Here is a 57,671-nt window from a genome sequence, read left to right as displayed (position 1 = left end):
GGCGCAAGCGATCAAGCCCCATTGGCGGAGCATCGCGCAGGCTCGCCGCCGACTCGGCCAACGCCTGCCACTGGGCCAGTTCACGCCACTGCGCCAGCCCTTCGCGCACCGCCAGCGACAGCACCAGCATTGCGATCAGCGCCCATGCAAAGGGCATGCGGTAGTGCTGCAACAGCTCACGATTCATCACACCGCTCCCAGATCGAAGACCACGCGCCACTGCGCCGCCTGCCCAGCATTGCTCACCTCGACTTGGGCACCAGCCTGATTGGCCATGTCCTGCCAGGCAGGTGCAGTGCCCTCGCCGTCCAAGTGCACATGCCAACGCTGCCCATCGAAGCGCACCGCTTGCAAACGCCAACCAGGGTGCTGCTCCAGCCACGCCTGCAATTGCCCTTGCAGCCCATCGAGCTTGCGCAGGCGCAACTGCCGTTCATTCGCAGCGTCTCGCAAGCGTTTGAGCGCCACGCTCGCCTGACGCAACGAGGCCTGCTCGCCCGTTACTGCCAGTACCTGCTGGCGATAGAGCTGGGCCTGGCGCCATTGCTGGCTCAGCCACAAGCCCGCCCAGGCCGTAGCCAGAATCAGGCAAGCCGCCACCAAGCGCAGCTGCCCGCGCGGCAGGCTCAAGCGCGCACGGACGCGGCGCTGTTCGACCAGGCTGGGCAGGCTGTCCAGCGCTACCAATTGCGCCGGCCAACGCCCCTCGATGCAATCGATTCGCAGCGTTGCCCAGGGCACCGCCGGGGGATCGCCGAGCCCCCGCGGCCACGACAGCCAATGCTCGCGACCATCACTGGCAACACCTTTGTATAAATCCTCATGCTCATGCGGCCATCTCCAGCCAGCCCCGGGGGCCGAGGCCGGTAACAGCTGCAGTTGTGCCCAGCAGCGTTCAATCGAAAGCCCCCAGTCGGCGCACTGTTTGCGCCAGCCATCGAGCTGCGCACGCTCCACCAGCGCCAGGCGCAACTGTCCAGGCAGGCGTTCGATACAGGCAAACAGCAGCTGATCGCTGGCTTGCAGCAGCCGGTCTTCCAGCAGCAACGGCCACTCGTCACGCTTGAGCCCCGGGGGGGCTGGCAGTTGGAAATGGCTGCACAGCTGGCCAGGAATGATCAGCGCCACCCGTGCATCGAGATCATTGGGCGGCTCGCCCTGCCCTTCTCGGCTCGGCACGCCGCGCTCAACCAATAGCCAGTCCCACGGCTGCGCGGCAGCACCCGGTCGCAGCAACAGCCACGCCCGGCGAGGGCCACGGCGACGCCACTTAAGTTTCATCCGGCCTCCGTTCATGACAGCCCATGTGGCAATGCAAAGGTGCAGACATAAGGTGCTCCATCACGCTGCAATTGCACGCGCACGCCACGACCGGGGTGCGCGGGTTGATCCGAGGGCCAGGCCAGCCAGCGGCCACCCTGGTGGTAAAGCACCTGCCATGCGCTGACCCGCTCCAACCGCTCGCGGACCACCCAGTGCGGCTCACCTGCGGCGTACAGGTCCGCCGAGGTTTCCAGCAGCAGGCGCTGCTCACGTGGATCAAAGCGCAGGCGCTGGCGTTGCAGGCGCGAGCCGCCCTCGGCTTGCGGCCAGGCCGCGACAGCCACCCACAGCAGCTGGTTGTTCTGCGCCTGCCAGTCGAGCCAGCGCGTGGCCAACGGCAAGCGCTGCTCGTAGACCCGGCGCAGCACCGGGCTATCGAAACGCCGCTCCAGGGCCAGGCAGAACTCCAGCACACCGGCATTGGCGGCGGGTGACGCGAGCCGCTCGCGCACCTTCAGCCAGCCGTTGACCAAGGCCGCAAGCATGATGCCGAGCACTGCGGTCAAGGCCAGCGCAACCATCAGTTCGATCAAGGTCAGGCCTGCTTGCTGACGCTTCATGGGCGCTCCAGAAATACGCTGTACTGGCCTAGCGGCAGGCGCTGATCGCGGTCGGCGAACAGCTGCAGATCACCTCGGCGCAGGTCGCGCACGCCGGTCCTGCGCAATTGCAGTTGCCAATGGCAGGCTTGGCCGCCTTGATTCAGCACACCGCTGTTGTGGTTGGCGGCTGGCCAATACTGCTCGACGGCAAAGCGTGCTTGCAGCTCGCGGGCACAGAGCAGGCCCAGCCGGTGCTGTTGGACGCTGTCCTGTACCGCCAGCCGTTGGCGCAAAACCTGGCTGGCGATCACCGCCAGCACGGCGGCGATCGCCAGGGCCACAGTCACTTCCAACAAGGTAAAGCCACGCTGGCCACGTTTCATGGCGACGAAGCCGTGCGCAGTTGTCCGGCGCGATCCCACTGCCAGCGCTGGCTGCCCTGCGGCCACTGCCACAGCACGGCACCAGGGCGTGCCCAGCCCTCGGGGGTGAAGATCAACTGCGGCGTGCGACTGGCTGGCCAATCGGGGCGCAGGCCCTTGGGCCAGTCGCCCAGGCGCGCTGGCTCCAGCACCCAGCCCTCCTTCTCGCGCCGAACCAACTCCGGGCGCTGGCCATTCCAGCGCAGCCCACGCAGTTGCCCGGCATGCCGAGCCAGCGCGCCCTGCTCGCGAACGTGCCCGGCCAGTCGATCCAGGGCCTGCTCGACGCTGCTGTTGCCACTGTCGAGCCAGGCCACACTCAGGCCCGTCATCAAGCCAGCGATGGCCAGCACCACCAACAGCTCGATCAGGCTGAAGCCACGCTGGCCGCTCACCCTTCACAGCTCCCAGTTGCCCAGGTCGGCATCGAGCTCTTCGCCACCCGGCACGCCGTCGGCGCCCAGCGAGTAGACATCGACCCGACCATGTTCACCGGGCATGCGGTACTGGTATGGCGTACCCCACGGGTCCTCTGGCAGACGGCGAATGTAGCCATCGCTGCGCCAGGCACGCGGCAGCGGCTCCTGGGTAGGTTTGTTCACCAGTGCGGCCAGGCCTTGCTCGCTGCTGGGAAAACGCAGGTTGTCCAGCCGATACATATCCAGCGCCTGCTCCAGGGTGGCAAGGTCGGCCAAGACCTTCTGGCGCATGGCCTTGTCCTGGTTGCCCAGCACACTGGGCGCGACCACGGCGATCAGCAGGCCGATGATGAAGATCACCACCATGATTTCCATCAGGGTGAAGCCCCGCTGGCGGGTACGTCGATGTCGCATGTTGGTGCTCCTTGTCATAGTTGCAGGCCTTGGTTCAGTTGCATGATCGGCAGCAGCACGGCCAGGACGATGAACAGCACCACGGCGCCCATCACCAGGATCATCAGCGGCTCGAACAGCGCCATGGCGGTGTCCACCTGGCGGGCGAAACCGCGCTCCTGGTCATCGGCCACCCGTTCGAGCATGTCAGCCAACGTGCCGCTGGCCTCGCCACTGCCGACCATGTTCACCAGCAGCGGTGGAAATTGTTGGCTGGCATCCAGCGCCCGGTGCAGGCTGGTGCCGCCCTGGACTTGCTGGCGCACCTGCTCCATAGCCAGGCGAATGCGTCGGTTACCGACGGTTTCGGTGGCCACCTGCAACGCTTCGAGCAGGGCCACGCCACTGCTGCAGAGGATCGCCAGGCTGCGCGCCAGGCGGGCGCTTTCCAGCACCTGCAACAGCCCGCCAACACGCGGCAGGCGCAGCAGTAGCTCGTCGCGGCGCAGGCACCAGTGCGGTTTGCGCAGCAACCAGCTGCCGAGCAGTGCCAGCAAGAGTGCTGCGCACAACAGCCACGGCCCGGCACTGACCAGGCCCTGGCTGATGCCAATCAATACTGAAGTGACCCAGGGCAAGCTCTGCCCGGAATGGGCGAACTGCTCAGTGAGCTTGGGCACCACGAAGGTCATCAGGCCGACCACCACCGCCAGCGACACGCCCATCAACACGCTGGGGTAGATCAAGGCGGTGCGTGCCTTGTGTTGCTGGCGCTGCACTTGCTCAAGATGATCGGCCAGGCGCGTCAGCACCTGGGCCAAACGCCCCGAGCGCTCGCCCGCTTCGACCAACGCGCAATACAGGCCGGTGAATGGCGCGCCTTGCCGGGCGAGGCTGCGCGCCAGGCCCAAGCCCTCGGCCAGCGCGCCGCGTACCGACACCAACACGGCCTGCAGGGCGGGTTGGCGCAGCTGCCGCTCAAGGGTGGCTAGAGCATCGACCAGGGCAATACCGGCGCCGGTGAGGGTCGCCAATTGGCGAGTCAATTCGCACAACTGCGCGCGATTTAATCGCTGGCGACGCGGTTGCGCCGCGGCGCTGCCCTGGCGCTTGAGCTGCCGGGCGAACAGCCCCTGCTCACGCAACAACTGCCGCGCATGACGCTCGCTGTCGGCCTGCAGCGTAGCGCTGTGGCTTTTGCCGGCCAGATCGACTGCCTGATAGCGATAGGTCGGCATAGGCTAGCCCTGTACCACACGCAGCACTTCGGCAAGGCTGGTCTGGCCTTGGCGCAGGCAATCGCTGGCCATGCTCACCAGGCTTTGGCGGCGCTCGGCAAGATAGCCCTGCATGGCCAGTTCGCTGGCGCCGTCATAGAGCAGCGCGACCAGGCCTGGGTCCAGTGCGATGAATTCATACAGGCCCAATCGCCCGTTGTAGCCACTGCCTTGGCAGTCGTCGCAGCCGACCGCATGAAACGTGCCGCCCAGCGATCCCAACTCTGGCCATAGCTTGCGTTCAGCCGCCTGCAACGGCTGCTCTACAGCACAATGACACAGCCGCCGCACCAGGCGCTGGGCCAGCACGCCGCGCAGGCACGAGGCGATCAAGAACGGCTCGATGCCCATGTCACGCAAGCGCGTCACCGCGCCCACAGCGCTGTTGGTGTGCAGGGTCGACAGCACCAGGTGCCCGGTGAGGCTGGCCTGCACGGCGATCTGCGCGGTTTCCTGATCGCGGATCTCGCCGAGCATGATCACGTCCGGGTCCTGGCGCAGAATCGCCCGTAGCCCGCTGGCGAAGGTCAGGCCGGCACGGGGGTTGATTGCGGTCTGGCCAATGCCGGCGATGGCGTACTCCACCGGGTCTTCAACGGTGAGGATATTGCGGCTGCCATCGTTGAGGCTGTTGAGGCTGGCGTAGAGCGTGGTGGTCTTGCCCGAACCGGTGGGACCAGTGCTCAGGACAATACCGTTGGGCCTGGCCAGGCAGCTGCGCAAACCCTCCAGCACAGAGTCAGGCATGCCTAGGTTATCCAGCGCCAAGAGGCTGGCCTGCTTGTCCAGCACCCGCATCACCACCCGTTCGCCATGGATCCCGGGCAAGGTCGACACCCGCACATCCACTTCCCGGCCGGCGGCGCGCAAGGTGATTCGGCCATCCTGCGGCTGACGCTTCTCGGCGATGTCCAGGCGCGCCATGACCTTGATCCGCGACACCAGCATCGCCGACAGCGCCCGCGGTGGGCGCAGCACTTCGCGCAGGTGACCATCGACACGCAGGCGCACCACCAGGCTCTGCTCGAAGGTCTCGATATGAATGTCGGAAGCGCGCAGGCGCAGGGCCTGGCCGAACAGGCCGTTGATCAGGCGAATCACGGGCGCTTCGTCGTCGCTTTCGAGCAAGTCCTCGATACGTGGCATTTCGCTCATCAGGCTGTCCAGGTCGACCTGCTCGCCGATGCCTTCGATCAGCGCCGCGGTGCTGGCACTACCCGCTTCGTAAAGTTGGCCCAGCCGGGCATCGAAGGCTGCTGTATCCAGGTACTCAAGGCTCGCTGGCTGACCATGGACGCGCAGCAGTTCCTGCAACTGATCGCTGTCGGCGTCTGGCCGCAGCCACAGCTGCCAGCCCTCGGCAAGCGGCGCCATCGCCAGGCCAGTCTGGCGCGCCAGACGATAAGGCAGCATCACCAATCGCCCCCTTCCAGGCGCGCCCGGCTGGCTGGGAACACCTTGAGCAGCGGCGTGCCCTCGGCCAGCTCCGGCAATTGCAACGACGTGGTCTGTTGCAGGGTGCGGTATTTGTCCTGGCTCAGCCCGGCCAGGCTCGGCCCATCACGCAGGATGCGCGGGCGAATGAACACCATCAGGTTCTGCTTGGTGTTCTTGCTCGCGTCGGAACGGAACAACCGACCCAGCCCTGGGATGTCGCCCAAAAACGGCACGCGCTGGTTGCTGGTGCTGAGTTCGTCGCTGATCAAGCCGCCGAGGATCACCAGGCCGTTATCCTCGACCATGACCTTGGTCTTGATCTCGCGTTTGTTGGTGATGACATCGCTGGCGCTGGTGGTGTCGGCAATCGACGAGACTTCCTGGACGATATCCAGGCGCACGCTGTTGTCGATGTTCACCTGCGGCTTGATGCGCAGCTTGACCCCGACCTCCTTGCGCTCGATGGTCTGGTAGGGGTTGGCGTTGTTCTGGGTGACCGAGCCTGTGACGAAGGGTACTTCCTGGCCAACCAGGATCGACGCCTCGGCGTTGTCCAGGGTCAGCAGGGTCGGCGTCGACAGCAGGTTGAAGCCGCTCTTGCCCTTGAGCGCATTGATCAGCATGGCGAAGTTGAAGCCACCCCCGAAGTGGCCGATGCCTGCGGTGACACCGGTGGTGGTCGACAGCAAATCGCCCAAGGCTTCGTTGTCGCCGCTGGCGGCAGCCCCAGCGATGCTGGCGATGTTCACGCCATTGCTGCCGAAGTTGACGATACCGGCACCGAACTTCTCGTCGGCGAACAACCATTGCACGCCCAGCTCCTGGGCCTGGCTGTCGGAGACCTCGGCGATGATCGCCTCGACCACCACTTGCGCGCGACGGATGTCGAGCTGCTCGACGATGCTGCGATAGGCCGCCAGTTCGCTGTCCGGGCCAACCATGACCACGGCATTGGTGCCTTCTTCGTACTCCAGGCGAATGCCAGAATCGCTGGCCATCGCCACCGGGCGGTCCTTGCCCTCGGCGTCGCCTTCGGCCGGCACGCTGCCTTCCTGGCTGAGGCCGCGCAGCACCTTGACCACTTCGCTGGCGTTGGCGTGACGTAGGTAGATCACTTGGGTGTTGCTGTTGTGCTGAGTGTCGCTGGGGCGGTCGAGCTGGGCCAGCAAGGCCCTTACCCGCTCGCGGCTGTCGGCGCTGCCACGCACCAGCAACGCATTACTGCGCGGATCAGCCACCACCTGGGCAGTGTCGCCGGCCTGCTGGTTGGCCAGCAAGCGGGTGACCAGCTGGGCGGTGTCGGCGGCGCTGGCATGCTGCAGCTTCATCACCTGCAGCGGCTCGTCACTGACCTGATCGAGCTGGCGCAACAGGCTGTCTATGCGCTCAAGGTTGCTGCGCCAGTCGGTAACCACCAACAGGTTGGCTGCCGGATAGGGAGTGATCACGCCCACACGCGGGTCGATCAGCGGCTTGAGGATACCCAGCATTTGTTCGCTGGCGGCATTGCGTACGTTGAACACGCGGGTGGCAACCCCGTCGCTGCCCTCGGCTTTCTTGCCACCGCCCTCGACCGGCACCGGTTCCAGGCGTGCAGCCTGGTCGGGGACGATCTTCACGCTGCCATTGGGCAAGTCGACCGCGGCGTAGCCCTGGGCGCGCAGCTGGGCGAGGAAGATGTCGTAGATGGCCTCGGCGTCATGCCGATCGACCGTACGCACCGTGACCTTGCCCTTGACCCGTGGATCGACGATGAAGGTGGTGCCGGTGATGCGCGAGACGCTGTCGATGAACTCGCCCAAGTCGGTGTCGACGAAGTTCACCTCATAGATCGGCGCGCCGCTGTCGTCGAATGTTTCCGGCTCTTCGGCCCAGGCCAATGACAGGCTCAGGCTGAGCACTCCGGCCACGCAGTATCTTGCAAACATCGCTCATCCTTGCCGCTTGAAGCCGGTCACGGCAGGCCGTGGCGGCCAGGGCAGGCGCTCGCGCCGCCCCTGGTTGTTGAAAATCAGGCCATCGGCGTCGATGTCCTGCAGGACGATGCCGGGTGCCAGGCGTTGGCCACGCACCAGGCTGCGGGTCTGCTGGCCATAGCGCAGCACCACCACGGTCGCCGAAAGCGGCTTGGCCTTGAGCCCGCCGAGGTACTGCAGCGGCAGGCGAGTCAGCGGAATCAGGCCGTCGTCGGCAGGCGCCTGCCAATGGCCGACCAGCAAGCCGGGCAAGGGCAGCTCAGCGAGCGCAGGCGCGCGGGCAGGCTGCGGCGAGCGGCTGAGCTGCAGCACGCATTGGCCAGCCAGCCAACCGACCAGGGTCAGCAGCGCTACGCCGAGTAACCGACTGGGTGTGCTCAAGAGAGCAACTGCCGAGGATGCCAACCCGGATGGCCCTGCACGTAGCGCACCTGCGGCAGTTGCAGCGCTGCCAGTTGCCAATTGCCCGACTGGCGCGCCAGCCAGGCTTCAACGCGCTGCCACAGTGGCTCACCGGCCTGCGGGTCGAATTGAAAACCAAAGGTGCGGCACAGCCCCTGCACCGGTTCGAGGCCGGCGATGCGTTTGCCTTGCGGGCTATAACTGACCTGCCAGGCCTGGCTTTGCCAGCGCGGTAAGTCCTGGCTGTTGTCCAGCAGCAGCGGATCGCCGAACAGCTGCTCGGCGGCGTTCTCCAGTACTTGCTCGACCTGTCGGGCAGGCGCCTCGACCACTGGCGCGGGGTAGCCGCCCGTTAGGCTGATCAGGTGTTCGCGAGTGATCGAATCACCCGCGGCCAAAGGGTAGTCGTAACGCAGTCCCGGCAGCAGCACTGGCATGTTGCTGTCGTCAGCCAGGGCCTGGTGCAGCAAACGGTCCCAGCTACCGCCACGGGTATCGCGCCGCCATAGTGCTTGCGGAGCGCGGGCCAAAGGTTGGTCGAGCCAGGCAGCGTGGCCAGCACGTTGTTGGCGCAGCACACTGCGCAGTTGGCTGGCGCGGGCCTGAGCGGCCGGCGTCAGGTGATGTTCGAAGGCGGCAAAGTAGCGCGCCTGGAAATGCCACTGGCCGGCCACTTGCTGACAGCGCAGGCGGAACGCGCCGCTGCCACGGCAGCCGGCGAACAGCACTGGAACCCGACGACCGCTCGCTTGGCTCACCTCGACCGGCGCTGGCCACAAGTCCTGGCCGCGCGCGCACAGCAGCACGTCGACTTCATTGAGGCGTTCGGCCAACCACAGCCCTGGCCCGGTGCCGACATCGGCCAGCGCCACCACCAGGTCAGCTTCGCGGCGCGCCTGCTGGAAGATTGGCTGCAGCGATTGGTACCACTGTTTGAGCGAAGCTTTCTGATCCTGGGCGTAGGGGTCGGTGACACCCACCACGGCAATTCGCGCACCGCCCCGTTCGAAAATCCGCAGGGGCTCGATGCCAAGCGACGTGGCCTGATCGCTGGCCAGTCCAGCCCCCAGGGTAATAGAGGAAGACTGGCGATAAAGTCCGGCGCAGCGTTGCGGCCAGAGCACTCGTTCATCGCTGCTGACGCGCACTTCACTGGCGAGCAGTTGGCTGCCTTGCACGCCGCTCTCGCCTTGAGTCAGGTAGGCCAAGCCGCTGCCATTCCAGCCCTGACCATTTTCCAAGGTCAGGCAATTACTGGCTCCAGCTTCGCTGCGCAATTGCTCAAGCAACGCGGCCAACACCGCATAGCCACCCAATTGCGCACTGCCTGCCTGACTGGCATCGAGCAAGGGCGCAAGCTCGGGGTAGGCGGCGGTGGCGCTGCTGCCAGTCATCCACGGCGCCCGCCCCAGATGGCTCACCGGCCCAAGTCGAGTAGCGGGCACCACGGGCATACCAGGCTGGCGGGCATCGAGGGTGTCGGCGACATAGAGTAGATCGACCGCCGCACTGCCACCACGCTGGCCGGGGAGCGCAGAGCAGGCGCCGAGCAGCGGCGCCAGTGCACCGACACCCATCCAGCTGAGTACTTCGCGTCTGCCCACACTACTAGCCATCAGGCCCGCATCCTTTCCGAGTTCACTTTGGGACCCGGATATTGCGGCGCTCACATGACAGTTTAATGGCAGATATCCGACAGCAATCGCGGATTGTTCTTTCAAGACGTGCTGCTAAGAACTGCTAGTTTTAAGCGGACCTTAATATTTCTGCCAAGGAATCATCACACTTGCGCACTAAAGTCGCGGTTTCTTTCAACTCAGCCACTATAAGGACACCCTGATGAGTCGAGACACCGGCGACAACCTAGACCGCAACCTAAGCGGCAACCTGCCAATGGCCAGCGTCATGGACGCCTACCTGAGCCGTCGTACCGTGATGCGCGGCAGCCTTGGCGCCGCGATCGCGATGATCGCCGGGACCGGCCTGACCGGCTGCTTCGACGGCGGTGGCGGTTCGGATGACGACGATTCGGCTCCAACCAATCCAGAAACGCCGAAACTCAAGCTGGGCTTCAACTCCATCGCAGGCTCGCGGACCGACGCCTGCGTGGTCGCCGCCGGCTACAGCGCCTACGTCCTGGCGCCGTGGGGCACGCCGCTGAACAGCAATGGCAACCCGTGGAAATCCGACGGCAGCAACAGCTCGACCGACCAGGCCAACGCCATGGGCATGCACCACGACGGCATGCACTTCTTCCCTATCAACGGCAGCTCCGATGACGGCTTGCTGGCGATCAACTTCGAGTACATCGACGCCCAAGCCTTGCATCCGGCAGGGCCGACCACCGATGGCAGCGGCAAGCGCCCGGTCGAAGAAGTGCGCAAGGAAATCAACGCCCACGGCGCCGGCGTGGTTCGCCTGAGCAAGGTCAACGGCCGCTGGCAGGTGGTCGACAACGACCCGCTCAATCGCCGCTTCACCACCGTTTCGCTGATGGACATCGCCGGCCCCCTGCGCGGCACCGACCACGTCAAGACCAAGTTCTCCCCGGCCGGCACCCAGTGCCGCGGCACCAACAACAACTGCGGCAATGGCTACACGCCGTGGGGCACCTACCTGACCTGCGAGGAAAACTGGCCGGGCATCTTCGTCAATAAAGGCACCCGTCCAGCCGACCAGTCGCGTATCGGCGTGGGCACTTCCAGCGGCCAGTACAAGTGGGAAACCTGCGCAGGTGACCCAAGCGAGGTGGACGACGAGTTCGCCCGCTTCGACGTTACCCCGACCGGCGCCAGCGCCACCGACGACTTCCGTAACGAAGCCAGCACCTACGGCTACATCGTCGAGATCGATCCGTACAACGCCAGCACCCTGGCGGTCAAACGCACCGCCCTGGGTCGCTTCCGCCACGAGGGCTGCTGCCCGGGCCTGCCGGTGGCGGGCAAGCCGCTGGTCTGGTACACCGGTGACGACTCCAACAACGAGTACCTGTACAAGTTCGTCTCCGATGCCGTGTGGGACCCAGCAGACGCCACTCCAGCCGACCGCCTGGCCACCGGCGCCAAGTACATGGACCAAGGCAAGCTGTATGTCGCCCGCTTCAATGCCGACGGCAGCGGTAACTGGCTGCTGCTCGACGTCGCCACCGCTACCACCGCGGGCAGCACCCTCGGTGCGTTGTACGGCGACCTGCCGGGGATCATCTTGCACACCCGTGGCGCCGCCGATGCCGTCGGTGCCACGCCGATGGACCGCCCCGAGTGGACTGCCGTCAACCCACTCAACGGCGACGTCTACCTGACCCTGACCAACAACAGCTCGCGTACCCCGGAAAAAGTCGATGCGGCCAACCCACGTGGGCCGAACCGCCATGGCCACATCATTCGCTGGCACGACAGCGATGATCACACCAGCTTCAACTGGGACATCTTCGTATTCGGCGCCAACGCCGCCGGCACTGCCGACATCAACCGCTCAGGCCTGACCGAACTGAACCAGTTCGCCAGCCCCGACGGCATGAGCTTCGATAGCCGTGGGGTGTTGTGGTTCGAGACCGACAACGGTGAGTCGACCTTGACCAGCTACACCAACGACCAACTGCTGGCGGTGATTCCGACGGATCTGGTGGATGCTGCCGGCAAGCAGATTCCGGTCAACGCGCAGAACCAGGTGGACCTGCGGCGCTTCTTCGTCGGCCCCAATGGCTGCGAGGTCACCGGGATAGCCTTTGCCCCGGACAACAAGTCGATGTTCGTCAACATCCAGCACCCGGAAAACTGGCCGTTCAACGATGTGGCGACCGACGCAGCGCCGGCCGGAACTACCGTGCGACCACGGGCTTCGACGGTGGTGATTCAGCGTAATGATGGCGGCGAGATCGGCACCGCCTGATGGATTTTCGGGGGCCGCTCTGCGGCCCTCGAATACTTGCTATCACCATGGCAAAGGCTCACGGCTGCGCACTCGCACCTGCTGCGCCGGTACCCGTGCGTGCCACTGCACCACCCCCAACGCCTCCACCTGAAACTGACTGCGCAACTTCAGCCCCTCCTCCTCGAACGACAGCTGCAACAGGTAATGCCCACTGTTGAGCAGCAACCCCTCGCTCAAGCGCTCGAACGTTTCGTCATCCACTGCCCCCAACGCCTGGCGCAACGCCGCCGCATCCACATACCCCGCCGCTGGACGCCCCGTGACGATGCGGCTCAGCAACGAGCGCGAATAACGCCCCTCATACAACGCCTCCAGCAGGGGCAGGTGTTCCAGGCCAAGTGCGTTGGCATTGAGCCGCCAGCCACTGGTCTGCGCCAGTGCACAGAGCATCGGGTAACGGCCTTGGCGCTGCGCGTCGGGGGCCAGCAATAGATTCAGCTCGCTGCTGTCGACCATCGGCTGGTTAGCCGCCAGGCGCGCGGGTTGCTGACGTAGATACTGGGCACTCTCCGCACCTTGCAGGCGTGCGTCACTGTCAGCATCGATCCAGTCAGCCAGCGCGTGCACCAGGCGCTCGGCGGCCATGTCATCGCCCAGCAGCAGACGCAACTGACGCTCAGCCCGCTCGCCGTCCTCGCCCAACAGCGCATTGACGTTGAAGCAGGTGTGCTGATCACGCACGCGCAGCTGCGCCTTGCCTGCGCCAAAATCATAGTCCAGCGGCTGACCGCGCAAGGCTTGCCAGAACAACGGGCTGGCCCGCCAGGCAGGATCGCGCAGCGCCTGTTCGGCATAGGCCAGCCCGGCCTGCTCCATGGCCCGCGCTTGCACCCGCTGCTGTAACAGGCGCACTTCATCCACCTGCCGACGCCCGCCCTCCACCAGCCAGGTCAGGCCCGCAGCGATCATCGCCAGCGCAACCATCACCATCAACAACGCAGCACCTTGCTGGTGTTTGCCACCCATCCTCGCCCTCCTTTTTCCAACCGGCAAAGAGGCCAGTCAACACCGCGCTTGTTTCAGGCAGATGGCAATACCTGACAGTAATCATCGCGTCATCTAGGCAAGGCAGGATTGCTGCTCTTTTGATGACCTTACAGGAGTGGTCTGACATGGGTGGTATCGGAATCTGGCAATTGGTGATCGTGCTGTTGATTGTCTTCCTGCTGTTTGGCACCAAGCGTCTGAAAGGCCTGGGCAGCGATGTTGGCGAGGCGATCCAGGGTTTTCGCAAGTCCATGGGCGGTGACAGTGAAGCCAGCCCAAGCAACCCGCAGGTGCCACAACAAGCACCGCTGAACGGCCAGAGCGTGCAGCAAACGCCAGCGGATCGTCAGGCCTGATGTTCGAGATCGGCTTTACCGAAATGATTCTGGTCGGGGTCGTCGCCCTGCTGGTGCTCGGCCCCGAGCGCCTGCCGGTGGCGGCGCGCGCCGTTGGCCGTGGGTTAGGCCAAGCACGGCGGGCGATGCATGCGCTGCGCACCCAGGTGGAGCGGGAAATCGACCTGCCGGCGTTGGACGCCGCACCGCTGCAGCGGCTGGAACAGGAGATTCGCCAGGGCATCCGCCTGGAGGGAGAACCGGCCAATGACGCCGCGGCACCAGTGCCTGCCAAGGAGCACGTCTCATGAGCATTGCCATGCAACAGCAAGGGCGCATGCCCTTGACTGAACACCTGAGGGATCTGCGCAAGCGACTGATGCGCTCGTTGTTAGTGATCGCGCTGCTGTTCGGCGCGTTGTTCCCGTTCGCCCAAACCCTCTACACGCTGATCTCCGAACCGTTGCGCCGTTATCTGCCGGAAGGCACCAGCATGATCGCCACCAGCGTCACCTCGCCGTTCTTGACCCCGTTCAAGTTGACCGCGATGTGCGCGCTGTTCCTGGCTATGCCGCTGTTGTTGCACCAGGCCTGGGGTTTCATTGCCCCGGGGCTGTACCGCCGCGAACGGCGCATTGCACTGCCGCTGCTGGTATCGAGCATCGTGCTGTTCTATGGCGGGATGGCCTTTGCGTTCTTCCTGGTGTTTCCGATGATGTTCGGCTTCTTCGCCAGCGTTACCCCCGATGGGGTGGCGATGATGACCGATATCGGCCTGTACCTGGACTTCATCATGGCGCTGTTCCTGGCCTTCGGCCTGGCGTTCGAGATACCGGTGGCGACGTTCATCGTGGTCTGGGCGGGGCTGACCGATGTAGCCACGCTGCGGCGTAGTCGGCCCTACGTGATCGTCGGTTGCTTTGTGGTGGGGATGATTTTGACACCGCCTGATGTGTTTTCTCAGACGATGCTGGCAGTGCCGATGTGGGTGTTGTTCGAGCTGGGGCTTGTGGCGTGCGCACTGGTGCATAGGCCTCGCAGTGATGGTTGAAAGCACTGGGCAAGCCGGTAATCCCGGACAGGATGGGGCTTACCGGCTAGCACTAACGTGCTTCAAATGCTCCACATAATGATGAAATTATGCCGACACTGTAAGCAGAATCTGACTTCGTTGCAGGGTCGCTATTTCCATATTTATCTACCGCACCTGAGCAACCAATCTGAGCGTCCCAAACATCGGTTGAGGACGTCTTGTGAAAAAGCATACTGATAATGCCCCCCAGCAACTAAGACCAATGCCTCGGTTTGGAGCAGGCCTTGGCGATTCTGCGGAGAGTCATGGCCACGAGTCCATCGCTCAGGTACTGAACCTTTCGGGTTTCAATGCCGTTGAAGTCAAACAAATCTATTTCGGCAACTGGCTGCGCGACCATTCACAGTTGATAGATCCCAAAATTGTTCGCCCGCAAGACGCTCGCAGAAACTTCCCAACGAAAATCTCCAGAGAGGTGCTTACTGAGTTTGTCGACCTGCTGGCACTGATAGAATTCAACCGCCTGCAAATGACCGACGAGGAGCGCGCAGCCTATACCGTTACGCCAGAGATGCTTGGCGTCTATCGCCCCTCAGAACACATCGACAACCCCACCAACCTCGACGAAAACGCAATTGATCCGCAGACGATCGATGAGGACTTCGAACCCTTGGTACGGCCCGGTGACAGGCTGACCACCGTCCATTACGCACGCTCCATGACGTTGCATATAGAGGAAGCCGAACGCTACATGCGCAGAAAGCTGCGCGCGGCTATGCGAGCAGGCAAGACCCCCACAGGCATGCGGTACTTTGGTGAAGCCTTGCATGTGCTTGAAGATTTCTTTGCTCACTCCAACTTCGTAGAGCTTAGCCTGCGCAAGGTCGGCTACACCGATGTATTGGCCTGGACGACCGAGAAACCATGCAGACATCGCTGGCCGGTCGTGACCGGTCTGTTCAGCGGTTCGGACATCCTCGCCAGCGTCGCCGAGCCCTTGGCCAAAATGCTGTTTCCAGTTCCGGGGTATGTGTTCAAACCCACTGTTGCGGGAGAGCGAAGTGACGGCGAGCGAGCGCTGCTGATATTGCTCAAAGAAGATCCTGAGTGGAGAGCAAGACTTGTAAAGGCACTCGAAGTGCGGGATGAGCTAGCCAAAAGTTCGACGTTCCAGACAGTTGAGTATCTGGACTGGTTAGCCAGCGCTCCACTTCGATCTCTGCGAAATTTCACCAATAGCCTCATGCAAACGGTGGTGGAGTGGGCAGGTGATCAAATCGACGACCTGCAAACGTACCTGGGCGAAGACCCCAATACTCATGCACACGTAAGTGCTACCCACTCACAGCTGGCTAAAGATCACGACACCCACCCCTTCCATGTGATAGCACAATTGCTGGCTCGGCATGCCGTCTTTGAGGTGGGTAAGTCGATGCACAAATACTGGGAGGGGGACGGTGAGCAAGACCCCGTCGAAGTGGCGAGCAGCTATCTACGGCATCCGAATGATCTCAACTGGCAGGATCCAATCGTGGAACGCTGGGCCAATAGAAACCCGGACAAAATTGAGGAAGGAACCGAACTCAGTCGTCATATCAAGCGCTATGAGGAATACCGAGCAGCCGCTCGGAAACGCTTGGAGGAACTGGAGATACGCGAACCTCTGGACCTGATCGGCGCGGGAGAAAATCTGAGCGGCTCGGGCTTTGGCTTATGACCGCTTTGAAGTGAGCAATCAGTGACGCAATAGGTGGGCGCTCGCTCACAATTGCATCACTGAGTTGATCAGTACCTCTGTCAGATATCCACCAGACGCCAGACTTCATAGGCTGGCGTCTCATACGGATGACTCGTTTTGAGGGCAGCGACGACCTGAGCAATCAGCTCATCCGCCACTACCATCTCGACCTTCCACTCCTCCACCACTTCGACCTGCCCGGTTTGCCCGAGGTACGGCTGGCTGCCGTCCAACGGGCGAAACTGGCCTTGGCCGAGGGTCTGCCAAGCGCAGTGGTCATAGGCGCCGATGCGTCCACCACCTGCGGCGAACACAGCGGCCTTGACCACTTCGACATGGCTCGCCGGGACGAAGAAGGCGAGCTTGTACACCTTAGTTCACCCACACCCGCGCATTGCGGAACATGCGCATCCAGGCGGCATCTTCCTGCCACTCGTCCGGGCGCCAGGAGTTCTGCACAGCACGGAACACACGCTCCGGGTGAGGCATCATGATGGTCACGCGGCCGTCGCGGCTGGTGAGACCGGTGATACCCCGTGGCGAGCCGTTGGGGTTGGCCGGGTAGCTCTCGGTGACCTTGCCGTGGTTGTCGACGAAGCGCAGCGCCACGCAACCGGACAGGTCAGCTTCAAGCAGTGCTTCCTGGCTGGCGAACTCGGCATGGCCTTCACCGTGGGCAATGGCGATCGGCATGTGCGAACCGGCCATACCCTGGAGGAAGATCGAGTTGGACTTCTGCACCTCGACCATGGCCACACGCGCCTCGAACTGCTCCGAGCGGTTGCGCACGAAGTGCGGCCAGTACTCGGTGCCCGGGATCAGCTCGTGCAGGTTGGACATCATCTGGCAACCATTGCACACGCCCAGGGTGAAGCTGTCGGTACGCTCGAAGAACGCTTGGAAGGCATCGCGGGCGCGGCTGTTGAACAGCGCCGACTTGGCCCAGCCTTCACCGGCGCCGAGCACGTCGCCGTAGGAGAAGCCGCCGCAGGCCACCAGGCCTTTGAAGGTGTCGAGGTCGACCCGACCGGCGAGGATGTCGCTCATGTGCACGTCGATGGCATTGAAGCCCGCGCGGTCGAACGCCGCCGCCATTTCAACCTGGCCGTTGACGCCCTGCTCACGCAGGATCGCCACTTGCGGGCGCACGCCCTTCTTGATGTAAGGCGCAGCGATGTCCTGGTTGACATCGAAGCCGAGCTTGACGCTCAGACCTGGATTGTCTTCTTCGAGCAGGACGTCGAATTCCTGGTCGGCGCAGTCAGCGTTGTCGCGCAGGCGCTGGATCTGGTAGCTGGTTTCTGCCCACTGACGTTGCAGCAGGCGACGGTCGCCCTTGAACAGCTCTTCCCCGGCCAGCTTGATCAGCACTTCGCCGTTGTTGATCGGCTGGCCGATCACTGCGACGCAGTCTTCACCCAGGCCGGCCGCGCTGAACTGAGCCAGTACGTCTGGAGTGGCGTCCTGACGTACCTGGATCACCGCACCCAGCTCTTCGTTGAAGAGGATGGCCGCGACTTTCTCGCGCTTGCTGGTCAGGGTGTCCAGCTCCAGGTCCAGACCGCAGTGGCCAGCGAAGGCCATTTCCAGCACGGTGGTCAGCAGGCCACCATCGGAGCGGTCGTGGTAAGCCAGCAGGTGGCCGTCGGCGTTCAGGCCCTGGATCACGGCGAAGAACGCCTTGAGGTCTTCGGCGTCGTCCACGTCTGGTGCCTGGGCGCCGAGCTTGCCGTGGGTCTGGGCGAGAATCGAAGCGCCCATGCGGTTTTTGCCGCGACCCAGGTCGATCAGGATCAGGTCGGTCTCGCCCTTGTCCATGCGCAGTTGTGGGGTCAGGGTCTTGCGGATGTCGACCACTGGCGCGAAGCCGCTGACGATCAGCGACATCGGCGAGGTAACGCTCTTATCGCTGCCCTCTTCGCTCCATTTGGTCTTCATCGACATGGAGTCCTTGCCGACCGGAATGGTCAGGCCCAGCTCCGGGCACAGCTCCATGCCGACAGCCTTGACGGTGTCGTACAGGCGGGCGTCTTCACCCGGGTGACCGGCGGCGGACATCCAGTTGGCCGACAGTTTGATGTCGGACAGCTTTTCGATGCGCGAGGCCGCCAGGTTGGTCAGGGTCTCGCCGATCGCCATACGGCCGGAGGCCGGGGCGTCAAGCAGCGCCAGCGGAGTACGCTCGCCCATGGCCATGGCTTCACCGGTGTAGACGTCGAAGCTAGTGGCGGTGACGGCGCAGTCGGCCACCGGCACCTGCCACGGGCCAACCATCTGGTCACGGGCAACCAGGCCGGTGATGGTGCGGTCGCCGATGGTGATCAGGAAGCTCTTGCTGGCAACTGCCGGGTGACGCAGAACGCGCTCGACCGAATCTTTCAGTTCCAGTGCGCTTGGGTCGAAATCATCGCCCAGCTCCGCTTCGCGGGTGACCGAGCGGTGCATGCGTGGCGGCTTGCCCAGCAGCACATCGAGTGGCATGTCCACCGGGGTGTTGCCGAAGTGGCTGTCGGTCACGGTCAGGTGCGGCTCTTCGGTCGCCTCGCCGACGACCGCGAACGGGCAACGCTCACGCTCACAGATCGCCTTGAAGCGCTCGAAGTCGCCAGCGCTGACGGCCAGCACATAACGCTCTTGAGATTCGTTGCTCCAGATTTCGTGCGGGGCCATGCCCGGCTCGTCATTGGGCACGTTGCGCAGCTCGAAGCGGCCACCACGACCACCGTCGTTGACCAGCTCAGGGAAGGCGTTGGAAATACCACCGGCGCCGACGTCATGGATGAAGGCGATCGGGTTGTGCTCGCCCAGCTGCCAGCAGCGGTCGATGACCTCTTGGCAGCGGCGTTCCATTTCCGGGTTCTCGCGCTGTACCGAGGCAAAATCCAGGTCAGCCGAACTGGCGCCGGTAGCGACCGACGACGCCGCGCCGCCACCCAGGCCGATCAGCATGGCCGGGCCGCCGAGCACGATCAGCTTGGCACCGACGGTGATCTCGCCTTTCTGCACGTGGTCTTCACGGATGTTGCCCAGGCCGCCGGCAAGCATGATCGGCTTGTGGTAGCCGCGGACTTCTTCGCCGTGCGGGGTGTTGATCGACTGCTCGAAGGTCCGGAAGTAACCAGTCAGCGCCGGACGGCCGAACTCGTTGTTGAAGGCAGCGCCGCCCAGCGGGCCTTCGACCATGATATCGAGGGCGTTGACGATGCGCTCAGGCTTGCCATAAGCCTTCTCCCAAGGCTGTTCGAAGCCTGGGATGCGCAGGTTGGACACGGTGAAACCGGTCAGGCCAGCCTTGGGCTTGGCACCGCGACCGGTCGCGCCTTCGTCACGAATTTCGCCACCGGAACCGGTGGAAGCGCCGGAGAACGGCGAGATGGCGGTCGGGTGGTTGTGCGTCTCGACCTTCATCAGGATGTGCACCGGCTCCTGCACCGCGCCGTACTGGCGGGTCTCAGGGTTCGGGTAGAAGCGACCGGCCACGGAACCGACGATCACCGAGGCGTTGTCCTTGTATGCGGACAACACGCCCTCGCTGTGCATCTGGTAGGTGTTCTTGATCATGCCGAACAGGCTCTTGTCCTGCGCCTGGCCGTCGATGTCCCAGCTGGCGTTGAAGATCTTGTGCCGGCAGTGCTCGGAGTTGGCCTGGGCGAACATCATCAGTTCGATGTCGTTCGGGTTGCGCTTGAGCCCCTGGAAGGCAGCGACCAGGTAGTCGATCTCGTCTTCGGCCAGGGCCAGGCCCAGGTCGAGGTTGGCTTGCGCCAGGGCGTCACGCCCGCCAGCGAGGATGTCTACCGAGGTCATCGGCTTGGGCTGGGCGTGGCTGAACAGATCGCCCGCCTCTTCCAGACGGCCCAGCACGCGCTGGGTCATGCGGTCGTGCAGCTCGGCGGCGACCACTGCGGCATCGGCGTCAGACAGGTTGCCTGCCACGTAGTAGGCGATTCCGCGCTCCAGGCGCTGGATGTGCTGCAGGCCGCAGTTGTGGGCGATGTCGCTGGCCTTGGAAGACCATGGCGAAATCGTGCCCAGACGCGGTACCACCAGGAACAGGCGGCCACTTGGCTCCTGCACCGGGACGCTCGGACCGTACTTGAGCAGACGGGCCAGCACCTGCTGCTGGTCAGCGGTCAACTCACCGTCGACTTCGGCGAAGTGGGCGAATTCGGCATACAAGCCGGTAACAGCGGGGACTTTCTGGCTCAGTTGCTCGAGTAGCTTACCGTGGCGAAAGGCAGAAAGGGCAGGAGCGCCGCGCAGGATCAACATCGTCGGGACAGCCTCAGGAAGGGGTGTGCTTAGAGGCCGTGCATTCTAGCGTAATTTCACGCGTTTCGGCACCCGCTCTAAGCCAATGCTGCCGGGCGGCCGAACCGGACTTCGGGGTCAGAAAAACCACCTCTTGATCGAACGTGCACGCGGCCCCTGTGGGAGCGGGTTGGGCTGAGACTGAGCCAATGCATTGGCCGCCGCGTTCGCGGGTAAACCTGCCCCCACGGGCTCCGCGAGCCGAGATCAGGCTGAAACCGCTAGCAGACCAGCCAGCTATTGTCGAGATATGGCGCGGGCTGCCCTTTGCGTATACTGCAACCTATGTTCGCCCACACTGCTTTGCGCCAGCGTTGCGCCAAATGGCTCTTCGCAACCGGACTCTTCCTGATGCTCGGTGCCTGTGTTGAAAAACCCAGCACCCTCGAACGCGTCAAGGAGGACGGCGTGCTGCGCGTGATAACCCGCAACAGCCCGGCCACCTACTTCCAGGACCGCAACGGCGAAACCGGCTTCGAGTACGAACTGGTCAAGCGCTTTGCCGATGACCTGGGGGTCAAGCTTGAGATCGAGACTGCCGACAATCTCGACCAGTTGTTCGATCAACTGGGCAAACCCTCAGGCCCAGTGCTGGCCGCCGCTGGCCTGGTCAGCAGCGAAAAACGCAACACCCAGGCGAAGTTCTCCCACCCCTACCTGGAAGTCACCCCACAGGTCATCTACCGCAATGGCCGCTCGCGCCCGACTCAAGCCAAGGGGCTGGTCGGCAAGAAGATCATGGTGCTCAAGGGCAGCAGCCATGCCGAACAGTTGGCGGCGCTGAAAAAGCAGTTCCCTACCCTTGAATATGAAGAGTCCGATGCGGTCGAGGTGGTCGACCTGCTGCGTATGGTCGATGAAGGTCAGATCGACCTGACCCTGGTTGATTCCAACGAGCTGGCGATGAACCAGGTCTACTTCCCCAACGTGCGCGTGGCCTTCGACCTGGGCGACAGCCGCGATCAGCGCTGGGCAGTGGCTGCCGGTGAAGACAACAGCCTGCTCAACGAGGTCAACGAGTTTCTCGACAAGGCCGAGAAGAACGGCACCCTGCAACGCCTGAAAGATCGCTATTACGGCCATGTCGACGTTCTCGGCTATGTCGGCGCCTATACCTTCGCCCAGCATTTGCAGCAACGACTGCCCAAGTACGAGAAGCACTTCAAGGCCTCGGCCAAGGTCGAAGAGGTCGACTGGCGCCTGCTCGCGGCGATTGGCTACCAGGAGTCGATGTGGCAGCCGGAGGTCACCTCCAAGACTGGCGTACGCGGCCTGATGATGCTGACCCAGCGCACTGCCCAGGCCATGGGCGTGTCCAACCGCCTGGACCCCAAGCAGAGCATTACCGGTGGCGCCAAGTACTTCATGCTGGTCAAGGATCAGCTCGACGACAGCATCAAGGAGCCGGACCGCACCTGGTTCGCCCTGGCCGCCTACAACGTCGGCAGCGGCCACCTGGAAGATGCGCGCACCCTGGCCAAGCGCGAAAAGCTCAACCCGAACAAGTGGCTGGACGTGAAGAAGATGCTGCCGCGCCTGTCGCAGAAACAGTGGTACAGCAAGACTAAATACGGCTATGCCCGCGGCGGCGAGCCGGTGCACTTCGTGGCCAACATTCGCCGTTACTACGACATCCTGACCTGGGTGACCCAGCCCCAGCTTGAAGGCCAGGTAGCCGAGGGCAGCTTGCATGTGCCTGGGGTCAACAAGGACAAGCCGGCGGAACAGTCACCGCCGATGTGAGGCGCAGCGGTTGTGTGGCCGCTACCCGGCGATAGGGCCGGCACAACCTCGATCACTGCAGCGTCTTACACCTTCGCCCGGCGCGCCTTGAAGAACTCGCTCAAGATCTGCCCGCACTCCTCGGCCAGCACCCCACCCTCGAACATCACCCGATGATTGAGAAAGCCCTGGGTAAAGAACTGACCCTGGCTCTGCACGATCCCCGCCTTGGGCTCCAGCGCGCCATACACCACCCGCATCACCCGCGAATGGACGATCAAGCCCGCGCACATGCTGCACGGCTCCAGGGTCACGTACAGCGTGCTGCCAGGCAGACGATAGTTGCTGGCCGCCGTGGCCGCCGCGCGAATCGCGACCATCTCGGCATGGGCACTGGGGTCGCTATCGATAATCGGCCGATTGAAGCCGCTGCCGATGACCTGGCCGTGCTGCACCAGCACTGCGCCCACCGGCACCTCGCCCAACGCCGCACCCTCGGCAGCCAGCTGTAGCGCCAGACGCATGAATTCCTGATCACGGCTGCGATCGATGATCTGCGGGCGCATCAGACCACCGCAATCGCGGCCATCAGGCCGGTTTCCATGTGGTCGATGACATGGCAGTGGAACATCCAGGTGCCCGGGTTATCGGCCACCAATGCGATCTGCGCGCGTTCGTTCTTGCCCAGCAGGTAAGTATCGGTGAACCACGGCTCGGTGATCTTGTGGCGATTGGAACCGATCACCTTGAAACTCATGCCATGCAGGTGAATCGGGTGCTGGTATTGGGTCATGTTCTTCAGTTCGAAGATGTAGCTCTTGCCCTTCTGCAGCGTGGCAATCGGCCGCTCGGCGCAGGTCTTGTCGGTAATGTCCCAGGCCTGGCCGTTGATCTGCCACAGGCTCGGCGGCTTGCCGTTCTCGGTGCCGACCGACACCTTGCCAGCCCACTCGAAATTGAAGTTGAGCTTCTCGGCATTTTCCAGGTCCGGCTCGGCAATCGGGTTGGCCGGCAATGCGGGCGGCCATTCACCCGGTGCCTCGGCACTCGCCACTGAACGCAGGGTGCCCAGGCGTACGAAACCATCACGCAAGGAGATTTCTTCACCCGCCTGAGGAATACGGATGGCCAGGCAGATGCGCATGCCCGGACCCAGCCAATAGTCTTTCTTCAGCGGCCGCGGGGTGATCGGGTTGCCGTCCAGGGCATAGATCATCGCCTCGCAGTTGCCGCGCAGGTTGATCCGGTAGGTCCAGGTGTTATCCAGGTTCAGCAGGCGTACCCGAACCACTTGGCCGGCGGGCAGCTCAGTGACTGACTCGGCCTGGCCATTGATGGTGATCAGCCGCCCCGCCGTGCCGTTGCGCGCTGCCTCACGCGGTACGCTGAAGGGCATCCAGCCGCCCTGCTCGTCCACATGCCAGGTCTTCAGGCTCAAGGTCCGCTCGTGAACAAATCCGGTAGGCTCGCGCTCCTCGACGATCAACGGCCCGACCAGGCCGCGCCCAAGCTCTTCGGAGCTGGCGACGTGCGGGTGATACCAATAGCTGCCAGCATCCGGCACGCGGAACTTGTAGTCGAAGAACTCGCCCGGTTTGACCGGCAGTTGCGACACATAGGGCACACCGTCCATTTCCAGCGGCAGGCGGATGCCATGCCAGTGAATGGTGGTTTCCACCGGCAGGTGGTTGATGAACCGCACCCGCAGCCAGGTGCCCTGGCGTACCCGCAATTCGGTACCCGGCACCGACGGACCGAACGCCCAGGCCTCACTCTTGAAGCCAGGTACCAGCTCGACCTCGAGCGGCGCGGCGATCAATTCGTAGTCGTGCCCGGCATTCTCGTCCTCGACCTTGCCCAGCCAATAGCGCGCTGCGCCTCCAGCGCCCAGGCCAACCACGACCAGGCCGGTCAGGCCCTTGAGCATTTGTCGACGGGTAAAGGACATCGGTGCAGGTACCTCTTATGCGCAATCAGTCTGCCAGCAGTGGCCGGCGATGAAGGGCGAATACGATACACCTGCAAGTGAGAAAGATTAAGTGAAGTGTTGTCGCGGCAGGTCAATCGCCGCCACGGATCGAGCACAGGGACGAAACACAGAACAGAACAGCACAAACAACAAGGGCGCCTTGCGGCGCCCCTGTGGCTCAACTCACTCCCACTCGATGGTGGCAGGCGGCTTGCTCGATACGTCGTAGGTGACGCGCGAGATGCCTTCGATCTCGTTGATGATGCGGCCGCTGACGGTCTCCAGCAGCTCGTACGGCAGGTGCGCCCAACGAGCGGTCATGAAGTCCACTGTCTCGACCGCACGCAGGGCAACTACCCAGGCGTAGCGACGGCCATCACCCACCACACCCACCGATTTGACCGGCTGGAACACCACGAAGGCCTGGCTGGTCTTGTGGTACCAGTCAGCCTTGCGCAGCTCTTCGATGAAGATGTGGTCGGCGCGACGCAGGATGTCGGCGTATTCCTTCTTCACTTCACCGAGGATACGCACGCCCAGGCCTGGGCCTGGGAACGGGTGACGGTAGACCATGTCGTACGGCAGGCCCAGCTCCAGGCCGATCTTGCGTACCTCGTCCTTGAACAGTTCGCGCAGCGGCTCGACCAGCTTGAGGTTCATCTCCTCCGGCAGGCCACCGACGTTGTGGTGCGACTTGATCACGTGGGCCTTGCCGCTCTTGGCGCCTGCCGACTCGATCACGTCCGGGTAGATGGTGCCCTGGGCGAGGAACTGGATGTTCTCCAGCTTGCTGGCTTCGGCATCGAACACGTCGATGAAGGTGCGACCAATGATCTTGCGCTTCTTCTCTGGGTCCGCCTCGCCGGCCAGGTTACCCAGGAACTGCGCTTCAGCGTTGGCGCGGATTACCTTGACGCCCATGTTCTCGGCGAACATGGCCATCACCTGCTCGCCTTCGTGCAGGCGCAGCAGGCCGTTGTCGACGAATACGCAGGTCAGCTGGTCGCCAATGGCGCGGTGCAGCAGCGCGGCAACCACCGAGGAGTCGACGCCGCCGGACAGGCCGAGCAAGACGTTGGCCGAACCCACCTGCTCACGCACCTGGGCAATGGCGTCTTCAACGATGTTCGAGGCCGTCCACAGCGCTTCACAGCCGCAGATGTCGAGGATGAAGCGCGACAGGATGCGCCCGCCCTGCTTGGTGTGGGTCACTTCGGGGTGGAACTGCACGCCGTAGTAGCCACGCGCATCGTCGAACATGCCGGCGATCGGGCAGCTTGGCGTGCTGGCCAGCACGTGAAAGTTCTCTGGCATCTTGGTGACTTTGTCACCGTGGCTCATCCACACGTCCAGGCCGAATACGCCATCATCGTCGATGTGGTCTTCGATGCCGTCGAGCAGGCGGCTCTTGCCGACTACGTCAACCCGGGCATAGCCGAATTCGCGCAGCTCGGAACCTTCGACCTTGCCGCCCATTTGCTCGGCCATGGTCTGCATGCCGTAGCAAATGCCCAGCACCGGTACGTTGAGGTCGAAGACCGCTTGCGGGGCACGTGGGCTGTTGGCTTCGTGGACCGACTCGGGGCCGCCAGCGAGGATGATGCCGCGCGGGTTGAATTCGCGGATCGCTTCATCGTCCATGTCGAACGGGTGCAGTTCGCAGTAGACACCGATCTCGCGCACGCGGCGGGCGATCAGCTGGGTGTACTGGGAACCGAAATCGAGGATCAGGATGCGGTGAGCGTGAATGTCGAGGGCCATGACTCAATCTCGTCAGTGGAAATCGGAAACGACACGGGGCTGTCGTAACAGCCCCGCTTGCTAGTGATGCTGGAAGCCTCAACCTACGCGGTAGTTTGGCGCTTCCTTGGTGATCTGCACGTCATGCACGTGGGACTCGGCCATGCCGGCTCCGGTGATGCGTACGAACTCAGGCTTGGTGCGCATCTCTTCGATGGTCGCGCTGCCGGTGTAGCCCATGGACGAACGCAGGCCGCCCATCAGCTGGTGGATGATCGCAGCCAGCGCGCCCTTGTACGGCACACGGCCTTCGATGCCTTCCGGCACCAGCTTCTCGGCACCGGCCGAGGAGTCCTGGAAGTAACGGTCCGAGGAGCCCTGCGCCTGCGCCATGGCACCCAGCGAACCCATGCCACGGTAAGCCTTGTACGAGCGGCCCTGGAACAGCTCGACTTCGCCCGGCGCTTCTTCGGTACCGGCGAACATCGAACCCATCATCACGCACGAGGCGCCAGCGACGATGGCCTTGGACAGGTCACCGGAGAAGCGGATACCGCCGTCGGCGATCAGTGGCACACCCGTGCCTTCCAGCGCGGCAGCGACGTTGGCGATGGCGCTGATTTGCGGCACGCCGACGCCAGCAACGATACGGGTGGTGCAGATCGAGCCTGGGCCGATACCGACCTTGACTGCATCAGCGCCAGCTTCAGCCAGGGCCTTGGCCGCAGCGCCGGTCGCGATGTTGCCACCGATGACCTGGACTTGCGGGTAGGTCTCCTTGACCCAGCGAACGCGATCGATCACACCTTTGGAGTGACCGTGAGCGGTATCCACCACCACCACGTCGACGCCAGCAGCCACCAGGGCGGCTACCCGCTCGCCGGTGTCCTTGCCAGTACCGACGGCAGCGCCGACGCGCAGGCGACCTTGGTCGTCCTTGCTCGCCAGCGGGTAGGCCTTGGCCTTCTCGATGTCCTTGACGGTCATCATGCCCTTGAGGCTGAACTTGTCGTCGACGATCAGCACTTTCTCGAGGCGATGCTTGTGCAGCAGCTCGCGCACTTCGTTCTTGTCGGCGCCTTCGCGGACGGTGACCAGACGCTCTTTAGGCGTCATCACATCACGCACCTTGGCGTCCAGACGGGTCTCGAAGCGCACGTCACGGGAAGTGACGATACCGACCAGGTCGCCGTTCTCCAGCACTGGAACACCGGAGATGTTGTTCAGGCGAGTCAGGTCGAACAGGTCACGCACAGTGGCGTCGGCGTCGATGGTGATCGGGTCCTTGACCACGCCAGCCTCGAACTTCTTGACCTTGCGTACTTCGCCGGCCTGTTGCTCGATGGTCATGTTCTTGTGGATGATGCCGATGCCGCCTTCCTGGGCCATGGCGATGGCCAGGCGCGCTTCGGTGACGGTGTCCATGGCAGCGGAGACCAGCGGAATGTTCAGTTCGATGCCACGGGTCAAACGGGTCTTGAGACTGACTTCATTAGGCAGTACCTCAGAATAACCAGGTACAAGGAGAATATCGTCGAAGGTCAGGGCTTCTTGGCTGATACGCAGCATCGCGGGGGCTCCCGGGCGGGAAAAATGGAAGCGCGCCATTATACTCATGCATGGCGCGCCACTCAATGCAAAATAAGGGCCTTCGGTCAGGGTTATGGCAGTTTTACCTGCACAACCGCCACCTTCTGGTCGAGCCAGTCGGCGAAGGCGTCGAGGAAGGCCGGGGTAAAGCCGGCCTCGCCCCAGTTGTTGAAGATGAATCCCAGGTTGGAAAAGGCACATGGCTGGAGGAACAGGAAGCCATTGATGTCATCTTCGAAACCGCACAGCGGGCAAGTGAAGTTATCGCTCACCGCCGGCATCCATTCCTCCAGGCTCTCGAACAACGGCTCGCCGACTTCCCGTCGGCACTCCGGGCAACCGGCCTCTTCGAGAAAGCCTTCGGCAGGGGTATAGATGCAGCGCTTGAGCATTACTTCCAGGCCATTGACCGGCTGATCGAAGGGCAGCTTTTCTGGGTGCAAGGCGATCTTCCGGGCGCCTGCGGCCAGGGCATAACCCATGCGGTTGCCGGTGCGACCGCAGGTGCTCAGTTGCTCTTCGACGATTTTCTCGCGTACCAGCCAGCGCAGGATCGCTCGGGCGCGGGCTTCATGCACCGGCACAGTGGACAGTTTGGGAACGATGATGCTCTGGGTGTTCATGAACAAGGCGGGCCTGGGGACTTCGGTAATGCTGCAATTCTACCGCCTGCTCAGCCGCTCAGATAGCGACCAATCAACGCAAGGCCGCTGGCCAGCACCAGCCAGGTGACCAGACGTACGAAAGCATCACGCGATAATTTCAGGGTTAGCCGCCGCCCTAGCCACAGCCCGATGAACATCACCGGCAACAAACAGGCGGCGAGCAACAACAAGCGGCTATCGGCATACACCCCAGCGATCAGGAACAACGACAGGCGCACCACCGTGCTGCAACTGATCAACGCACTCTGCGTCGCCCGCGCCTGCTCCTTGGACTCAAGCCGTGCATTGAGGTAGATCGCATAGAGGAAGCCGCCACTGCCAAACAGCGCCCCGAACAGCCCGCCGACTGTGCCCATGGGCGCCGCCCAAAGGCCGCGCAGACGAGCTGGGCGCACCTTCACCGCCAGGCTGTAGACGGCATAGAGGCTGATGAACAGGCCCATCAATAGCAGCAGAAAGTCCGACTTGAGCTGCAACAAGAAGATCACGCCCAAGGTGCAACCCAGCGCCATGAACGGCAACAGCCGCAGCAGTTCATCCCGCGCCACCGCCTTGCGTGCCGGCAGCCAGTTGCCGAACGCAGCGACGAAATCCAGCAGCACCAACAACGGGATGATCTTCGCCAGCGGCATGAAGTGAATCAGCACCGGCCCGGCGATCAACGCCGTACCGAAGCCGGCGATGCCAAAGACGATGTAGGCGACGCCGACACCCAGCAGGATCGGCAGCCAGTCGAGGGTAGAGAAAGGCAGTTGGGCAAGCATGTGCAAATTTCCAGAAAGGACAGGCAAAGGTTAGCCAGCCACGAGCCATGCCGACTAATATGGCTTTCTCCATTCACTCATCTCGAAAAAGCATGACTTCCATTCGCCAGCTGCGCTACTTCGTGGAAATCGCCGAGTGCGGCAGCTTTAGCGCTGCCGCCGAACGACTGTTCATCGCCCAGTCGGCATTGAGCCGACAGATCAAGGAGCTGGAGCAGCAGCTCGCTACGCCGCTGTTCGAGCGCACGGCGCGCCTACCCCGGCTGACGGCGGCCGGGCAGGTGTTTCTCGACCGTGCGCGGCAACTGTTGGCCGACCTGGACAAGGCCGAACGCCTGGCCCAGGAAATTGGCCAAGGGCTGCGCGGCAGCCTGCGGCTCAATCATTCCAGTACGGTGCCGTTGACGGGTCGATTGCTGCAGCGCCTGGGCGGATACCTGGAAGACAATCCAAACGTTTCGCTGGAGATTGCCCAGCAGTCCTCTGAAGCGCAGCTGGAGGATATTGCCCAGGGGCGCCTGGAAATCGGCCTGCTGCGGTTACCGGTGCTGCGCCAGCACGAGGGGGTTGAGATTCACCCCTTGTTCAGCGAGCCGCTGCTGCTTGCGGTCGCGGCCAATCACCCATTGGCTGACGCAAGCTGCGTGCAACTTGGGCAATTGCGCGATCAGCGGTTCATTTCCATCCCGCATCGCCAGCGGGGCGGATTGAGCTATCTGTCGGCCTCACTGTGCATGCAGGCGGGATTCTTTCCGCAGGCGGCGCAGGTGGTTTCGCGCAAGACCACCCAGCTGCAATTGATCCAGGCGGGGTTTGGCGTGGCGTTGTTGCCTGAGTGCATGCGCGATCTTGCGCCGCCCTCGGTAGCCTTTGTGCCATTGCAGGAGGCGTGTAGCAGCACGGTAGCGCTGGCGTGTCGGCGCCAGCCTGGTGATCTGGTGGGGAAGTTTTTACAAGCGATGGGTGGATGAATTTTTCACGACTCGGTTTTGGGGCTGCCTTGCAGCCCCAGGCTTCTGCGCTCAAGCCCATTCACCCGCCAGCACGGTGCATCAGGCCGACTTGTCCTTTATGATGCCCGGCATGATCAAAGACCCTTTCGAACGACTCGGCCTGGACCGCGAGGTCCTCACCGTCAGCCAACTGAACGGCCGCGCCCGCGTGCTGCTCGAAGATGTGTTCCGCAACGTCTGGGTAGAAGGCGAGATTTCCAACCTGGCCCGCCCGGCATCCGGCCACATCTATTTCACCCTCAAGGACAGCGGCGCACAGGTGCGCTGCGCCTTGTTCCGGCAAAACGCCGCCCGTGTGCGCCAGGCACTGCGCGATGGCCTGGCGGTGCGGGTGCGTGGCAAGGTGTCGCTGTTCGAGGGGCGTGGCGACTATCAACTGATTCTCGACACCGTCGAACCGGCCGGTGATGGCGCGCTGCGTTTGGCTTTCGAGGCGCTGAAAGAAAAACTCGGCGGCGAAGGCTTGTTCAGCGCCGAAGGCAAGAAGCCCTTGCCCGCCCATCCGCAGCGCATCGGCATCATTACCTCGCCGACCGGCGCGGTGATCCGCGACATCATCAGCGTATTCCGCCGCCGCGCACCGCAGGTCGAGCTGAACCTGATCCCCACCGCAGTGCAGGGCCGCGAGGCGATCAACCAGATCGTCCGCGCCCTGCGCCTGGCTGACAGCCGGGGGTTCGATGCGCTGATCCTGGCCCGCGGTGGCGGCTCGCTGGAAGACCTCTGGTGCTTCAACGAAGAAGCCGTAGCGCGCGCCATAGCCGCCTGCGTCACGCCCATCGTCAGCGCCGTAGGGCATGAGACCGACGTGTCGATCAGCGATTTCGTCGCTGACGTGCGCGCCCCTACGCCCTCGGCCGCCGCCGAGCTGCTGGCCCCGGACAACAGCGGCCTGCAATTGCGTCTGGATGGCCTGCAACGCCGCCTGCTGCTGCGTATGCAGAACCGCCTGAGCCACGACCGCCTGCGCGTCGAAGGCCTGGCCCGGCGCCTGCGCCACCCAGGCGAACGCCTACGCCAGCAGGCCCAGCGCCTGGACGACCTGGACATGCGCCTGCGCCGCGCCTTCATGCTCACCATGAACCAGCGCCACGAGCGCCTGGGGCGGCTCGACATGCGTCTGTCCGCACAGCATCCAGGACGCGCGCTGAAGCTGCTTAGCCAGCGTTTGGACAGCCTCGCCGAGCGCCTGCCACGGGCCATGCGTGAAGTGCTCAAGGACCGCCGCCAGCGCTTCCAGGCCCAATTGCAGACCCTGCAGGTGGTCAGCCCCCTGGCGACCCTGGCGCGCGGCTACAGCATCCTGCTCGATGACCGCGGCCACGCCATCCGCAGCGCCGCCCAGACCCGCAACGGCCAACGCCTGACTGCCCGCCTCAACGAGGGCGAACTGCAGGTGCGAGTCGAAGACAACCACCAGACTCCGGTCACCCTCTCGCTATTGGACTGACACATGCCGCGCCTGTTCGCTCCCCTGCTTGCCCTCTCACTGACGCTACTGACTAGCGTTGCCCAGGCCAGCTACATCACCCGCACGCTGAACAAGCCAGTGCCGGGCGGCGTCGCCGTGGTCAACCTGGGGCCAGGCGCCAGTGCGCCGGATGCTCGTTTCGACGGCAAGCCGGTACTGGTGGTCAAGGAGCAAGATGCCTGGCTGGCGATCGTCGGCATCCCGCTGACGCAAAAGCCCGGCACGGCCACCCTGAGCCAAGGCACACGCAGCTTGCCCTTCACGGTCGGCAGCAAGAAATACCCCGAGCAGCACATCACCCTCAAGAACAAACGACAGGTCAACCCGAACCCGGCCGACCTCAAGCGCATCGACCGCGAGCTGGCCGAGCAGATCAAGGCGTACCGCAGCTTCAGCCCTAACCTGCCGAGCAACCTGATCCTCGACAAGCCGGTTAGCGGGCCGCTGTCTAGCAAGTTTGGTGTGCGTCGGTTCTTCAACGGCGAAGAACGCAATCCGCATGCAGGCCTGGACTTTGCCGTACCTGCAGGCACCCCGATCAAGACCCCGGCCAATGGCAAGGTGATTCTGGTGGGTGACTACTTCTTCAATGGCCGGACCGTGTTCGTCGACCATGGCCAGGGCTTCATCAGCATGTTCTGCCACATGTCGAAGATCGACGTGCAGCCCGGGCAGCAACTGCGCCGCGGTGAAGTGGTTGGCCGAGTGGGCTCCACTGGCCGGGCCACCGGGCCGCACATGCACTGGAACGTCAGCCTGAATGATGCGCGGGTGGATCCTGCGATCTTCATCGGCGCATTCCAGCCCTAGACCCCGCTGCCCTCTGCGCGGATAAAAACGCTGCTCGACCGAGCCTGGGCAGGACGAGCAGCGGCTTGCGCCATCTAATTACACCGCGCAACCAGCACCGTTCATAACCAGAAATATCGCGACAAAATCTCGCCAATCCGCTTTTTTTAAGCATTCCTCTCAATTTTTTCCGAAGGCTTGCCATCCTTCACCTCTGTGGTTAGGGTTGAAGGCATGAAAACCTCTACCACCCTCATTCTGCTCCGCCAACACCGCAGCCTCTGCCTGGTCAGTGCACGACTACCAGGGTGAATCGCGTCGCCTCGCCTTTTCATCTCGTTATCGTTCGGCAGGCCCGATCTCGGCCGCACACTAAAGGAATACTTCCATGACCATGCTCAAAGACCCTTCGAAGAAATACCGCGCCTTCCCGACCATCGACCTGCCCGACCGCACCTGGCCGTCCAAGGCCATCACCGAGGCGCCAATCTGGTGCAGCTCGGACCTGCGTGATGGCAACCAGTCGCTGATCGAGCCGATGGACGCGGAGAAGAAGCTGCGGTTCTGGAAGACCCTGGTGCAAGTGGGCGTGAAGGAGATCGAGGCATCGTTCCCATCGGCCTCGCAGACCGATTTCGACTTCGTGCGCACCCTGATCGAAGACGGCCACATCCCTGACGACACCACCATCCAGGTGCTGACCCAGGCCCGTGAAGACTTGATCGCGCGGACCTTCGAGTCCCTGCGCGGCGCCAAGAAGGCCATCGTTCACCTGTACAACGCCACCAGCCCGTCGTTCCGCCGTATCGTCTTCAACCAAGACAAGCAAGGCGTGAAGGACATCGCGGTGAACGCGGCCAAGCTGTTCGTCAAATACGCCGCCCAGCAGCCGGAAACACACTGGACCTTCCAGTACTCGCCAGAGACCTTCAGCGCCACTGAGCTGGAGTTCGCCAAGGAAGTCTGTGACGCGGTCATCGAGGTGTGGAACCCGACCCCTGAGCACAAGATCATCCTCAACCTGCCAGCCACCGTGGAAGTGGCCACGCCGAACGTCTACGCCGACCAGATCGAATGGTTCTGCCGCAACGTCAATCGCCGCGACAGCGTGATCATCAGCCTGCACTGCCACAATGACCGCGGCACCGGCATCGCTGCGACCGAGCTTGGCTTGATGGCCGGTGCCGACCGCGCCGAAGGCTGCCTGTTCGGCAACGGCGAGCGGACCGGCAACGTCGACCTGGTGACCTTGGCCCTGAACCTGTACACCCAGGGCATCGACTCCAAACTGGACTTCTCCGATATCGACGGCGTGCGCAAGGTCGTTGAAGAATGCAACCAGCTGCCGGTGCACCCACGTCATCCGTATGTTGGCGACCTGGTCCACACCGCGTTCTCCGGTTCGCACCAGGATGCCATCCGCAAAGGCTTCGCCAAGCAACAGGAAGGCGAACTGTGGGAAGTGCCGTACCTGCCGATCGACCCGGCCGACATCGGCCGCAGCTACGAGGCGGTGATCCGCGTCAACAGCCAGTCGGGCAAAGGCGGCATCACCTACCTGCTCGAGCAGGAGTACGGCATCAGCCTGCCGCGCCGCATGCAGATCGAGTTCAGCCAGGTGGTTCAGGGCGAGACCGATCGCCTCGGCCTGGAAATGACTGCCCAGCAAATCCACGGCTTGCTGCACAAAGAGTACCTGCAAGCCAACTCGCCGTACGCGCTGGTCAGCCATCGCCTGCAGGAAGAGAACGGCCATAGCGCGGTGGAAGTGGAAGTCGCCGGTGAAGGTGAAACCACCCTGCACTGGCGCGGCAAGGGCAACGGCGCCCTGGAAGCATTGGTCGCCGGCCTGCCGATTGCAGTGGAGATCATGGACTACAACGAGCACGCCATCGGTGCCGGGACCAACGCCAAGGCGGCGGCCTACATCGAACTGCGCGTGGCCGGTGGCCGTCCGGTGCATGGTGTGGGGATCGATGAGAACATCACCACCGCCAGCTTCAAGGCACTGTTCAGCGCGCTGAACCGCTCGTTGAGCCAGCAAGAAGCAAAAGCCGCCTAATCAGCGCGCTCTAGTGAAAAAGCCCGTATCCCTGGATACGGGCTTTTTTATTACACGTGTTTTAATAAATAAACCCATGCACTGACATGGATCAACACTTTGTTTATTGAACCTCTTTAGTGCATTTTAATTAGCCAAAACATGTCGCGATAAGTCTTTCGTAATATCCAGCAAACAACATACAATAATGGCCGTGTGCCACCAAACAACAACAGCCTTGCACACATGTGAACCTGAAACTGCCCTACCCACATGAGGCCTGAAGCAATGCTGAATAATGCGCCGCTTCGTCTGAAGCTGTTGTTGATCGTACTATTCCCTCTCCTGGGCTTCCTGATTCTTTGCGGCCTGAATATCGCCGAGAACTACAAGAGCCTGCGCGACATGCAAGCCACCGTCGCAGCCAGCAGCACCGTCGAGCGCCTGAGCCAGTTGATTACTACCTTGCAGCGCGAGCGTGGCGCCAGCGGCGTATTTATCGGCAGCCACGGCAAGAGCATGGGCGATCGCCTTGGCCCCTTGCGCGGCGATAGCGACAGCGCCATCGCCGCCCTGCGTGAATTGCCAACAACCGGCAACGATCACAATACCTTCCTCGAAGCGATTGCCCGCTTGAAAGAAACCCGCGGGCAAATCGATAGTTTGGCCATCGACAGTAATGAGTCCGGCGCCCGCTATACCGGCATGATCCAACAGTTGATCGGTTATACCCAACTTCTGGAACGTCGCGTCAGCGATACCGCTGTGGTTCATGCCTTGGGCGCACTCAATCAATTCATCGAACTCAAAGAACGTGCCGGGCGTGAACGGGCATTGCTGGGGATTGTGTTTAGCCAGGACCGTTTCAATGAAACCCTGTTCTCACGATTCAGCCGTAACCTGGGTGAGCTCAACGCCTATACCGATGGCTACCGGCGTAAAGCGACTGCCACAGGCCTGAGCCAATTTGAAGAGCGCCAGCGCACCACAGCAGCGCTGGAAGTGGCTCGAATCCAGAAGCTGGCCTTTGAAACACCGTTGGGCCAGCCACTGGGCGTCAAGCCAGAAACCTGGTTCGAGACGTCGACCCAACGCATCGACCAACTGAGCGAAGTCGAACGTGCCCTGGCGGCCAACGTCGGTCAACTGGCCGAACAAGCACGCCACACTGCCGCCCGCGCCTTGTGGCTGACCCTCGGCGGTATCCTCATCGCCCTGGTGGCCGTGGCCCTGTTGTCGTGGCTGATCATCCGCAGCATCGGCAGTGCCGTGCGCGATATCAATGCCACCCTGGAGAGCCTCGCCCAGCGCGACCTGACCGCCCGGGCCAAGTACCGCAGCAAGGACGAGTTCGGCCAGATCGCCAGTAACCTCAACCGCATGGCCAACCAGATCACCGAGATCGTTCAGGAAATCGGTAATGCCACCGCTCAGGTTGCGACCGCCGCAGAAGAGTCGTCCGCCGTCACCCTGCAAACCAGCCGCAGCGTCGAGCAGCAGCGCCAGAGCACCGAGTCGGTGGCCACTGCGATCAACGAAATGAGCGCCACGGTGCGCGACGTCGCCCACAGCACCAATGACGCCGCGAGCCTGTCGCAGCAGATCCACACCAGTACCGAACAAGGCCGCGCAGAGATAGAAACGACCATCGCGCTGATCCGCGAACTGTCGAACCAGGCGCAGCAGACAGCGACGATCATCGATGAACTCAAGGATGAAAGCGACGCCATCACCTCGGTGCTGGATGTGATTCGCGGGATTGCCGAACAGACCAACCTGCTCGCGCTCAACGCCGCCATCGAAGCGGCGCGTGCTGGCGATCATGGGCGTGGCTTTGCCGTGGTCGCTACCGAAGTGCGCACCTTGGCGCAACGCACCCAGGAATCGACCGGCAACATTCAGCAGATGATCAGCAACCTGCAGGCAGGCTCGGACCGCGCCAATGCCTCGATGCTGGAAACCCTGGGCAAAGCCCAATCAGGCGCCGAGCGAATTGGTCGAGCCGGCGAACTGCTTGGGGAAATTGCCGAGGGCGTGGCCAGCATCAACGACCGCAACATCCAGATCGCTTCGGCGGCCGAGGAGCAGAGCGCGGTGTCGGAAGACATCAGCCGCAACGTCAACGAGATCAACGACCTGGTCATCCAAGTCAGCGCAGGGGCGCAGCAGACGGCGGTGACCAGCCAGGAACTGGCGCGCCTGGCGGAGTTTCAGCAGCAGTTGGTGGGGCGATTCAGAGTGGCGTGAGCCTGACTGTTCGGGGCGAGCAGTACCGGCCTCATCGCGGGGCAAGCCCGCTCCCACGCAAGCTATCCATTCACCAGCTATTCGTGGGAGCGGGCTTGCCCCGCGATGAGGCGGCACAGCCAACACAAAACCTGCAGACAAAAAAAGGGGCGCCGACCAAGCGCCCCATAAGCCGTGTAGCACACAACGAATTCGTTTCAGTCGAGCAACGCAATCGCCTCAGCGCTGCACTCGGTAATCCGCGCCCAATCGCCGTTCTTGATCCAGCTGCTGTCGAGCATCCAGGTGCCACCCACGCACATCACATTGGCCAGGGCCATGTAATTGCGCACGTTGGCGGTATTCACGCCACCGGTCGGGCAGAAGCGGATATCGCCAAACGGCCCGCCAAAGGCCTTGATCGCCGCGACGCCGCCGCTGATCTCCGCCGGGAACAGCTTGAAGCGCCGGTAACCGAGGGCGTAGCCCATCATGATCTCCGACGGCGTGCTGATCCCAGGCAACAGTGGGATATCGCTCTCGACACCGGCCTGGAGAATGTCCGGGGTAATACCGGGTGTGACGACGAACTGGGCACCGGCCGCCTCGACCGCAGCGAACATGCTGCGATCCAGCACGGTGCCCGCCCCGATGCACAGCTCCGGACGTTGCTCACGCAGCACTTGAATGGCCTTCAGGCCATGCGCCGAGCGCAGGGTCACTTCCAGCGTGCGAATGCCGCCAGCGGCCAGGGCATCGGCCAGCGGCAGGATGTCTTGCTCACGGGCGATGGTGATCACCGGCAAGATGCGCGCCTGCTCACAGATCTCGTCGATCCGTGCGGTTTTCTCGGCCATCGAGAGCAAAGGCTGTGGGCGTTCAAGGGTGGTCATGACAGTGGATCCTTGGCTCATGGGCACCAGTAGATGTCCAGGGGGTCGTGAAGAAAGGCGCGAATCGGCATTTCGGTAGTGTCATCGGCGGCCAGCGCGGCGCGCAGGGTAGCGAGTTTGCCTTCGCCTTGCACCGCCAGCGCGATGAAGTCAGCGCTGGCCAGCAAAGCGCGGGTCATCGACAAGCGCTGGTGCGGCACGCTCGGGGCGAGCATGGGCAGAATCCGCCGCTCGCCAATCTTGCCCAGGCCTTGGCGCAGCAGCGGGCTGGCCGGGAACAGCGAGGCGGTATGGCCATCGTCACCCATGCCCAGCACCAGCACATCGATCGGCGGCAGCTCGGCCAGGGCCTGATCGGCAAGCTCGGCAGCAGCGTCCAGGCTCGGCGCCTGCTGGTACAAGCCAATGAAGCGGGCCTTGCCCGCCTCGCCCTTGAACAGGTGGCGGGCCAGCAGGCCGGCGTTGCTGTCAGGATGCTCAACCGGCACCCAGCGCTCGTCAGCCAGGCTCACCGTGACCTTGGACCAGTCGAGCTTCTCGCTCGCCAATCGCTCAAGAAATGGCACCGGGCTGCGCCCGCCAGATAACACGACGCAAGCCTGCCCTTTGCCAGCGATAGCCTGGCGCAAGCGCTCGGCAACATCGCCAGCCAGTGTCGCGGCCAGGGCCTTGGAATCGGCCAAGGCATGGGTTTTGCCCCCCCCTGGCAGTTTCAATTCAGATATCGCCATACCACGCCCTCCCATCCCGTGTGATCAGTGCAATCGAGCTCATTGGCCCCCAGGAACCTGCCGCATAGGGCTTGGGAGCGTCACCAGCATTCTTCCAGCCGGCGATCAGCTGATCGCACCATTTCCATGCATATTCGATCTCGTCCTTGCGCACGAACAGGTTCTGGTTACCGCGCATCACTTCCAGCAGCAGCCGCTCGTAGGCATCCGGAATCCGCGCACTGCGCCAGGTATCGGAGAAATTCAGCTGCAGCGGGCCACTGCGCAGTTGCATGCCCTTGTCCAGGCCCTGCTCCTTGGTCATCACCCGCAACGAGATACCCTCGTCCGGTTGCAGGCGGATGATCAGCTTGTTACCGATCTGCAAACGCTGTTCCGGGGCGAAGATGTAGTGCGGGGTTTCCTTGAAGTGGATGACGATCTGCGACAGCTTGCCCGGCATGCGCTTGCCGGTGCGCAGATAGAACGGCACCCCCGACCAGCGCCAGTTGCGGATGTCGGCGCGCAGGGCAACGAAGGTCTCGGTGTCGCTCTGGGCGTTGGCGTTGTCTTCTTCCAGGTAGCCGGGCACCGGCTTGCCATCGCTGTAGCCGGCAATGTACTGGCCACGCACCACGGCGGTGCTCAGGCCTTCACCCGTGATCGGCGCCAGGGCCTTGAGCACCTTGACCTTCTCGTCGCGGATGCTGTCGGCGGAGAGGTCACTGGGCGGGTCCATGGCAATCAGGCAGAGCAGCTGCAGCAGGTGGTTCTGGATCATGTCGCGCAGCTGGCCGGCCTTGTCGAAATAGCCCCAACGGCCTTCGATGCCGACCTTCTCGGCCACGGTGATCTCCACGTGGCTGATGGAATTCTGGTTCCACTGGGTTTCGAACAGGCTGTTGGCAAAGCGCAGCGCAATCAGGTTTTGCACGGTCTCCTTGCCCAGGTAATGGTCGATGCGATAAACCCGGCTCTCCGGGAAAAACCGCGCCACCGCATCGTTGACCCGGCGCGACGACTCGAGATCGTGACCGATGGGCTTTTCCAGCACCACACGGGTGCGCTCGACCAGCCCGGCTTTGTCGAGGTTCTCGCAGATCGCACCATAGACCGCTGCGGGCGTGGCGAAATACGCGATCAGCGGCAGGCTGCCCGCCGCTTGCTCGGCCAGGGCCTGATAGCCCTCGGGTTGGAGGAAGTCCAGGTGCAGGTAGCTCAGCCGCGCAACGAAGCGCTCCAGCGCCGCCGCCTCGATGTCGGCATCCGGTACGTAGCGGCGCAGGTGGGCTTCGATGTTAGCCAGGTGCTGCTCGCCATCGCCCGGCTCGCGGGCCAGCGCCAGCAGGCGCGAGTCGGCATGCAGCAAGCCGGCACGGTCGAGCTGATAGAGCGCGGGGAACAGCTTGCGCAGTGCCAGGTCGCCAAGGGCGCCAAACAGGGCAAAGGTGCAAGGTTCAACACTGATCGCAGCCATGATGTTGGTTCTTTCCTAAAGTTGGCCTAGGAATATCGTTTTCAACGGCAGTTTTCAAGAGGTAATGTAGTAAAAACCACAACATTACCGACAAGTGTTACAGACAAGTGGTAGATCAACCCCTACCGACAGTACGATAGACAACACTGCAAAAAGCCTGCTGCACCGCCAGCCGGCTGTCTTCTCGACCCAAGGACACACCATGGACCGCGTGCGCAACCTCCTGGAACAGATCCAGGGACGCCTCGAAGAGCTGAACAAGGCCGAACGCAAAGTCGCCGAAGTCATCCTGCTCAACCCACAACAGGCGACTCGTTTCAGCATCGCCGCTTTGGCCCAGGCGGCCAAGGTCAGCGAGCCGACCGTCAACCGTTTCTGCCGTTCGTTCGGCGTCAGTGGCTACCCCGAGCTCAAGCTGCAACTGGCGCAAAGCCTGGCCAGTGGCGCCGCCTATGTCAGCCGCGCGGTGGAGGCGGACGATGATCCGGCCGCCTACACCCAGAAGATCTTCGGCAGCGCCATTGCCTCGCTCGACAGTGCCTGCCAACAGCTCGACCCGCAACAGATCAGCCGCGCCGTGGACATGATGATCCAGGCCCGCCAGATCCACTTCTTTGGCCTGGGCGCCTCGGCGCCGGTGGCCCTCGACGCCCAGCACAAGTTCTTTCGCTTCAACCTCGCGGTGTCGGCCCATGCCGATGTGCTGATGCAGCGCATGCTGGCCTCGGTTGCCCATACTGGCGACCTGTTCGTGATCATTTCCTACACCGGGCGTACCCGCGAGCTGGTCGAAGTGGCGCGCCTGGCCCGCGAAAACGGCGCCTCGGTGCTCGGCCTGACGGCTGCCGGCTCGCCGCTGGCCAACGCCTGCAGCCTGAGCCTGCACATCCCACTACCGGAGGACACCGACATCTACATGCCGATGACCTCGCGGATCATCCAGCTGACCGTGCTCGACGTGCTCGCCACCGGCATGACCCTGCGCCGCGGCGTCGACTTCCAGCCGCACCTGCGCAAGATCAAGGAAAGCCTCAACGCCAGCCGCTATCCGATCGAGGACGACGAGCTCAATTGAGCCGGTGCGCCTGCAAGCGCAGGTGCGCGCGCTGCCCCGGCGCCAAACTCAAGCCCTCGCCACTGCCGCTGGCCGCTTCGACGCAGACAAACCCCCGGCTCTCGCGCCCGCTGACGCCCATCAGCGGGCGATTGCCGGGGTGCCAGACCACCGTGTCGTCGCTGTCGCCGGTATCGATGCACAGCTCGCGCTGCCAGGCCGGGTCATGCAGCTGTACCCGCGGCGTGCCCGGATAGACCTTCTGACACCCACCCTTGACCTTCAACGCGCCGTTCTCACGGCAGGCCTGGCGATTCAAGCGGTCGTAGCCGTCGATATCTTCCAGCCCAGATAGCGCTATCTCGGCAACGTTGCTGATACGCCAGTAGGCCAGCAGCGCATGGCTCAGCTGGCAAGGTTCGCTGTCCTGATGCTCGGTGCTCAGGCTCAGCTCCATGCGATTGCCGAGCCGGGCGTGCAGGTCGACCTGCCAATCACACAGGTCCAGCCGCCACGTGAGGGTCACGCCCTCCTCGTCCTCGCAGCTATCTACCAGCTTCCAGTCGAGCAAACGTGCCCAGCCATGGGCCGGCCACAGGTCTTCGCTGGGATGGCGGCCATACCAGGGCCAGCACACCGGCACCCCGCCACGAATCGCCCCGACCTGCGGCCACTGCTCGGCACACCACAACCAGGGTCGCTCGCCGGCTGGTTGGAAGTGCAGCAGTTGGGCGCCCTGGCGGCTGAAAACGGCCTGGCAACGGGGGTGATCGATGATCAGCACATCGCGCTGCTGGTAACGCTCCCACTCGAACGTCGGCCTGGGCCGTTGCGTGGAAAAGAAGCGATGTAGCGGATGTTCAGGCATGGTTCCAAAGCTCTTGTTGTTTGAGATAGCGCTGTCTCGACCCAAGCCGCGCTACCACTGAAGACCAGTGGTAGCGGGATAGCCAAGAATGGATGGCGTAAATTTACAACAATTTTCCTCAGAATGACGACTGAATCTTCAGGCCTGCGACCAGCGCGTTATCCACTTCATCGACCCCGCCGGGGCTTTTGATGTATTGCAGGTTGGGCCGCACGGTCAGCCAATTGGTGACATGGAAGCCGTAATACAACTCGGCGTTGTACTCGGTGCGCTGCAGCGGGACGAAGCCTGGGTTGTCGTAGTCATTGATGCCGCTGCCGGCATTGAGCTGCTCGGCGCGCTTCTTGACGTCGTCGTTGACGTGAATCCGGGCAATACCGAAACCGATGTCATCCTTGGGCCGGGCATCGAAGGCGCCTTTATAGACCAGGCCGACTTGCTGGTAGTTGTCGACCACGTTGGTGGCCTTGTCATGCACGGTGAAGTTGGCGAACACACTCAGCCCGCGATTGACGTCGCCGCCGTGGGCAGTGACCTGCTGCTGCGCCACCACCCACCAGCCGTGCTTACTGGAGTGCGACTTGAAGCCCTCGCCAGTGATGCCCTGCGGGTTGCCGTTGACATCCTCATAGACATCGTCAGCCTTGGCCGTGCTGTAGTAGTAGCCCAGCCGGTACTCGCCAGGCAGGCCATTGACCTTGGGCGACCAGACCATTTCCACCGGCAGGATCGCGCCCTTGGTGCCGCTGCCGCTGAGCTTGAAGCCATTGCCGGTCTCCAGGTTGGAGGGGTTCTGTTCGAACGCGCCGACTTGAACGAAGAACTCCGGGGTGATGTTGTATTTGACCCGCAGCGCCCACTGGCTGACCGGCCAGTTGTACCAGATGCCACCAACCCAGTTACCGACCTGCGAGCCGCAGAACGCCAGGTTCTGGAAGTCGCAGGGGAAGCTGTTGAAATCTTCGCCCTCGCCGAAGCGGCCGAATTTCACATCCAGCGCGCCATCGAAGTATTTCTGCTTGATCCACATCTGGGTCAGCCGCCAGGTCTGGCCACGCCCCCACACTTCCTGCACCGAGCTGAACTGCCCGGCACGGGGGTCGCTGATGCGGTCATTGGACAGGTTGCGCCCGCTGCGCTCGGTGATCGCCAGCTTGAACTCGGTATCGCCCCAGCCGAGGATCTTCTCCAGGTCCAGGTGCATGCCCAAGGCGAACTGGTCGCTGTAGCGCGCAGTCTTGTCGTCGTTGTAGCCGCCATTGAGGTTGCCAGCCACTTCGCCGACATAGTCGAGGGTGAAGTCGTAGCCCTTTTCCAGCAGCTCGGTACGGGTGCCACCCCAGTCGCCGGTCATCCATTTCGATTCACTGGAAAAGGCCTCGGCGGCCTGCGCGCCGCTGCTGCCGACCACAGCCAGCAAGGCCAGCGAGCCCAGGGCCCTGATGCGTTTGCGATGTTCCATCCCTTTGCGTCCTCTTTTCTTGTTTTTAAGTAGACGATCTATCGGCCCTTGAAGCGAGCCACATTGTCCTTGTGCGGCGCAGCGGCACTGGACAGGTCCAGGCGCTCACCGCTTTGCGCGTCGAACAGCAACACCCGTGCCGGATCGAACTGCAGGTTGAGGCTGTCGCCAATCTGGCAGGCGACATCCGGAGCCAGGCGGCAGCAGACCTTGGTCTGGTTGAGGGTGACGAACACCAGCAGGTCAGGCCCGGTAGGCTCGGTCACCTGCACCTCGGCGCGCACTGCCGGCAGGCCATTGCCCTCGCCGGCACCCAGGCTGATCTGCTCGGGGCGCACGCCAAGAATCACCTCACGCCCCTCGAATGCGTCGGTGGCCGCGCCCAGTGGCAGCTCACAGCGCGCCTGGCCGCTGTCGAGCAAAGCCAGCAGGCGGCCGTCTTGGCGGGTCAGGCGCACCGGGATGAAGTTCATCGGCGGCGAGCCGATGAAGCTTGCGACAAACTGGTTGGCCGGATCGTTATAGATCTGCTGCGGTGTCCCGAACTGCTGGATGATGCCGTCCTTCATCACTGCCACCTTGTCGCCCAAGGTCATGGCCTCGATCTGGTCATGGGTGACGTACACCGTGGTGGTCTTCAGGCGCTGGTGCATCAGCTTGATCTCGGTGCGCATCTCGACCCGCAGCTTGGCGTCGAGGTTGGACAGCGGCTCGTCGAACAGGTAGATCTTCGGCCGCCGCGCCAGCGCCCGGCCCATCGCCACCCGTTGCTGCTGGCCACCGGACAACTGGCCCGGCTTGCGCGTCAGCAGATGCTCGATCTGTAGCAGCTTGGCCACCCGCGCCACCTCCTCGTCGATCGCCGCCTGGGGCAGCTTGCGAATCTTCAGGCCGAAGGCGATGTTGTCGCGCACGTTCATGGTCGGGTACAGCGCGTAGGACTGGAACACCATGGCAATGTCGCGATCCTTGGGGCTCATGCCGCTGACGTCCTGCTCGTCGATCAGGATCGCCCCGCCACTGATGCTTTCAAGGCCGGCGATGCAGTTCATCAAGGTCGACTTGCCGCAGCCGGAAGGGCCGACCAGGATCAGGAACTCGCCATCCTTGATCGACAGCTGGATGTCCTTGAGCGTGTCCGGGACGCCGGTGCCGTAGGTCTTGTTTACATTGCGAAGTTCGAGCGTTGCCATGACTTACCCCTTGACCGCGCCGGCGGTCAGCCCGCGCACGAAATACTTGCCCGCCACTACGTAGACCAGCAGGGTTGGCAGCCCGGCGATCATCGCCGCGGCCATGTCGACGTTGTATTCCTTGGCCCCGGTGCTGGTGTTGACCAGGTTGTTCAGGGCCACGGTGATCGGCTGCGAATCGCCGCTGGAGAACACCACCCCGAACAGGAAATCGTTCCAGATCTGGGTGAACTGCCAGATCAGGCAGACCATGATGATCGGCGTCGACATCGGCAGGATGATCCGCCCAAAGATGGTGAAGAATCCGGCGCCATCGAGCCGCGCCGCCTTGACCAGGGCATCGGGAATGCTCACGTAGTAATTGCGGAAGAACAGCGTGGTGAAGGCCAGGCCGTAGACCACATGCACCAGCACCAGGCCGCTAGTGGTGCTGGCCAGGCCCAGCTTGCCCAAGGTGAACGAGGCCGGCAGCAGCACGGTCTGGAACGGCAGGAAGCAGCCGAACAACAGCAGGCCGAAGAACAGCTGCGAGCCGCGAAAACGCCACATCGACAGCACATAGCCGTTGAGCGCACCGAGGGTGGTGGAGATCAGCACCGCAGGCACGGTGATCATGATCGAGTTCCAGAAGTACCCGCTGACCGTGGCCCAGGCCTTGACCCAGCCAATGCCGGTGACCACCGTCGGCCAGCTCAGCAGGTTGCCCGAGCCGATGTCTTCCGGGGTTTTGAAACTGGTCAGCAGCATCACCACCAGCGGCACCAGGTACAGCAGTACAGCGCTCAGCAACACCGCGTGAATGGCGATGCGGCTCAGGCTCAGGGCCGGTTTGTCGAGACGATTAGTCATGGCGCTTGGCCCTCAATTCCGAGTACAGGTAAGGCACCAGGATCGCCAGGATCGCGCCGAGCATGAGGATCGCACTGGCCGAGCCCATGCCCATCTGGCCGCGGCTGAAGGTGAAGGAATACATGAACATGGCCGGCAGGTCGGAGGAGTAGCCTGGGCCACCTGCGGTCATTGCCGCGACCAGGTCGAAGCTCTTGATGGCGATGTGCGCAAGGATCATCAGCGAACTGAAGAACACCGGCCGCAAGCTCGGCAGCACCACTTGCCAGTAAATCCGCGGCAGGCTTGCGCCGTCGATCTGCGCAGCGCGGATGATCGACTGATCGACCCCACGCAAACCGGCCAGGAACATCGCCATGATGAACCCCGAAGCCTGCCAGACCGCCGCGATCACCAGGCAGTACACCACCCGGTCGGGGTCGATCAGCCAGTCCAGGCGAAAGCCCTCCCAGCCCCAGTCACGCAGCAGCTTGTCCAGGCCCATGCCGGGGTTGAGCAGCCATTTCCAGGCAGTCCCGGTGACGATCATCGACAGCGCCATCGGGTACAGGTAGATGGTGCGGATGAAGCCTTCGCGGCGGATGCGCTGGTCGAGCAACACCGCCAGCAACACACCGATCGCCAGGCTGATGCCGATGAACAAGCCGCCGAACACCAGCAGGTTCTTGCTCGCCACCCACCAGCGGTCGTTATCGAACAGCCGGGCATATTGGGCAAGACCGGCCCACTTGTAGGTGGGTAGGAAGGTCGAGGTGGTGAACGAGAGAACGAACGTCCACAGGATGTAGCCGTAGAAGCCCACCAGGATGATGAACATGCTCGGCGCCAGCACCAGTTTTGGTAGCCAACGCTGCAAGGCGTCCAGGGGTGAGGCCCGCAGTTGGGCGGTCAAGGTAGTCATGATTGCGATACCTGTCAGTCAGTGATGCCCCAGCAAGCGCGCCTATTGCCTAGGCAACGCGATCCTTGTGGGAGCGGGCTGGCCCGCGAAGAGGCCGGCCCGCCCCCTCAGTGGATAGCAAGGGCAAGTTGCAGCGGCGATGGCTTCAGAGGCGTGCTATTGCGCTGCCTTGATCGCTGCACCCAGCTTCTTCGCAGCATCCGCAGGATCGGCCTTGGGGTCATTGATGTAGTTGGTCACCACATCGAAAAACGCGCCCTGCACCGCCAGGTTGGTCGCCATGTTGTGCGCCATGCTCGGTTGCAGGCCGCCGTTCTGGGCGTCGGCAAGGAAGTCCTTGGCCGAGGTTTGCGCGCAGGCATCGAAGCCATGCTTGGCCATGTCGGCGAGCAGGTCCTTGCGCACCGGGATCGAGCCTTTGTTGGTGCTGAACAGTTTCTGGAAGTGCTCGCCCATGACCACCTTGGCGATGTCCTGCTGTCCGGCGGAAGTACCGGCATCCTTCTGCTTGAACACCACCAACGAGTCGATGTTGTAGGTGAAGGCCTTGTCGGTGCCGGGGAACGGCACGCACTGGTAATCCTGGCCGGCGACCTTCTTGGCCAAGGTCCATTCGCTCTTGGCCCAGTCGCCCATGACCTGCATGCCGGCCTTGCCATTGATGACCTTGGCCGCCTCCAGGTTCCAGTCCTGGCCTTTGCCGTCGACATCCATGTAGGTTGCGACTCGCTTGAGCTCGGTCAGCGACTTGACCATGTCCGGACCGGTCAGGGTGGCGTTATCGAGGTCGACGAAGGCTTTCTTGTAGCCGTCCGCCCCCATCACCGACAGCACTACCGCTTCGAATACGGTGCTGTCCTGCCACGGCTGGCCACCATGGGCGAGCGCGATGAAGCCTGCGGCCTTGAGCTTGTCACCAGCGGCATAAAATTCTTCGAGGGTGGTCGGCAGCTTGTCGATACCCGCCTTCTTGAACACTTCAGGGTTGATCCACAACCAGTTGACCCGGTGAATGTTCACCGGCACCGCCACGTAGTCGCCGTCGAACTTGACGGTGTCGGCGACCTTCTTCTCCAGCAGAGCGTCCCAGTTATCGGCCTTGGCTACATCCTTGAGTACGTCGCTGTCGAGCAGCCCGGTGGAGGCCCAGTCCTGGATATCCGGCCCCTTGATCTGGGCGACGCCTGGCGGATTGCCGGCGACTGCACGGCTTTTGAGCACCGTCATGGCCGTTGCACCGCCACCGCCTGCGACTGCGCCATCTTTCCAGGTGAACCCATCTTTCTCGACCTGGGCTTTGAGTACGTCGACCGCGGCTTTCTCGCCGCCCGAAGTCCACCAATGCACCACTTCCACGCTGCCTTTGGAATCGGCGGCCAGGGCGCTGAGGGGGAATAACGAGGCAAGAGAGATCGCGGCGGCGAGGCGGAGAGTCGAATTCATCGGAGTACCTTTCTTGTTGTTATGCAGTGCAAGACTGTCGCTTGCGTTGCAGAGCAGTGTAATAACGCTTGGATGGCGCCAGGTAACGAAGCGCTGTGCGAATGTCATCACTTGGTTACATTGGCCCGGGCGAGTGCAGTAGCCAGGCTGGGCGCCAGCGGCAAAGCAGGTAGCAGCACGGCCTGGTAGGCATGGTAGAGGTCGGGTTTGCCGCCCCAGATGCTGGCGCTGGGGCGATTATCTGGGTCCAACTCGTGGTGCCAACTGCCAGCGGCGCGGTCGATCAAGTGGCTATCGATGAACGTCCAGAAACAGTGGTACCAGCCCTGGTAATGGGCCTCGCTGGTGCGCCGCCATAACGCTGCGGCGGCAGCGCTGGCTTCGGCGTGGGTCCAGTGCAGGCGCTGGCGCACTACCGGGCGCTTATCCCAATCCAGGGTATAGACGATGCCTGGGGCACCGTCGGCGTGCCAACCGTGTTCACAGGCGCTGTCGAACAGGCCACGGGCGGCGGGCAGCAGCCAGTCAGGCGTGGCCAGGCCGGCCAACTGGCGCGCGGCCTCCAGGTGCAGGAGCAAGCGTGACCATTCGAAGCCGTGCCCGGGGGTGATGCCATAGGGGCGAAAGCCATCGGCAGGGTTCGCCACGTTGTACTGCGCCAGTGCTTGCCAGCGCGGGTCGAAATGCTCGATGACCTGATAACTGTTGGCCTTCGCCTGACCATGGATGATGCGTTCGACGATCCTAAGCGCGCGATCCAGCCAGACGCTGTCGCCGGTGACATCGGCCAGAGCGAGGAACGCCTCGGTCGCGTGCATGTTGCTGTTAGCACCGCGGTAGGCTTCCTCCTGCTGCCAGTCGCGGCTGAAACTTTCACGCATGGCGCCCTCCTCGTCGCTCCAGAAATGCCTTTCGATGATCTCGCTTGCCGCCTGTAACAGCTGCGGCGCAGCGGTGCTGCCGGCGACTACTGCAGAGCTGGCCGCCAGGGCGACGAAGGCATGCAGGTAGGCCGCCTTGCCGGTATCGCCATAGCGAGTGGGTTTGGCGAACCAGCCGCCGAAGCGGGTGTCGCACAATGGGCCGCTGAGGGCCGCCACACCATGCTCGACCAGGGCCAAACAGCCTGGAATACCTTGCACATGAGCCATGGCGAAGCAGTGGGTCATACGCGCAGTGATGATGGTTTCGGCGATGGCCTCGTTGGGCAAACGCCCTTGTGCATCGAGGCCGGCGAAGCCTTCGGCAAGTCGCGAGGCCTTGGCGAATGAGACCAACCGTTGCCCTTCAGCCAGCAACCAGGTGAGATGCGCGGGTGAATCGAGCGAACGGGTGAGCGGAAATTGATCGGTGCTCATCGATCTGCTTCGTCCTTGTCGAGGACAGGCCAGATGCCTGTCGTGAAGCGAGATTCTAGCCAGCGCTCGGTGGCCGCCATGTCACGAAGGCTTGTGCGAATGTCACCTGGTGGTGACATTTTCTGGGCGTAGTAGTGTCAGGTCACTCAGGCGTACGTGGCAGACACAAGGTCACCCGCAGCCCGCCCTCACGCAAATTCAACAGGCTCACTTCGCCCCCATGACTGTGGGCAATGTTGCGTGCGATCCCTAACCCCAAGCCATAACCCTGTTGCTTACCCGCCAGGCGAAAGTGCGGCTCGAACACCTGCTCCATCTGCTGCTGCGGCACGCCCGGGCCCTGATCATCCACCTGCAAGACAAACCCTTCGGCGCCATCGATGATGCGCAAATGCGCGCGCTCGCCGTACTTGATGGCGTTATCGATCAGGTTGCCAATGCACCGGCGCAGCGCCAGGGCCTTGCCTGGATAAGGCGCCTGGGCACTGCCCTCCAGGGTAATGCGGCCATCACCCAGATACGGCTCAGCCAGGAGCTCCAGCATTTGATTGAGGTCGATCGGCTCGATGTTCTCGTGAATGTCGGTGTCCTTCACGCACTGCAAGGCACCTTTGACCAGCAGCTCCAGCTCATCCAGATCACGGCTGAACTTGGCTTGCTGGCGCTCGTCTTCGAGCAACTCGACCCTCAGCCGCAGGCGGGTGATTGGCGTGCGCAGATCGTGGGAAATGGCACTGAATAACTGGCTGCGCTCCGTCAGGTAGCGACTGATGCGTTCGCGCATACTGTTGAACGCGCGCCCCACTTCGACCACTTCGCTGCCGCCACCTTCGACCACCGGCGCTACATCGGCGCCCAGCGACAACTCTCGCGCCGCCTGCGCCAGGCGCTTCAACGGCCGGCTTTGCCAATGCACCAGCAGGCCGATGAACAGCAACAGCATGGCGGTGGTCAGGGCGATGAAACCCATCTGCTGGCGGGGCAACCGTTCGGCCTCAAGGCTGGTATAGGGCTCGGGCAGCAGTGAGGCGATATACAGCCACTCGCCCTGGCCCAGGCGAATCTGCGTCACCAGTACCGGCGGATTGAGCGGCTCGAGGGTCAGCGAATAATGTGCCCACGAGCGCGGCAGCTCATCGAGCTTGAGCCCACTGTTGAAGATGCGCAGCTCATCGGGGCTGACGAACTCGACGGACACTTCGATCTGCTGCCCGAGCCGCTCATGCAGCACCTGTTGGAACACCTCGATCACGGCCTGCTTGCGTGGGGTGATCGGCAGCACGGCCATGTCCAGCGGCTTTTCGTTGAGCGAAACGAAAAACCGCGTGCCGCCCATGCTGCGCAACTGGTCGAGCACCATTGGCCGGTAGGCCACTGGCAGCGAGCGAAAATAACTGACGCTGGCACTCATCGAATGGGCCAGGCTACTGGCACTGGCCCGTAGCCCCTGCAGCTGGCTGGCGCGCAGTTGCGCGACCCAGATCAGGCTCGACAAACCCTGGGCGAGCAGCACCACCAACAACGTCAGCAGCAGCATCCGCCCCAGTAACGAGCGCGGCAGCAGGCGCCAACGCCGCTCAGTTAGCGGGGCAGACATGTGCCGCCAACAAGTAGCCGCTGCCCCGTACGGTGCGAATCAAGCGCGGCGGCTTGTCGGTGTCGCGCAGGCGTGAGCGCAAGCGGCTGACCGCCATGTCGACGATGCGGTCCAGCGGCATCGGCTCGCGCCCACGGGTGGCATTGCCGATGGTGTCGCGGTCGAGGATCTGCTGCGGGTTGTCGAGAAACAGCTTGAGCAAGGCAAAGTCGGCGCCGGAGAGGATCACCTCTTCGCCGTCGCGGTGGAACAAGCGGTGGCTGACGGTATCCAGACGCCAGTCGTCAAAGGCCAGCACCGCACTGCTCGGTGCAGCCTGGCCAAATTCGGCGCGGCGCAGCAGGGCCTTGATGCGGGCCTGCAACTCGCGAGGGCTGAACGGTTTGCCAAGGTAATCGTCAGCGCCCAGTTCCAGGCCGATGACCCGGTCGGCTTCGTCGGAGCTGGCGGTGAGCATGATGATCGGCACCCGCGACAAGCGCGGGTGCTGTCGGACCCAACGGCACAGGCTGAAGCCGTCTTCGTCGGGGAGCATGACATCGAGGATCACCAGGTCGCAGGGTGCGCTGTCGAGGGCCTGGTGAAAGCCTTGGCCATCGGCTTCGGCACGGACCTGAAAGCCCGAGCGGCTGAGGTAGGTTTGTAACAGTTCGCGGATTTCCTGGTCGTCATCGACCATCAGGATCGATCGGGCGGCAGTGCTCACAAAAATCCCTTCCCCTGCTCAGCGCGGGTCTGAATGCCCGCTGTTATTTTATTTCGCTTCCAAGGTCTTCATCGCGGGGCATCGTGGGAGCGGGCTTGCCCCGCGATGAAGACAACCAGGAGATCAATGATCAAATGCTTGCTGCAGAGCCACCCCTGCTCCCCGCAACCCAGAAAACTCAGCCGTCACCAACCATACCGGCACACCGCTGAAATACCCACTCATGCACCCCTTGTCGGCAAAACTCGCGGCAAAACCACTGCGCAAAAACAACTCGGCAAAGCGCGGAATCACGCCACCAACGATATAAACCCCACCTCGCGCGCCCAGGGTCAGGACATTGTTCCCCGCTACCCGTCCAAGGAACCGGCAAAACTGCTCGACCACCGCCAACGCCCGTGGCTCACCGGCCAAAGCCGCATCGGTGATCTCAGCCGGGGTCTTGTGCCGCTGGACGTCGCCATCCAAGACACAGATCGCCTGATACAAACGCACCAACCCACCACCACTGAGCACGGTCTCGGCACTGACATGGCCGATCTGCCGATGAATCTCTTGGTGAATGGCCGCCTCGCGCGCGTTGCCCACCGGCAGGTCGACATGGCCGCCCTCCCCGGGCAACGCCAGCCAGCGCTGCTCACCCAAGCGCAGCAAACTGCCCACGCCAAGGCCGGTGCCAGGCCCGATCACCAACGCCGGACGGCTCGGGTCGGCAGCGCCGCCGCACACCTGGCGAAACTCGCCATCGCGCAGGCGGGTCATGCCCAGGGCCATCGCGGAAAAATCATTGATCAGTTGCAGGTGCTCGACTTGCAGGGTCTGGCAGAACGCCTTGCGGCTCAGCCGCCAGTGGTTGTTGGTGAAGCGAAACTCATCGCCATCCACCGGCCCAGCCACCGCCAGGCACACCGCCGCCAGGCCGCCACGGGCTATGCCTTGCTCACGCAGATAGGCCTCGATTGCCTGCTCGGGGCTGGTGTAGTCGGCGGTGGCCAGCACCTGCACGGCGTGCAGCTGGTTGTCGCGCCACAGGGCAAAACGTGCGTTGGTACCGCCAATGTCGCCAACCAGCAGGTCTTTCACTTGAGGTTCTCCAAGCCAGAGGTAAAGGCGCTGGCGCCCTGCTCGGCCGGGCTGAACGCCACACGCATGAAGCCGAACAGCTCGCGACCACAGCCCAGGTCATTGCCCAGCGGTGCGGCTGGCAGCTCGCGGCTGGCCAGTTCGTCGGCCGAGACCATCAGCTGCAAGGTGCCTTCGACACCATCGACCCGCACGATATCACCATCACGCACGCGCGCCAGCGGGCCACCATCATAGGCTTCCGGGCAGACGTGAATGGCTGCCGGGATCTTGCCCGATGCGCCGGACATGCGTCCATCGGTCACCAGTGCCACCTTGTAACCGCGATCCTGCAACACCCCGAGGAACGGCGTGAGCTTGTGCAACTCAGGCATGCCATTGCAGCGCGGCCCCTGGAAGCGCACCACGGCGACGAAGTCGCGCTCCAGCTCGCCCGCCTTGAAGGCATCGGCCAGCGACTGCTGGTCATGGAACACCCGCGCTGGCGCCTCGACCACCTGATGCTCAGGCGCCACGGCAGAGACTTTCATCACTCCGCGGCCAAGGTTGCCCTCCATGACCCGCAGGCCGCCCTCAGCGGAGAATGGCCGAGATACCGGGCGCAGAATGTTTTCATCCAGGCTCTGCAACGGGCCTTCGCGCCAGACCAAACGGCCATCCTCGAGGAACGGCTCCTGGGTGTAGCGGCGCAGGCCGTGGCCTGCCACGGTGTTGACGTCTTCATGCAGCAGCCCGGCATCGAGCAGCTCGCGAATCAAAAACGACATACCGCCTGCCGCCTGGAAATGGTTGATGTCGGCCTTGCCGTTCGGATAGACGTGCGACAGCGTCGGCACCACCTCGGAGAGGTCGGCCATGTCCTGCCAGGTCAGCTGGATGCCTGCTGCCTGAGCGATAGCCGGGATGTGCAGGGTGTGGTTGGTCGAACCGCCAGTGGCGTGCAGGGCGACGATCGAGTTGACCAGCGCCTTTTCGTCGACGATCTCACCCAACGGCATGAAACTGCCGCTGGCCTTGGTCATCCGCGTCACTTGCTGCGCCGCCTCGGCCGTCAGGGCGTCGCGCAGTGGCGTGTAGGGGTTGACGAACGAGGCGCCGGGCAGGTGCAGGCCCATCACTTCCATCACCAGCTGGTTGGTGTTGGCGGTGCCATAGAAGGTGCAGGTGCCAGGGCTGTGGTAAGACTTCATCTCCGACTCGAGCAGCTCCTCGCGGCTGGCCTTGCCCTCGGCATAGCGCTGGCGCACGTCGGCCTTCTGCTTGTTGGAAATGCCCGAAGGCATCGGCCCGCCGGGGACGAAAATGGTCGGTAGATGGCCGAAGCGCAGCGCGCCCATCATCAGGCCCGGGACGATCTTGTCGCAGATGCCGAGCATCAACGCGGCATCGAACATGTTGTGTGACAAGGCAATCGCGGTGGACATGGCGATCACTTCGCGGCTGGCGATGGCCAGCTCCATGCCCGGCTCGCCCTGGGTCACGCCATCGCACATGGCCGGCACGCCGCCAGCGAACTGGCCGACCGAGCCGATCTCGCGCAGCGCCTGTTTGATCTGTTCGGGGAAATGCAGGTACGGCTGGTGCGCCGAGAGCATGTCGTTATAGGCCGAGACGATCGCCACGTTGGCCGCGTTCATCATGCGCAGGCTGTGCTTGTCCTCGGCACCGCAACCGGCCACACCATGGGCGAAGTTGGCGCACTGCAGGCTGGCGCGCATGGGGCCATCACTGGCCGCGCCACGAATCAGTTGCAGGTAGCGCTCACGGGTGGGACGGCTGCGTTCGGTCAGCCGTTGGGTGACCTCAAGGATGCGCGGGTGCATGTACTGGACTCCAGGCTGACTGTAAGGGTGGTCTGAAGCGGCATTTCCCCTCCAAACGATTGCGACCTAGGCTCAAGGTAAAGGTGCCTGGTGCAACGCGGAAACAGCTCGCCCGACCACTCGTTGTATGTTTAAACAAAATACTGCCATCAAAAGGGCTTGTTTTCTATCCCGCAACGCATAATCTTGTAATTCCAATAACAAAACCGTTTCAGTGAAGATGCTTTTTTGGCTACAGTCCTTGTGCCACAGCCTTCACCCGACTGCCAGAGGTATTGCCATGACCCTTCGCATCGCCATCAACGGATTCGGCCGCATCGGACGCAACGTCCTGCGCGCACTCTATACCCAAGGCTACCGCCAGGACCTGCAGGTCGTCGCAATCAACGACTTGGGTGACAGCGCGATGAACGCCCACCTGCTCAAGTACGACAGCGTGCACGGCATCTTCGACGCCCAGGTCGAGGCCGATCACGAGAGCCTGACCGTCAATGGCGACCGAATCGCCGTCAGCGCCATCCGCAATCCGGCCGAACTGCCGTGGAAGGCCGAGGCGATCGATGTGGTGTTCGAATGTACCGGGCTGTTCACCGAGCGGGCCAAGGCCGCTGCTCACCTGAGTGCCGGCGCGGGCAAAGTGATCATCTCGGCGCCGGGCAAGGGCGTCGATGCCACCGTGGTGTACGGCGTCAACCATGACGTGCTGCGCGCCTCGCACCAGATCATCTCCAGCGCTTCGTGTACCACCAACTGCTTGGCGCCGATTGCCCAGGTGCTGCACCGTGAGTTCGGTATCGAGCAAGGCCTGATGACCACCATCCATGCCTACACCAATGACCAGGTGCTGACTGACGTCTACCACAGCGACCCGTTCCGCGCGCGCTCGGCGACCCAGTCGATGATCCCCAGCAAGACCGGCGCCGCCGAGGCGGTCGGCCTGGTACTGCCGGAGTTGGCCGGCAAGCTCACCGGCATGGCCGTGCGGGTGCCGGTGATCAACGTGTCGTTGGTCGACCTGACCGTGAACCTCAAGCGCGAGGCCAGCGCCGAAGAGGTCAACCAGCTGTTCCTCGAAGCCAGCCGCCACTCCCGTGTACTGGGCTACAACGCCCTGCCACTGGTGTCGTGCGACTTCAACCACAACCCGCTGTCGTCGATTTTCGACGCCAACCACACCCGCGCCAATGGCCGCATGCTCAAGGTATTGGCCTGGTACGACAACGAATGGGGCTTCTCCAACCGCATGCTGGATAACTGCCTGGCGCTGTGTAGCGCACGCTAGGCGCAAGCCAGGGGACGTGGGAGCCACGGGTATGGGAGCCACGTGGGAGCGGGCTTGCCCCGCGATAGCGCTGTCCGATCCAGCGCTATCGCGGGGCAAGCCTCTTCTCACACACCTGCCCGAACCCACCCCTGCAAACATCACCTTACCAATTCTTTACCTGTCCAAGGCTTGACCAACAGCATGGATGATAAGCATTATCATTCATCCGCATCGGTCAGGTTTCCCCGTGAGTCAGTCTCGCTTCAACACCGTTTTCCTCTCCCAGCGTCTCAGCCTGCTGCGAACGCTACAGGGCATGGTGGGCAACCCCAGCACGGCGGAAGACCTGCTGCAGGAGACTTACCTGCGGGTCACCCGGGCCTTGGGCGAGCGGCCGATCGAGCATCTGGAGCCGTTCGTCTTCCAGACGGCGCGCAACCTCGCCCTCGATCACTTGCGCGCCCGCCGGGTGCAGGCGCGGACCTTGGTCGACGACGTGCCCGAGCAAGTGCTGCACAACGTTGCCGCACCGGCCAGCAGCAGCGAGGACGCCGCCCACGCCGAGCAACTGCTCAAGCACCTGAGTGTAAGCCTCAGCCAGCTGACCTCGCGCCAGCAGCAAATTTTTATCCTCAGCCGCCTGCATGGCGCCAGCTACATGGAAATCGCCGAGCAGCTGAACGTCTCGGCCAGCACGGTTCAGAAGGAACTGAAACTGATCATGGCCATCTGCATGGGTGTAGCCGATCGACTCAAGTGAGCCGACCGCTCGCCGCCTGGGTTTGGCAAAGCGCTTGCCTTGCCCCGGCGCAGCCATGATCATTTGCAAAAAACGCTCATCGCAAGGATCACCCGTGACTGACAGCCATGCCCCCCGCCCATCACCCGCCGGGCCCGATGCCCGCGCCCGTGCCATGGACGAGGCGCTGGACTGGCTGGTGCGCCTGCAATGCGCCAGCGAAGCAGACACCCATGAATTCGAGACCTGGCTCAGTGCCGCGCCGGAGAATGCCGAGGCCTACGTCGAGGCTGAGGCCTTGTGGAATGGCGCGCCCCTGCGCCAGGCCGCCGTGCAGATTCATCAAAGCCGCCGCAACGCCTTGAGCGCACGTGTTCGCCGCCACTGGAAGCCGCTGGCGACAGCGGCCGTGCTGCTGGTCGGGCTGTTCACCTTTGGCAACCTGCCGGTGCGTTTGCAGGCCGATCACTTGACCGTGGTTGGCGAACGCCAGCGCTTGCAGCTGGATGAGGGGGCCAAGGTGTTGCTCAACACTAACTCGGCGTTTGCCAGCGATCTGCGCGATGGCCGACCGGTCGCCCGGTTGCTGCAGGGCGAGGCGTATTTCCAGGTGAGCGGTGGCAGTCAGTTGCCACTGGAAGTGCAGGCGGGGCCGTTGCGGGCACAGGTGCGCGACACGGATTTCGCGGTGCGTTACCTGGATGGCGAGGCGCAGGTTCGCGTGCAGCGGGGAGATGTCGATCTGCAGGCGGCGAGTGACCAGCGTATCCGGCTCACGGCCGGTGACAGCATCAGCGTTGGTCCGCAGGGCTTCGGTGAACGGTTGCGGCCTGACATGCACAAGGATCTGGCCTGGGTCGATGGGCGGCTGGTGTTCGAGAACTGTCCGTTGAGCCAGGTGCTTGCCGAGGTCCGGCGGTACTATCCTGGGTGGATCATCAATCGCAATGATCAACTGGATCATGTGGCGGTGACCGGGAATTATCGGCTGGATCAGCCGCTGGAGACGCTGCGGGCGTTGGCTCATATGACTTCGGCGCAGTTGCATGAGTATCCGGCGGTGGTGATTTTGAACTGAGGTTGGGTTTGGGTTTGGGCTTGTAGAAGTTTGGACATATCCATTGGCGATGGCGACGCTGAGTCACCTTTCCGCCCTTACGGCGGGTCACTTTTTGGCAAACGCCCGGTGTGCCGGCCCAGCCAAAAGTAACCAAAAAAGTCTGCGCTCCACCATCCGGCCCTACGCTGCGCTTCGGGTCCCCTCGCTTCGGTGCCTTTCGGGCCCGCGCGGCCTACGATTTGCTACGCAAATCTACATCTCGCGCCTTCGGCTACGCCGAAGGGTGCTGCGCACCTGGCCCTACAGACACCTACGCTCGGCCTCCTGAAGTCGCGAAGTTAGTGGCGGCGCCTGGGCTGGCGTTATCTGGCGATAGTGGCAGGTGTGGTGGATAGTCGGCCGTCATCGCGGGGCAAGCCCGCTCCCACGGGTACCGTCAGCCGCAAGAGCGGCGCGGTACTTGTGGCAGGTGTGGTGGATATTCTGGCCTCTTCGCGGGCTTGCCCGCGAAGAGGCCGGAACAAACAACACACAATAGAAAAATCAAAATTTGGCTTTGGCTTCTGCGAGAGCGTAGCGATTCGCTGCTCTTGATCTTCCTGCGCGCAAGTTCAGACGACGCCGATTCGCGACTTCAGGAGGCTGAGCAGAGGTGCCTGTAGGGCCAGGTGCG

The 57,671-nt window shown here is 63.0% G+C and carries 49 protein-coding genes and 1 pseudogene (1 of these 50 running past the window's edge); 16 read left to right on the top strand and 34 right to left on the bottom strand.

Annotation, left to right across the window (positions count from 1 at the left end; genetic code table 11):
- The 11 genes in view from gspM to ACF8K2_RS07495 are tightly spaced (at most 21 nt apart) and all read right to left on the bottom strand, a layout consistent with a single transcriptional unit that may run on beyond the window.
- Positions 1-187, bottom strand: partial view of a type II secretion system protein GspM gene (gspM, locus tag ACF8K2_RS07545; protein WP_392464153.1) — the start only. 200 nt of this gene lie to the left of the window's left edge; the window shows 187 of its 387 coding nt (coding positions 1-187); the start codon lies at positions 185-187; its stop codon lies beyond the left edge, outside the window.
- Entirely contained in the window at positions 187-1,281 is a 1,095-nt protein-coding gene (locus ACF8K2_RS07540; protein ID WP_392464151.1) for a GspL/Epsl periplasmic domain-containing protein, read from the bottom strand. Before ACF8K2_RS07540 ends, gspM begins: the two co-directional genes overlap by 1 nt.
- 11 nt (positions 1,282-1,292) lie before the next feature.
- Complete coding sequence (locus ACF8K2_RS07535) at positions 1,293-1,883, bottom strand: type II secretion system protein (RefSeq protein ID WP_186556387.1); 591 nt, start codon at positions 1,881-1,883, stop codon at positions 1,293-1,295.
- A complete protein-coding gene (locus ACF8K2_RS07530; protein ID WP_186556388.1) occupies positions 1,880-2,248 on the bottom strand; it encodes a type II secretion system protein GspI in 369 nt (122 codons plus the stop codon). Before ACF8K2_RS07530 ends, ACF8K2_RS07535 begins: the two co-directional genes overlap by 4 nt.
- On the bottom strand, positions 2,245-2,682 hold the full coding sequence (gene gspH, locus ACF8K2_RS07525) for a type II secretion system minor pseudopilin GspH (protein WP_186556389.1): 438 nt from the start codon (positions 2,680-2,682) through the stop codon (positions 2,245-2,247). Before gspH ends, ACF8K2_RS07530 begins: the two co-directional genes overlap by 4 nt.
- A gap of 3 nt (positions 2,683-2,685) precedes the next feature.
- Positions 2,686-3,120, bottom strand: a complete 435-nt coding sequence (gene gspG / locus ACF8K2_RS07520) for a type II secretion system major pseudopilin GspG (RefSeq protein ID WP_186556390.1) — start codon at positions 3,118-3,120, stop codon at positions 2,686-2,688.
- A 14-nt stretch (positions 3,121-3,134) separates the two neighbouring features.
- Positions 3,135-4,337: a type II secretion system inner membrane protein GspF gene (gene gspF, locus ACF8K2_RS07515; protein ID WP_392464146.1), complete on the bottom strand. Its 1,203-nt coding sequence runs from the start codon at positions 4,335-4,337 to the stop codon at positions 3,135-3,137.
- 3 nt (positions 4,338-4,340) lie between these two features.
- The gene (locus ACF8K2_RS07510) at positions 4,341-5,789 is read right to left on the bottom strand and encodes a GspE/PulE family protein (RefSeq protein ID WP_392464143.1); all 1,449 of its coding nucleotides are present in this window, start codon (positions 5,787-5,789) and stop codon (positions 4,341-4,343) included.
- Complete coding sequence (gspD, locus tag ACF8K2_RS07505; protein WP_392464177.1) at positions 5,789-7,723, bottom strand: type II secretion system secretin GspD; 1,935 nt, start codon at positions 7,721-7,723, stop codon at positions 5,789-5,791. The genes ACF8K2_RS07510 and gspD overlap by 1 nt, the downstream gene beginning before the upstream one ends.
- Positions 7,724-7,744: 21 nt before the next feature.
- Positions 7,745-8,170: a pilus assembly protein PilZ gene (locus ACF8K2_RS07500; RefSeq protein ID WP_392464141.1), complete on the bottom strand. Its 426-nt coding sequence runs from the start codon at positions 8,168-8,170 to the stop codon at positions 7,745-7,747.
- Complete coding sequence (locus ACF8K2_RS07495; RefSeq protein WP_392464140.1) at positions 8,167-9,807, bottom strand: lipoprotein UxpA; 1,641 nt, start codon at positions 9,805-9,807, stop codon at positions 8,167-8,169. Before ACF8K2_RS07495 ends, ACF8K2_RS07500 begins: the two co-directional genes overlap by 4 nt.
- 223 nt (positions 9,808-10,030) lie before the next feature.
- On the opposite strand from ACF8K2_RS07495, the gene ACF8K2_RS07490 reads away from it, so the two are divergent.
- Entirely contained in the window at positions 10,031-12,082 is a 2,052-nt protein-coding gene (locus ACF8K2_RS07490) for a PhoX family protein (protein WP_392464139.1), read from the top strand.
- Between the two features lie 42 nt (positions 12,083-12,124).
- Here the strand turns inward: ACF8K2_RS07490 and gspK are convergent, their stop codons facing one another.
- Positions 12,125-13,090 (bottom strand): type II secretion system minor pseudopilin GspK, encoded by a 966-nt coding sequence (gspK, locus tag ACF8K2_RS07485; protein ID WP_392464137.1) that lies wholly within the window; start codon positions 13,088-13,090, stop codon positions 12,125-12,127.
- A gap of 146 nt (positions 13,091-13,236) precedes the next feature.
- On the opposite strand from gspK, the gene tatA reads away from it, so the two are divergent.
- The 4 genes from tatA to ACF8K2_RS07465 all read left to right on the top strand — a co-directional run bounded on the left by tatA (position 13,237) and on the right by ACF8K2_RS07465 (position 16,196).
- On the top strand, positions 13,237-13,467 hold the full coding sequence (gene tatA / locus ACF8K2_RS07480; RefSeq protein WP_392464135.1) for a twin-arginine translocase TatA/TatE family subunit: 231 nt from the start codon (positions 13,237-13,239) through the stop codon (positions 13,465-13,467).
- Positions 13,467-13,757, top strand: a complete 291-nt coding sequence (gene tatB, locus ACF8K2_RS07475) for a Sec-independent protein translocase protein TatB (protein WP_392464134.1) — start codon at positions 13,467-13,469, stop codon at positions 13,755-13,757. Before tatA ends, tatB begins: the two co-directional genes overlap by 1 nt.
- Positions 13,754-14,497 carry a twin-arginine translocase subunit TatC gene (tatC, locus tag ACF8K2_RS07470; RefSeq protein WP_186556400.1) on the top strand — a complete coding sequence of 248 codons (744 nt, stop codon included), beginning with the start codon at positions 13,754-13,756 and terminating at the stop codon, positions 14,495-14,497. The genes tatB and tatC overlap by 4 nt, the downstream gene beginning before the upstream one ends.
- Positions 14,498-14,699: 202 nt before the next feature.
- Positions 14,700-16,196 carry an HET-C-related protein gene (locus ACF8K2_RS07465; RefSeq protein WP_392464132.1) on the top strand — a complete coding sequence of 499 codons (1,497 nt, stop codon included), beginning with the start codon at positions 14,700-14,702 and terminating at the stop codon, positions 16,194-16,196.
- A gap of 80 nt (positions 16,197-16,276) precedes the next feature.
- On the opposite strand, the gene ACF8K2_RS07460 is transcribed toward ACF8K2_RS07465, so the two are convergent.
- Both ACF8K2_RS07460 and purL read right to left on the bottom strand, forming a co-directional pair.
- On the bottom strand, positions 16,277-16,588 hold the full coding sequence (locus ACF8K2_RS07460) for an NGG1p interacting factor NIF3 (RefSeq protein WP_392464129.1): 312 nt from the start codon (positions 16,586-16,588) through the stop codon (positions 16,277-16,279).
- Position 16,589: 1 nt separating this feature from the next.
- Positions 16,590-20,489, bottom strand: a complete 3,900-nt coding sequence (gene purL, locus ACF8K2_RS07455; protein WP_392464127.1) for a phosphoribosylformylglycinamidine synthase — start codon at positions 20,487-20,489, stop codon at positions 16,590-16,592.
- 324 nt (positions 20,490-20,813) lie between these two features.
- Between purL and mltF the strand changes: the two genes are divergently transcribed.
- Positions 20,814-22,271, top strand: coding sequence for a membrane-bound lytic murein transglycosylase MltF (gene mltF, locus ACF8K2_RS07450; protein WP_392464126.1), 1,458 nt, complete (start codon positions 20,814-20,816; stop codon positions 22,269-22,271).
- Between the two features lie 65 nt (positions 22,272-22,336).
- Here the strand turns inward: mltF and tadA are convergent, their stop codons facing one another.
- From tadA to ACF8K2_RS07420, 6 genes are all read right to left on the bottom strand, one after another.
- Positions 22,337-22,816 (bottom strand): tRNA adenosine(34) deaminase TadA, encoded by a 480-nt coding sequence (tadA, locus tag ACF8K2_RS07445; protein ID WP_186556405.1) that lies wholly within the window; start codon positions 22,814-22,816, stop codon positions 22,337-22,339.
- Positions 22,816-24,198: a multicopper oxidase family protein gene (locus ACF8K2_RS07440; RefSeq protein WP_392464125.1), complete on the bottom strand. Its 1,383-nt coding sequence runs from the start codon at positions 24,196-24,198 to the stop codon at positions 22,816-22,818. The genes tadA and ACF8K2_RS07440 overlap by 1 nt, the downstream gene beginning before the upstream one ends.
- 204 nt (positions 24,199-24,402) lie before the next feature.
- Entirely contained in the window at positions 24,403-25,980 is a 1,578-nt protein-coding gene (gene guaA, locus ACF8K2_RS07435; RefSeq protein ID WP_392464124.1) for a glutamine-hydrolyzing GMP synthase, read from the bottom strand.
- A 78-nt stretch (positions 25,981-26,058) separates the two neighbouring features.
- On the bottom strand, positions 26,059-27,528 hold the full coding sequence (gene guaB / locus ACF8K2_RS07430; RefSeq protein ID WP_186556408.1) for an IMP dehydrogenase: 1,470 nt from the start codon (positions 27,526-27,528) through the stop codon (positions 26,059-26,061).
- Between the two features lie 92 nt (positions 27,529-27,620).
- Positions 27,621-28,172 carry a sugar ABC transporter ATPase gene (locus tag ACF8K2_RS07425; protein ID WP_186556409.1) on the bottom strand — a complete coding sequence of 184 codons (552 nt, stop codon included), beginning with the start codon at positions 28,170-28,172 and terminating at the stop codon, positions 27,621-27,623.
- 50 nt (positions 28,173-28,222) lie between these two features.
- Positions 28,223-28,978: a sulfite exporter TauE/SafE family protein gene (locus ACF8K2_RS07420; protein ID WP_392464122.1), complete on the bottom strand. Its 756-nt coding sequence runs from the start codon at positions 28,976-28,978 to the stop codon at positions 28,223-28,225.
- A gap of 92 nt (positions 28,979-29,070) precedes the next feature.
- Here ACF8K2_RS07420 and ACF8K2_RS07415 point away from each other — a divergent pair, with 92 nt between their 5' ends.
- From ACF8K2_RS07415 to ACF8K2_RS07390, 6 genes and pseudogenes are all read left to right on the top strand, one after another.
- On the top strand, positions 29,071-29,949 hold the full coding sequence (locus ACF8K2_RS07415; protein ID WP_312152569.1) for a LysR substrate-binding domain-containing protein: 879 nt from the start codon (positions 29,071-29,073) through the stop codon (positions 29,947-29,949).
- Between the two features lie 112 nt (positions 29,950-30,061).
- Positions 30,062-31,441, top strand: coding sequence for an exodeoxyribonuclease VII large subunit (xseA, locus tag ACF8K2_RS07410; RefSeq protein WP_392464121.1), 1,380 nt, complete (start codon positions 30,062-30,064; stop codon positions 31,439-31,441).
- A gap of 3 nt (positions 31,442-31,444) precedes the next feature.
- The gene (locus tag ACF8K2_RS07405; RefSeq protein WP_186556413.1) at positions 31,445-32,272 is read left to right on the top strand and encodes a M23 family metallopeptidase; all 828 of its coding nucleotides are present in this window, start codon (positions 31,445-31,447) and stop codon (positions 32,270-32,272) included.
- 367 nt (positions 32,273-32,639) lie between these two features.
- Positions 32,640-34,313: a 2-isopropylmalate synthase gene (gene leuA / locus ACF8K2_RS07400; protein ID WP_186556414.1), complete on the top strand. Its 1,674-nt coding sequence runs from the start codon at positions 32,640-32,642 to the stop codon at positions 34,311-34,313.
- Positions 34,314-34,565: 252 nt separating this feature from the next.
- Positions 34,566-35,678: pseudogene (locus ACF8K2_RS07395) on the top strand (nitrate- and nitrite sensing domain-containing protein); the annotation flags it as partial.
- Positions 35,673-36,539: a methyl-accepting chemotaxis protein gene (locus ACF8K2_RS07390; protein ID WP_392464176.1), complete on the top strand. Its 867-nt coding sequence runs from the start codon at positions 35,673-35,675 to the stop codon at positions 36,537-36,539. The pseudogene ACF8K2_RS07395 and the gene ACF8K2_RS07390, both read left to right, overlap by 6 nt.
- A gap of 197 nt (positions 36,540-36,736) precedes the next feature.
- Here the strand turns inward: ACF8K2_RS07390 and ACF8K2_RS07385 are convergent, their stop codons facing one another.
- Genes ACF8K2_RS07385 through zwf form a run of 3 tightly spaced genes read right to left on the bottom strand, consistent with a single transcriptional unit; the run spans position 36,737 to position 39,598 of the window.
- A complete protein-coding gene (locus tag ACF8K2_RS07385) occupies positions 36,737-37,411 on the bottom strand; it encodes a bifunctional 4-hydroxy-2-oxoglutarate aldolase/2-dehydro-3-deoxy-phosphogluconate aldolase (protein WP_186556416.1) in 675 nt (224 codons plus the stop codon).
- Between the two features lie 17 nt (positions 37,412-37,428).
- A complete protein-coding gene (gene pgl / locus ACF8K2_RS07380) occupies positions 37,429-38,142 on the bottom strand; it encodes a 6-phosphogluconolactonase (RefSeq protein WP_392464119.1) in 714 nt (237 codons plus the stop codon).
- Positions 38,129-39,598, bottom strand: a complete 1,470-nt coding sequence (gene zwf / locus ACF8K2_RS07375; protein ID WP_186556418.1) for a glucose-6-phosphate dehydrogenase — start codon at positions 39,596-39,598, stop codon at positions 38,129-38,131. Before zwf ends, pgl begins: the two co-directional genes overlap by 14 nt.
- A gap of 211 nt (positions 39,599-39,809) precedes the next feature.
- Between zwf and hexR the strand changes: the two genes are divergently transcribed.
- Positions 39,810-40,673 carry a DNA-binding transcriptional regulator HexR gene (hexR, locus tag ACF8K2_RS07370; protein WP_392464175.1) on the top strand — a complete coding sequence of 288 codons (864 nt, stop codon included), beginning with the start codon at positions 39,810-39,812 and terminating at the stop codon, positions 40,671-40,673.
- Here the strand turns inward: hexR and ACF8K2_RS07365 are convergent.
- From ACF8K2_RS07365 to edd, 11 genes are all read right to left on the bottom strand, one after another.
- Positions 40,666-41,520, bottom strand: a complete 855-nt coding sequence (locus ACF8K2_RS07365; RefSeq protein WP_392464118.1) for a D-hexose-6-phosphate mutarotase — start codon at positions 41,518-41,520, stop codon at positions 40,666-40,668. The genes hexR and ACF8K2_RS07365 overlap by 8 nt on opposite strands.
- Positions 41,521-41,638: 118 nt before the next feature.
- Positions 41,639-42,982 carry a carbohydrate porin gene (locus tag ACF8K2_RS07360; RefSeq protein ID WP_392464117.1) on the bottom strand — a complete coding sequence of 448 codons (1,344 nt, stop codon included), beginning with the start codon at positions 42,980-42,982 and terminating at the stop codon, positions 41,639-41,641.
- A gap of 38 nt (positions 42,983-43,020) precedes the next feature.
- Positions 43,021-44,175, bottom strand: coding sequence for an ABC transporter ATP-binding protein (locus tag ACF8K2_RS07355; RefSeq protein WP_392464116.1), 1,155 nt, complete (start codon positions 44,173-44,175; stop codon positions 43,021-43,023).
- Positions 44,176-44,178: 3 nt separating this feature from the next.
- Positions 44,179-45,024 carry a carbohydrate ABC transporter permease gene (locus ACF8K2_RS07350; protein WP_264237007.1) on the bottom strand — a complete coding sequence of 282 codons (846 nt, stop codon included), beginning with the start codon at positions 45,022-45,024 and terminating at the stop codon, positions 44,179-44,181.
- Positions 45,017-45,925 (bottom strand): carbohydrate ABC transporter permease, encoded by a 909-nt coding sequence (locus ACF8K2_RS07345; RefSeq protein WP_392464115.1) that lies wholly within the window; start codon positions 45,923-45,925, stop codon positions 45,017-45,019. The genes ACF8K2_RS07350 and ACF8K2_RS07345 overlap by 8 nt, the downstream gene beginning before the upstream one ends.
- 156 nt (positions 45,926-46,081) lie before the next feature.
- A complete protein-coding gene (locus tag ACF8K2_RS07340) occupies positions 46,082-47,368 on the bottom strand; it encodes an ABC transporter substrate-binding protein (protein WP_392464114.1) in 1,287 nt (428 codons plus the stop codon).
- A 107-nt stretch (positions 47,369-47,475) separates the two neighbouring features.
- Entirely contained in the window at positions 47,476-48,726 is a 1,251-nt protein-coding gene (locus tag ACF8K2_RS07335; RefSeq protein WP_392464113.1) for an AGE family epimerase/isomerase, read from the bottom strand.
- Positions 48,727-48,868: 142 nt separating this feature from the next.
- Complete coding sequence (locus ACF8K2_RS07330) at positions 48,869-50,323, bottom strand: ATP-binding protein (protein ID WP_392464112.1); 1,455 nt, start codon at positions 50,321-50,323, stop codon at positions 48,869-48,871.
- Positions 50,304-51,029, bottom strand: a complete 726-nt coding sequence (locus ACF8K2_RS07325) for a response regulator (RefSeq protein WP_392464110.1) — start codon at positions 51,027-51,029, stop codon at positions 50,304-50,306. Before ACF8K2_RS07325 ends, ACF8K2_RS07330 begins: the two co-directional genes overlap by 20 nt.
- 123 nt (positions 51,030-51,152) lie before the next feature.
- Positions 51,153-52,112, bottom strand: a complete 960-nt coding sequence (locus ACF8K2_RS07320) for a glucokinase (RefSeq protein WP_392464109.1) — start codon at positions 52,110-52,112, stop codon at positions 51,153-51,155.
- Complete coding sequence (gene edd / locus ACF8K2_RS07315) at positions 52,109-53,935, bottom strand: phosphogluconate dehydratase (RefSeq protein WP_186556429.1); 1,827 nt, start codon at positions 53,933-53,935, stop codon at positions 52,109-52,111. Before edd ends, ACF8K2_RS07320 begins: the two co-directional genes overlap by 4 nt.
- 280 nt (positions 53,936-54,215) lie before the next feature.
- Between edd and gap the strand changes: the two genes are divergently transcribed.
- The 3 genes from gap (at position 54,216) to ACF8K2_RS07300 (ending at position 57,016) form a co-directional block, all read left to right on the top strand.
- Positions 54,216-55,217 (top strand): type I glyceraldehyde-3-phosphate dehydrogenase, encoded by a 1,002-nt coding sequence (gap, locus tag ACF8K2_RS07310; protein ID WP_392464108.1) that lies wholly within the window; start codon positions 54,216-54,218, stop codon positions 55,215-55,217.
- Positions 55,218-55,446: 229 nt separating this feature from the next.
- Positions 55,447-55,959, top strand: a complete 513-nt coding sequence (locus tag ACF8K2_RS07305; RefSeq protein WP_186556431.1) for an RNA polymerase sigma factor — start codon at positions 55,447-55,449, stop codon at positions 55,957-55,959.
- 94 nt (positions 55,960-56,053) lie between these two features.
- Positions 56,054-57,016, top strand: coding sequence for a FecR domain-containing protein (locus ACF8K2_RS07300; protein ID WP_186556432.1), 963 nt, complete (start codon positions 56,054-56,056; stop codon positions 57,014-57,016).
- The last annotated feature ends 655 nt before the right edge of the window (positions 57,017-57,671 follow it).

Source organism: Pseudomonas sp. xss_2, from assembly GCF_043104195.1.
Lineage (GTDB): Bacteria > Pseudomonadota > Gammaproteobacteria > Pseudomonadales > Pseudomonadaceae > Aquipseudomonas > Aquipseudomonas urmiensis.
The sequence above is the reverse complement of the archived record's forward strand: the minus strand, read 5'-3'. Positions and strand labels throughout refer to the sequence as shown.

Bases quoted from the DNA above. Each gene is read 5' to 3' on its own strand.
- ACF8K2_RS07540 (WP_392464151.1), bottom strand. From the start codon at position 1,281: ATGAAACTTAAGTGGCGTCGCCGTGGCCCTCGCCGGGCGTGGCTGTTG.
- ACF8K2_RS07535 (WP_186556387.1), bottom strand. From the start codon at position 1,883: ATGAAGCGTCAGCAAGCAGGCCTGACCTTGATCGAACTGATGGTTGCG.
- ACF8K2_RS07530 (WP_186556388.1), bottom strand. From the start codon at position 2,248: ATGAAACGTGGCCAGCGTGGCTTTACCTTGTTGGAAGTGACTGTGGCC.
- gspG (WP_186556390.1), bottom strand. From the start codon at position 3,120: ATGCGACATCGACGTACCCGCCAGCGGGGCTTCACCCTGATGGAAATC.
- gspF (WP_392464146.1), bottom strand. From the start codon at position 4,337: ATGCCGACCTATCGCTATCAGGCAGTCGATCTGGCCGGCAAAAGCCAC.
- ACF8K2_RS07510 (WP_392464143.1), bottom strand. From the start codon at position 5,789: ATGCTGCCTTATCGTCTGGCGCGCCAGACTGGCCTGGCGATGGCGCCG.
- ACF8K2_RS07495 (WP_392464140.1), bottom strand. From the start codon at position 9,807: ATGGCTAGTAGTGTGGGCAGACGCGAAGTACTCAGCTGGATGGGTGTC.
- ACF8K2_RS07490 (WP_392464139.1), top strand. From the start codon at position 10,031: ATGAGTCGAGACACCGGCGACAACCTAGACCGCAACCTAAGCGGCAAC.
- gspK (WP_392464137.1), bottom strand. From the start codon at position 13,090: ATGGGTGGCAAACACCAGCAAGGTGCTGCGTTGTTGATGGTGATGGTT.
- tatA (WP_392464135.1), top strand. From the start codon at position 13,237: ATGGGTGGTATCGGAATCTGGCAATTGGTGATCGTGCTGTTGATTGTC.
- tatB (WP_392464134.1), top strand. From the start codon at position 13,467: ATGTTCGAGATCGGCTTTACCGAAATGATTCTGGTCGGGGTCGTCGCC.
- tatC (WP_186556400.1), top strand. From the start codon at position 13,754: ATGAGCATTGCCATGCAACAGCAAGGGCGCATGCCCTTGACTGAACAC.
- purL (WP_392464127.1), bottom strand. From the start codon at position 20,489: ATGTTGATCCTGCGCGGCGCTCCTGCCCTTTCTGCCTTTCGCCACGGT.
- mltF (WP_392464126.1), top strand. From the start codon at position 20,814: ATGTTCGCCCACACTGCTTTGCGCCAGCGTTGCGCCAAATGGCTCTTC.
- tadA (WP_186556405.1), bottom strand. From the start codon at position 22,816: ATGCGCCCGCAGATCATCGATCGCAGCCGTGATCAGGAATTCATGCGT.
- ACF8K2_RS07440 (WP_392464125.1), bottom strand. From the start codon at position 24,198: ATGTCCTTTACCCGTCGACAAATGCTCAAGGGCCTGACCGGCCTGGTC.
- guaA (WP_392464124.1), bottom strand. From the start codon at position 25,980: ATGGCCCTCGACATTCACGCTCACCGCATCCTGATCCTCGATTTCGGT.
- guaB (WP_186556408.1), bottom strand. From the start codon at position 27,528: ATGCTGCGTATCAGCCAAGAAGCCCTGACCTTCGACGATATTCTCCTT.
- ACF8K2_RS07425 (WP_186556409.1), bottom strand. From the start codon at position 28,172: ATGAACACCCAGAGCATCATCGTTCCCAAACTGTCCACTGTGCCGGTG.
- ACF8K2_RS07420 (WP_392464122.1), bottom strand. From the start codon at position 28,978: ATGCTTGCCCAACTGCCTTTCTCTACCCTCGACTGGCTGCCGATCCTG.
- ACF8K2_RS07415 (WP_312152569.1), top strand. From the start codon at position 29,071: ATGACTTCCATTCGCCAGCTGCGCTACTTCGTGGAAATCGCCGAGTGC.
- xseA (WP_392464121.1), top strand. From the start codon at position 30,062: ATGATCAAAGACCCTTTCGAACGACTCGGCCTGGACCGCGAGGTCCTC.
- ACF8K2_RS07405 (WP_186556413.1), top strand. From the start codon at position 31,445: ATGCCGCGCCTGTTCGCTCCCCTGCTTGCCCTCTCACTGACGCTACTG.
- leuA (WP_186556414.1), top strand. From the start codon at position 32,640: ATGACCATGCTCAAAGACCCTTCGAAGAAATACCGCGCCTTCCCGACC.
- ACF8K2_RS07390 (WP_392464176.1), top strand. From the start codon at position 35,673: ATGGCCAACCAGATCACCGAGATCGTTCAGGAAATCGGTAATGCCACC.
- ACF8K2_RS07385 (WP_186556416.1), bottom strand. From the start codon at position 37,411: ATGACCACCCTTGAACGCCCACAGCCTTTGCTCTCGATGGCCGAGAAA.
- pgl (WP_392464119.1), bottom strand. From the start codon at position 38,142: ATGGCGATATCTGAATTGAAACTGCCAGGGGGGGGCAAAACCCATGCC.
- zwf (WP_186556418.1), bottom strand. From the start codon at position 39,598: ATGGCTGCGATCAGTGTTGAACCTTGCACCTTTGCCCTGTTTGGCGCC.
- ACF8K2_RS07365 (WP_392464118.1), bottom strand. From the start codon at position 41,520: ATGCCTGAACATCCGCTACATCGCTTCTTTTCCACGCAACGGCCCAGG.
- ACF8K2_RS07360 (WP_392464117.1), bottom strand. From the start codon at position 42,982: ATGGAACATCGCAAACGCATCAGGGCCCTGGGCTCGCTGGCCTTGCTG.
- ACF8K2_RS07355 (WP_392464116.1), bottom strand. From the start codon at position 44,175: ATGGCAACGCTCGAACTTCGCAATGTAAACAAGACCTACGGCACCGGC.
- ACF8K2_RS07350 (WP_264237007.1), bottom strand. From the start codon at position 45,024: ATGACTAATCGTCTCGACAAACCGGCCCTGAGCCTGAGCCGCATCGCC.
- ACF8K2_RS07345 (WP_392464115.1), bottom strand. From the start codon at position 45,925: ATGACTACCTTGACCGCCCAACTGCGGGCCTCACCCCTGGACGCCTTG.
- ACF8K2_RS07340 (WP_392464114.1), bottom strand. From the start codon at position 47,368: ATGAATTCGACTCTCCGCCTCGCCGCCGCGATCTCTCTTGCCTCGTTA.
- ACF8K2_RS07335 (WP_392464113.1), bottom strand. From the start codon at position 48,726: ATGAGCACCGATCAATTTCCGCTCACCCGTTCGCTCGATTCACCCGCG.
- ACF8K2_RS07330 (WP_392464112.1), bottom strand. From the start codon at position 50,323: ATGTCTGCCCCGCTAACTGAGCGGCGTTGGCGCCTGCTGCCGCGCTCG.
- edd (WP_186556429.1), bottom strand. From the start codon at position 53,935: ATGCACCCGCGCATCCTTGAGGTCACCCAACGGCTGACCGAACGCAGC.
- gap (WP_392464108.1), top strand. From the start codon at position 54,216: ATGACCCTTCGCATCGCCATCAACGGATTCGGCCGCATCGGACGCAAC.